At 67.9% G+C, this 57,671-nt stretch carries 49 protein-coding genes (1 of these 49 only partly in view); 15 read left to right on the top strand and 34 right to left on the bottom strand.

All coding sequences use genetic code 11. The features are described from left to right. Positions 1-195: 195 nt before the first annotated feature. The 3 genes from ACVWZ7_RS20920 to ACVWZ7_RS20910 form a co-directional block, all read right to left on the bottom strand. Positions 196-399: a hypothetical protein gene (locus ACVWZ7_RS20920; protein WP_344367431.1), complete on the bottom strand. Its 204-nt coding sequence runs from the start codon at positions 397-399 to the stop codon at positions 196-198. Next, complete coding sequence (locus tag ACVWZ7_RS20915; protein ID WP_344367432.1) at positions 396-557, bottom strand: hypothetical protein; 162 nt, start codon at positions 555-557, stop codon at positions 396-398. Before ACVWZ7_RS20915 ends, ACVWZ7_RS20920 begins: the two co-directional genes overlap by 4 nt. A gap of 119 nt (positions 558-676) precedes the next feature. Then, entirely contained in the window at positions 677-1,192 is a 516-nt protein-coding gene (locus ACVWZ7_RS20910) for a flavin reductase family protein (RefSeq protein ID WP_456508989.1), read from the bottom strand. Positions 1,193-1,819: 627 nt separating this feature from the next. Between ACVWZ7_RS20910 and ACVWZ7_RS20905 the strand changes: the two genes are divergently transcribed. Next, on the top strand, positions 1,820-2,713 hold the full coding sequence (locus ACVWZ7_RS20905) for a GerMN domain-containing protein (RefSeq protein WP_237563483.1): 894 nt from the start codon (positions 1,820-1,822) through the stop codon (positions 2,711-2,713). 40 nt (positions 2,714-2,753) lie between these two features. Here ACVWZ7_RS20905 and ACVWZ7_RS20900 read toward each other — a convergent pair whose 3' ends face one another. The 3 genes from ACVWZ7_RS20900 to hrcA form a co-directional block, all read right to left on the bottom strand. Further along, complete coding sequence (locus ACVWZ7_RS20900; RefSeq protein WP_456508988.1) at positions 2,754-3,542, bottom strand: 16S rRNA (uracil(1498)-N(3))-methyltransferase; 789 nt, start codon at positions 3,540-3,542, stop codon at positions 2,754-2,756. Positions 3,543-3,544: 2 nt separating this feature from the next. Next, positions 3,545-4,675: a molecular chaperone DnaJ gene (dnaJ, locus tag ACVWZ7_RS20895; RefSeq protein ID WP_456508987.1), complete on the bottom strand. Its 1,131-nt coding sequence runs from the start codon at positions 4,673-4,675 to the stop codon at positions 3,545-3,547. Positions 4,676-4,753: 78 nt separating this feature from the next. Beyond that, positions 4,754-5,767: a heat-inducible transcriptional repressor HrcA gene (gene hrcA / locus ACVWZ7_RS20890; RefSeq protein WP_116767670.1), complete on the bottom strand. Its 1,014-nt coding sequence runs from the start codon at positions 5,765-5,767 to the stop codon at positions 4,754-4,756. A gap of 330 nt (positions 5,768-6,097) precedes the next feature. On the opposite strand from hrcA, the gene ACVWZ7_RS20885 reads away from it, so the two are divergent. Next, positions 6,098-6,946, top strand: a complete 849-nt coding sequence (locus tag ACVWZ7_RS20885) for a DUF3097 domain-containing protein (RefSeq protein ID WP_116767668.1) — start codon at positions 6,098-6,100, stop codon at positions 6,944-6,946. Between the two features lie 144 nt (positions 6,947-7,090). After that, entirely contained in the window at positions 7,091-7,510 is a 420-nt protein-coding gene (locus ACVWZ7_RS20880; protein WP_091251696.1) for a DUF4870 domain-containing protein, read from the top strand. Positions 7,511-7,666: 156 nt separating this feature from the next. On the opposite strand, the gene hemW is transcribed toward ACVWZ7_RS20880, so the two are convergent. Both hemW and lepA read right to left on the bottom strand, forming a co-directional pair. Further along, positions 7,667-8,905: a radical SAM family heme chaperone HemW gene (hemW, locus tag ACVWZ7_RS20875; protein WP_344367436.1), complete on the bottom strand. Its 1,239-nt coding sequence runs from the start codon at positions 8,903-8,905 to the stop codon at positions 7,667-7,669. Positions 8,906-8,950: 45 nt separating this feature from the next. After that, positions 8,951-10,804: a translation elongation factor 4 gene (lepA, locus tag ACVWZ7_RS20870; protein ID WP_202615892.1), complete on the bottom strand. Its 1,854-nt coding sequence runs from the start codon at positions 10,802-10,804 to the stop codon at positions 8,951-8,953. 180 nt (positions 10,805-10,984) lie between these two features. On the opposite strand from lepA, the gene ACVWZ7_RS20865 reads away from it, so the two are divergent. Next, positions 10,985-11,599, top strand: coding sequence for a type II toxin-antitoxin system PemK/MazF family toxin (locus ACVWZ7_RS20865; protein ID WP_456508986.1), 615 nt, complete (start codon positions 10,985-10,987; stop codon positions 11,597-11,599). Between the two features lie 203 nt (positions 11,600-11,802). After that, entirely contained in the window at positions 11,803-12,063 is a 261-nt protein-coding gene (gene rpsT, locus ACVWZ7_RS20860; RefSeq protein WP_091251700.1) for a 30S ribosomal protein S20, read from the top strand. A 142-nt stretch (positions 12,064-12,205) separates the two neighbouring features. Here rpsT and holA read toward each other — a convergent pair whose 3' ends face one another. The 3 genes from holA to ACVWZ7_RS20845 are packed head-to-tail and all read right to left on the bottom strand — an operon-like array spanning position 12,206 to position 16,180. Then, positions 12,206-13,222 carry a DNA polymerase III subunit delta gene (gene holA / locus ACVWZ7_RS20855; RefSeq protein WP_116767660.1) on the bottom strand — a complete coding sequence of 339 codons (1,017 nt, stop codon included), beginning with the start codon at positions 13,220-13,222 and terminating at the stop codon, positions 12,206-12,208. Continuing rightward, positions 13,156-15,204 carry a ComEC/Rec2 family competence protein gene (locus ACVWZ7_RS20850; protein WP_456508985.1) on the bottom strand — a complete coding sequence of 683 codons (2,049 nt, stop codon included), beginning with the start codon at positions 15,202-15,204 and terminating at the stop codon, positions 13,156-13,158. The genes holA and ACVWZ7_RS20850 overlap by 67 nt, the downstream gene beginning before the upstream one ends. Before the next feature lie 37 nt (positions 15,205-15,241). After that, positions 15,242-16,180 carry a helix-hairpin-helix domain-containing protein gene (locus ACVWZ7_RS20845; RefSeq protein ID WP_456508984.1) on the bottom strand — a complete coding sequence of 313 codons (939 nt, stop codon included), beginning with the start codon at positions 16,178-16,180 and terminating at the stop codon, positions 15,242-15,244. 539 nt (positions 16,181-16,719) lie between these two features. Between ACVWZ7_RS20845 and ACVWZ7_RS20840 the strand changes: the two genes are divergently transcribed. Beyond that, on the top strand, positions 16,720-17,352 hold the full coding sequence (locus ACVWZ7_RS20840) for a hypothetical protein (RefSeq protein ID WP_456508983.1): 633 nt from the start codon (positions 16,720-16,722) through the stop codon (positions 17,350-17,352). Here the strand turns inward: ACVWZ7_RS20840 and ACVWZ7_RS20835 are convergent. The 3 genes from ACVWZ7_RS20835 to leuS all read right to left on the bottom strand — a co-directional run bounded on the left by ACVWZ7_RS20835 (position 17,336) and on the right by leuS (position 21,333). Next, positions 17,336-17,521, bottom strand: coding sequence for a hypothetical protein (locus ACVWZ7_RS20835; protein ID WP_090581036.1), 186 nt, complete (start codon positions 17,519-17,521; stop codon positions 17,336-17,338). The genes ACVWZ7_RS20840 and ACVWZ7_RS20835 overlap by 17 nt on opposite strands. 93 nt (positions 17,522-17,614) lie before the next feature. Then, entirely contained in the window at positions 17,615-18,637 is a 1,023-nt protein-coding gene (locus ACVWZ7_RS20830; protein ID WP_456508982.1) for a DegV family protein, read from the bottom strand. A gap of 164 nt (positions 18,638-18,801) precedes the next feature. Then, complete coding sequence (gene leuS / locus ACVWZ7_RS20825) at positions 18,802-21,333, bottom strand: leucine--tRNA ligase (protein WP_456508981.1); 2,532 nt, start codon at positions 21,331-21,333, stop codon at positions 18,802-18,804. A gap of 893 nt (positions 21,334-22,226) precedes the next feature. On the opposite strand from leuS, the gene ACVWZ7_RS20820 reads away from it, so the two are divergent. From ACVWZ7_RS20820 to ACVWZ7_RS20805, 4 genes are read left to right on the top strand one after another with little or no spacing between them, the layout of a single operon-like run. Continuing rightward, a complete protein-coding gene (locus tag ACVWZ7_RS20820) occupies positions 22,227-25,376 on the top strand; it encodes an efflux RND transporter permease subunit (protein WP_456508980.1) in 3,150 nt (1,049 codons plus the stop codon). Next, a complete protein-coding gene (locus ACVWZ7_RS20815; protein ID WP_344367444.1) occupies positions 25,373-25,831 on the top strand; it encodes a hypothetical protein in 459 nt (152 codons plus the stop codon). Before ACVWZ7_RS20820 ends, ACVWZ7_RS20815 begins: the two co-directional genes overlap by 4 nt. A 1-nt stretch (position 25,832) precedes the next feature. Continuing rightward, positions 25,833-28,976 carry an efflux RND transporter permease subunit gene (locus ACVWZ7_RS20810; RefSeq protein WP_456508979.1) on the top strand — a complete coding sequence of 1,048 codons (3,144 nt, stop codon included), beginning with the start codon at positions 25,833-25,835 and terminating at the stop codon, positions 28,974-28,976. Between the two features lie 31 nt (positions 28,977-29,007). Continuing rightward, positions 29,008-29,922, top strand: a complete 915-nt coding sequence (locus tag ACVWZ7_RS20805; RefSeq protein WP_344367446.1) for a hypothetical protein — start codon at positions 29,008-29,010, stop codon at positions 29,920-29,922. A gap of 99 nt (positions 29,923-30,021) precedes the next feature. Here the strand turns inward: ACVWZ7_RS20805 and glpK are convergent, their stop codons facing one another. The 3 genes from glpK to ACVWZ7_RS20790 form a co-directional block, all read right to left on the bottom strand. Continuing rightward, positions 30,022-31,536 carry a glycerol kinase GlpK gene (gene glpK / locus ACVWZ7_RS20800; protein WP_116767644.1) on the bottom strand — a complete coding sequence of 505 codons (1,515 nt, stop codon included), beginning with the start codon at positions 31,534-31,536 and terminating at the stop codon, positions 30,022-30,024. Positions 31,537-31,578: 42 nt separating this feature from the next. Next, complete coding sequence (locus tag ACVWZ7_RS20795) at positions 31,579-32,331, bottom strand: MIP/aquaporin family protein (protein ID WP_091251809.1); 753 nt, start codon at positions 32,329-32,331, stop codon at positions 31,579-31,581. A 156-nt stretch (positions 32,332-32,487) separates the two neighbouring features. Next, the gene (locus ACVWZ7_RS20790) at positions 32,488-34,281 is read right to left on the bottom strand and encodes a glycerol-3-phosphate dehydrogenase/oxidase (RefSeq protein ID WP_456508978.1); all 1,794 of its coding nucleotides are present in this window, start codon (positions 34,279-34,281) and stop codon (positions 32,488-32,490) included. A gap of 124 nt (positions 34,282-34,405) precedes the next feature. Between ACVWZ7_RS20790 and ACVWZ7_RS20785 the strand changes: the two genes are divergently transcribed. The 4 genes from ACVWZ7_RS20785 to ACVWZ7_RS20770 all read left to right on the top strand — a co-directional run bounded on the left by ACVWZ7_RS20785 (position 34,406) and on the right by ACVWZ7_RS20770 (position 38,342). Continuing rightward, on the top strand, positions 34,406-35,368 hold the full coding sequence (locus ACVWZ7_RS20785; RefSeq protein ID WP_091251872.1) for a sugar-binding transcriptional regulator: 963 nt from the start codon (positions 34,406-34,408) through the stop codon (positions 35,366-35,368). A gap of 84 nt (positions 35,369-35,452) precedes the next feature. Then, entirely contained in the window at positions 35,453-36,322 is an 870-nt protein-coding gene (locus ACVWZ7_RS20780) for an aldo/keto reductase (protein WP_344367447.1), read from the top strand. Positions 36,323-36,333: 11 nt separating this feature from the next. Further along, a complete protein-coding gene (locus tag ACVWZ7_RS20775) occupies positions 36,334-37,260 on the top strand; it encodes an alpha/beta fold hydrolase (protein ID WP_344367448.1) in 927 nt (308 codons plus the stop codon). Further along, positions 37,257-38,342 carry a glycosyltransferase family 4 protein gene (locus tag ACVWZ7_RS20770; protein ID WP_116767635.1) on the top strand — a complete coding sequence of 362 codons (1,086 nt, stop codon included), beginning with the start codon at positions 37,257-37,259 and terminating at the stop codon, positions 38,340-38,342. The genes ACVWZ7_RS20775 and ACVWZ7_RS20770 overlap by 4 nt, the downstream gene beginning before the upstream one ends. Positions 38,343-38,356: 14 nt before the next feature. Here the strand turns inward: ACVWZ7_RS20770 and ACVWZ7_RS20765 are convergent, their stop codons facing one another. The 13 genes from ACVWZ7_RS20765 to pyrR form a co-directional block, all read right to left on the bottom strand. Beyond that, complete coding sequence (locus ACVWZ7_RS20765) at positions 38,357-40,522, bottom strand: primosomal protein N' (protein ID WP_456509161.1); 2,166 nt, start codon at positions 40,520-40,522, stop codon at positions 38,357-38,359. A gap of 149 nt (positions 40,523-40,671) precedes the next feature. Then, complete coding sequence (metK, locus tag ACVWZ7_RS20760) at positions 40,672-41,907, bottom strand: methionine adenosyltransferase (protein WP_116767633.1); 1,236 nt, start codon at positions 41,905-41,907, stop codon at positions 40,672-40,674. A gap of 78 nt (positions 41,908-41,985) precedes the next feature. Continuing rightward, positions 41,986-43,293 (bottom strand): bifunctional phosphopantothenoylcysteine decarboxylase/phosphopantothenate synthase, encoded by a 1,308-nt coding sequence (locus ACVWZ7_RS20755; protein WP_456508977.1) that lies wholly within the window; start codon positions 43,291-43,293, stop codon positions 41,986-41,988. A gap of 26 nt (positions 43,294-43,319) precedes the next feature. After that, a complete protein-coding gene (rpoZ, locus tag ACVWZ7_RS20750; protein ID WP_091251816.1) occupies positions 43,320-43,580 on the bottom strand; it encodes a DNA-directed RNA polymerase subunit omega in 261 nt (86 codons plus the stop codon). Between the two features lie 44 nt (positions 43,581-43,624). Further along, the gene (gene gmk, locus ACVWZ7_RS20745) at positions 43,625-44,194 is read right to left on the bottom strand and encodes a guanylate kinase (protein ID WP_456508976.1); all 570 of its coding nucleotides are present in this window, start codon (positions 44,192-44,194) and stop codon (positions 43,625-43,627) included. A 41-nt stretch (positions 44,195-44,235) separates the two neighbouring features. Beyond that, on the bottom strand, positions 44,236-44,553 hold the full coding sequence (mihF, locus tag ACVWZ7_RS20740; RefSeq protein ID WP_091251818.1) for an integration host factor, actinobacterial type: 318 nt from the start codon (positions 44,551-44,553) through the stop codon (positions 44,236-44,238). Between the two features lie 201 nt (positions 44,554-44,754). Further along, positions 44,755-45,621, bottom strand: a complete 867-nt coding sequence (gene pyrF, locus ACVWZ7_RS20735; RefSeq protein ID WP_456508975.1) for an orotidine-5'-phosphate decarboxylase — start codon at positions 45,619-45,621, stop codon at positions 44,755-44,757. Next, the gene (gene carB / locus ACVWZ7_RS20730) at positions 45,614-48,913 is read right to left on the bottom strand and encodes a carbamoyl-phosphate synthase large subunit (protein WP_344367454.1); all 3,300 of its coding nucleotides are present in this window, start codon (positions 48,911-48,913) and stop codon (positions 45,614-45,616) included. Before carB ends, pyrF begins: the two co-directional genes overlap by 8 nt. Then, positions 48,913-50,151 (bottom strand): glutamine-hydrolyzing carbamoyl-phosphate synthase small subunit, encoded by a 1,239-nt coding sequence (gene carA / locus ACVWZ7_RS20725; RefSeq protein ID WP_456509160.1) that lies wholly within the window; start codon positions 50,149-50,151, stop codon positions 48,913-48,915. The genes carB and carA overlap by 1 nt, the downstream gene beginning before the upstream one ends. Before the next feature lie 37 nt (positions 50,152-50,188). Next, complete coding sequence (locus ACVWZ7_RS20720; protein WP_456508974.1) at positions 50,189-50,710, bottom strand: PH-like domain-containing protein; 522 nt, start codon at positions 50,708-50,710, stop codon at positions 50,189-50,191. Then, positions 50,710-52,080: a dihydroorotase gene (locus ACVWZ7_RS20715; protein ID WP_456508973.1), complete on the bottom strand. Its 1,371-nt coding sequence runs from the start codon at positions 52,078-52,080 to the stop codon at positions 50,710-50,712. The genes ACVWZ7_RS20720 and ACVWZ7_RS20715 overlap by 1 nt, the downstream gene beginning before the upstream one ends. Continuing rightward, complete coding sequence (locus tag ACVWZ7_RS20710; RefSeq protein ID WP_344367457.1) at positions 52,080-53,087, bottom strand: aspartate carbamoyltransferase catalytic subunit; 1,008 nt, start codon at positions 53,085-53,087, stop codon at positions 52,080-52,082. The genes ACVWZ7_RS20715 and ACVWZ7_RS20710 overlap by 1 nt, the downstream gene beginning before the upstream one ends. After that, positions 53,084-53,698, bottom strand: a complete 615-nt coding sequence (gene pyrR, locus ACVWZ7_RS20705) for a bifunctional pyr operon transcriptional regulator/uracil phosphoribosyltransferase PyrR (protein ID WP_116767617.1) — start codon at positions 53,696-53,698, stop codon at positions 53,084-53,086. Before pyrR ends, ACVWZ7_RS20710 begins: the two co-directional genes overlap by 4 nt. A 135-nt stretch (positions 53,699-53,833) precedes the next feature. Between pyrR and ACVWZ7_RS20700 the strand changes: the two genes are divergently transcribed. Next, positions 53,834-55,063, top strand: a complete 1,230-nt coding sequence (locus ACVWZ7_RS20700) for a PrsW family intramembrane metalloprotease (RefSeq protein WP_456508972.1) — start codon at positions 53,834-53,836, stop codon at positions 55,061-55,063. 68 nt (positions 55,064-55,131) lie between these two features. Here ACVWZ7_RS20700 and nusB read toward each other — a convergent pair whose 3' ends face one another. The 4 genes from nusB to aroB form a co-directional block, all read right to left on the bottom strand. Beyond that, on the bottom strand, positions 55,132-55,542 hold the full coding sequence (gene nusB, locus ACVWZ7_RS20695; protein ID WP_091251831.1) for a transcription antitermination factor NusB: 411 nt from the start codon (positions 55,540-55,542) through the stop codon (positions 55,132-55,134). Next, a complete protein-coding gene (gene efp, locus ACVWZ7_RS20690) occupies positions 55,542-56,105 on the bottom strand; it encodes an elongation factor P (RefSeq protein WP_056739180.1) in 564 nt (187 codons plus the stop codon). Before efp ends, nusB begins: the two co-directional genes overlap by 1 nt. Positions 56,106-56,259: 154 nt before the next feature. Further along, positions 56,260-56,778 carry a tetratricopeptide repeat protein gene (locus ACVWZ7_RS20685; protein ID WP_344367459.1) on the bottom strand — a complete coding sequence of 173 codons (519 nt, stop codon included), beginning with the start codon at positions 56,776-56,778 and terminating at the stop codon, positions 56,260-56,262. Further along, positions 56,778-57,671: the 3' portion of a 3-dehydroquinate synthase gene (gene aroB / locus ACVWZ7_RS20680; protein WP_116767613.1), read on the bottom strand. It continues 198 nt past the right edge of the window; only the last 894 of its 1,092 coding nucleotides appear in the window; the start codon falls outside the window, past its right edge; it ends in the stop codon at positions 56,778-56,780. Before aroB ends, ACVWZ7_RS20685 begins: the two co-directional genes overlap by 1 nt.

Below are 57,671 nucleotides of genomic sequence, written 5' to 3'. Positions count from 1 at the left end.
GTTGGCCCGCGGGCCTCTGGTCCCCTCCAGTATGAATATGGTCGGTCCCCGTGATCCCTGCCGACGGCGGTTCGCACCGCCCGCGGCCGGGGTCACCGGGTCCTTCCATCTTACGCCAGCGCGGCGCGCCCGACGCCGGTCAGGGTCCGGCGCCGCCCGCGTGCCGGGCCGCTGAGGCGCACCAGGACGTCGCCGTTAGTTGTAGGTGTTCCCGAAGATAACGTAACCATCAAGCCAGTGGGCCCCTGTGCGCGGGAAGGACGGGTCGGCGCTATCCGGCTCCGGAGCGTCCTCCTGGACCGGCCGGGCGGGCGCCTCCGTCATCAGGGACCAGGCCGCCCAGACGCCGCCGGCCGCCAGCCCGAGACCGCACGCCAGCGCGATCCACACGGCGCTCATGCCGTGCCCCCGGGGATGATGCCCAGCAGACGGATGCCGTCGCGATGCCCGTACATCCGGCGTCCGTGGCACCCTGCACTGACGACCCGGACGACTGCTGAGTCGGGCGTCTTGGAATCGGTGCGACCCACGTAGGCGTGGTGAGCCGAGATGACCACTTCGACACTGGATCCGACTTTTATGGAGCCCCAGTCTTCAGGGAAACCCCGCGCGTCGAAAGTGTCCGGCAGTGGGGTTCCGCGGCGACCCCCGCGGCGCGATGGCGACCTCAGCATGGTCATCCCACGCTCTCCAGCACCCCTGCCCGGGATCGGACGCCAACATAGCTGCCCCGGTAGAAGAGCAGCGGCTCGGCGTCGGCGCGGGCGCTCAGTGCACGGACCGCGGCGACAACAATCGTGTGGTCCCCGCCGTCGTACTCCTGGCGCAGTTCGCAGTCCACCCAGGCCAGCGCGTGGTCGAGGACAGGGTTCCCCAGCGGCGACGGCGAGTGGTAAACGCCGGCGAATTTGTCCGCCCCGGAACGGGCGAACTGCGCCGCCAGGTGCTGATGTTCGGCCGGGAGGATGTTCACGGTGAACCGGCCCGCCTCGCGCAGCAGAGGCCAGGTGCTTGAGGTCCGCGCAGGACTGAAGGACACGAGGGCAGGTTCCAGCGACAGAGAGGAAAAGGACTGGCACGTAAAGCCGGCGGGACCGTCCTTCGTTGCCGCGGTGATCACGGCCAGGCCGGTGGCGAAGTGGCCCAGGATGGTCCGGAGCCGGCGTGGGCTGAGGTCAGAATGTTCCGTCATGGCGGGTCCTTTCGAAGTCTGTGCCCTCAATCAACCACCCCGGACGCCGCTTCCCAACCCCGGCAGAAACGCACAGTCGCGCTGCGACGCAACGCGTCACGGACGGAAGCATGACGTAAAGAATCTGTCGCAGCGCCGGCATACGGTATTCACATGCTCAATATTCGTGAAGGGCGCCCGGGAATCGTCCCGGTGGGTCTATCCCGGAAACGCCGACGTGCTGCCCGAATTCCGGAACACCGGAATAGGCTGAGGCAGTCCCTTCACTGCTGAAGTGCAACGCCACCGAGGCCGGACCTCTCGTGGCAGCCGCTGCCCGGCGGGACATGGTTCCCGACATTATGTATCAACTTCGCATCGGCCTCATATCGTTCCCGTTGCAGTTCCGCCGGGCGCCCCCAAACCGGGCTTTCGCCCCGGGCCCGTGTGCCATGCTGGAATTCGGCTGTCCTCCAGGGCTCCGGGCCGGGCGCCCGGCAGGCCAAGGACAGGCAGCCACCGGCGGTCCATGCCGCCGACAAAACGGATCATTCCCGCCCGGCGCGGCGTGGCACACGAAGGGACAGCAGCATCAGGCAGCGTGAGGGTCAACAGTCAGCAGCGGGACGTGTCCGTCGCGTCGCGCTGGTGCTCGTGCTGCCCGCCGCTCTCCTTCTGTCCGGCTGCGTGGCGACTCCTCAGGGCGGCATCACCAATTCCAGCAGCCCATCGGAGCTAATTCCGGACGCGGCGTCGGGCGCCCCCACCACCAGCGCTCCGCTGGAGACCGCGCAGACCTCCAACAAGGCCCCGGTGTACTGGATCGGGCGGAGCAACGACAACGCGTTCCTGTACCGCGAGTTCCGTGACGTCCCGGATCAGGACAACCCGGTCACGCGCGCCCTGCGGGTAATGATGTCCCAGAAGCCGCTCGACCCGGACTTCTTCACGCCGTGGCAGAATCCGAAGAAGCTGTCGACGTCGATTTCCGGCAAGAACGTGATCACGGTGGATGTCTCGGCGGATGCTTTCAACAGCAACGTGGACGCGGCCATGGCCGAGCGCGCCATCCAGCAGCTCGTCTACACCGCGACGGCAGCTGCCGCCAGCGCGGGCCTTATCGATTCCGGACAGCAGGTCCAGGTGGTAGTCCTCGTCGACGGGCATACGGACTATGTCGCCTTCAACCACGTCCGGCTCGGCGCTCCGACGTCGCGCAGTGCCGGGATGGTTGCCCCCGTGTGGATCATTGATCCGCAGGAAGGCATGTCCGTCGCTGACGGGTCCGTCAAGATCAGCGGCCGGAGCACCGTTCAAGGCGGGAAGCTTCGCTGGGAGATCCTCAAGGTGGACGGCGATAACGCCAAATCCGCCTATCTCAATGGCAACGCGACGGCTTCGGCCGATTCCGCGCAGTCCGGGCTGTTCACCCTGTCCGTGAACCTCGGCCCGGGACGCTATGAAGTCCGCGTGTCCCAGGTGGACCCGGCGGACAGCTCCAGGGAAGTGTTCACCGACACCCGCGGCTTCACGGTCAACTAGTCACGGGCAAATAGTAACGGGCAAATAGTCATGCTGCCGGCTACCAGCGTCCGAGGATGTCGCTGGCCAGCACGGTGGCGGCGGGTCCTGCCGTGGACGAGCGCAGCACATGGTGGCCCAGCAGGGCTGTCACCGCTCCTGCGTCGCACAGCCGGGTGACCTCCCGCGGGCTGATGCCGCCTTCCGGGCCCACGATCAGCAGTACTTCACGGGGCCCGTCGCTGCCGGGCGCCGCCTCGCCCTCAGCAGCACTGTCCAGCCAGGCCTCAAGCACTTGCCGCAGGGGGCGGACGGCGTCTTCGTGCAGGATGACCGCGAGGTCCGCGGCTGCCACGGCCGCCTGCAGCCCGGCACCGTCGACGGCGGCCCGGACTTCCGGGATCCAGGCCCGGCGGGCCTGCTTGGCGGCCGCGGTCACCACCGACTGCCACTTTGCATGCGCCTTCGCGGCACGTTCGGCCTTCCACCGCACGATGGACCGCTCGGCCTGCCAGGGAATGACGGCGTCGATGCCCAGTTCGGTGGCGGTTTCGGCCGCGAGTTCGTCGCGGTCGCCCTTGGCGAGGGCCTGGACCAGAACCAGCCGGATCGCGGGTTGCGGCTCCGCCAGGAGGTCCAGGCACTCGACGGTCAGTTCGCCCGGAGCGACGGCGGCGACGGTGCCGGTCAGGCGCTTGCCGGCGCCGTCGGCGATATCCACGGCCTCCCCGACGGCGAGCCGCTTGACGGTGATGGCGTGGCGGGCTTCGGCGCCTTCGAGGACGAAGTCCGAGCCGGGGACCTGCTGGTCCAGGGCGCCTGGGGCGGTGAAGAAGACCGGGTTACTCACCGCTACAGGTTACCGAGCCGATCCCGCAGTTTGGCGAAGACGCCGCCGCTGGCGGCAAGCTTTCCCGCGGTGAAGTGTTCGCCGCGGTGCTTGGCCAGTTGGCGGAGGAGTTCTTCCTGGGCGTGATCGAGCTTGACCGGCGTTTCAACCTGCAGGTGCACCTTCAGGTCGCCGCGGCCGTGGCCGCGCAGGTGCGTCACACCGAGGCCGCGCAGGGTGATGACCTCGCCCGACTGGGTGCCGGCCTTGACGTCGATCTCCTGCTCGCCGTCGAAGGTCTCCAGGGTGATTTCGGTGCCGAGCGCGGCAGCCGTCATGGGGATGTTGAGGCTGGCGTGGAGGTCGTCGCCGTCGCGGACGTAGGTAGGGTCATTGTTGACCCGGATCTCCACGTACAGGTCACCGGCCGGGCCGCCGGCGGGGCCCGCCTCGCCCTGCCCGGACAGCTGGATACGGGTGCCGGTGGCAACGCCGGCCGGGACCTTGACGGTCAGGGAACGGCGGCTGCGGATCCGGCCCTGGCCGCTGCACTCGTTGCAGGGGTCCTTGATGACGGTGCCGAAGCCCTCGCAGGAGCCGCAGGGAGCCGACGTCATGACCTGGCCGAGGATGGACCGCACGGCACGCTGGACCTGGCCGCTGCCGCCACAGATGTCGCAGCGGACCGGGTGGCTGCCCTCGCGGCAGCAGGAGCCCTCGCAGGTGGGGCAGATGACGGCCGTGTCCACTTCGAGCTTCTTGTTGACGCCGAACACAGCGTCGCGGAGGTCGATCCGTACGCTGATCAGCGCGTCCTGGCCGCGGCGGATCCGGGACGCCGGGCCGCCCTGGCCGCCGCCGGCGCCGAAGAAGGTCTCGAAGATGTCCTGGAAGGCGAAGCCCTGGCCGGAGTAGCTGCCGCCGCCGAAGCCGTTGTCGGTGCCGTTCTCATTGCCGGTGGTGTCATAGACCCGGCGCTTCTGCGGATCGGAAAGGACCTCGTAGGCGTGGGTGACCGCCTTGAACCGGTCCGAGGCGTCCTCCCCCGGGTTCACGTCAGGGTGAAGGGTCCGGGCCAGTTTCCGGTAGGCCTTCTTGATTTCCTCCCCCGTTGCGTCGCGGGAGACTCCAAGAACGTCATAGTGGCTGCTCAAAGTGTGTATCTCTTCCTTGTTGTTCTGCCTGTGGGGCACTGCCTGTCGGGCAAAAAGTAGCGTTCGGTCCCGGGCCGGTCAGGGCCCAAGGATCCTCGAAAGGTAGCGGGCCACCGCGCGGACGGCGGCCATGGTGGTGGGATAGTCCATCCGGGTGGGCCCGAGGACTCCGACCTTGGCCGTGGCGTCCGGCCCGTAGGCGGTGGCCACCACCGAGGCCTCGGCGAGGCCGTCGTAGGGGTTCTCCCGTCCGATGCTGACCGTGACACCGCGCGGGTCTTCGGCCATTTCGCTGAGCAGGCGCAACATGACCACCTGCTCCTCGAGGGCCTCCAGCACGGGGCCGATGCTGAGCGGGAAGTCCACGTTGGAGCGGGCCAGGTTGGCGGTGCCGGCCATGACCATGCGCTCCTCGCGGCTGCTCGTGGCCAGGGCCTCGAGGCCGCGGGCCAGGGCCTGGGCTGCGCCGCGGCGCGCCGGCGGGCCGCTCGCCACGACGGCGGGCAGCAGTTGCGGCATCAGGCTCAGCGGGGTTCCGGAGAGGCTGGCCAGGAAACGGGTGCGCAACTCCGCCAGTGCGTCGTCGGCAATCTCCTGGCCGACGTCGATCACGCGCTGCTCCACCTTTCCGGTGTCCGCGATCAGGACCGCCAGGACCTTCCGGGGCGCCAGCAGCACGAATTCGATGTGCCGCACCCGGGCGCGGCTGAGCAGCGGGTACTGCACGACGGCGACCTGGTTGGTCAGCTGGGACAGGAGCCGCACGGTGCGGTCGAGGACGTCGTCGAGGTCTTCTGATCCTTCCAGCAGCGCCTGGATGGCCCGGCGCTCGGCCGGAGACAACGGCTTGACGGCCGAGATCTGGTCGACGAAGAGCCGGTAGCCCTTGTCCGTCGGAATCCGGCCGGCACTCGTGTGCGGTGCCGTGATGAGGCCTTCGTCTTCCAGTGCGGCCATGTCATTGCGGATCGTGGCACTGGAGACACCAAGATGGTGCCGTTCAACCAGCGCCTTGGACCCGACTGGCTCGCGGGAATGGACGTAGTCCTCCACGATGGCGCGCAGCACTTCAAGTTTGCGTGGTTCGCTCACGCTCCACCTCCAATCGACGGTCCCGCAGCCGGTGCCGCCCCAGGACCGTTCGGTTCGCGTCCCCGCGTCGTGCGGGGGCGGTCCGTGACCGGACAGGGGTTAGCACTCGACATGCCTAAGTGCTAACCAGTCTAATATGAGTCGCCGCGTTGTTAGCATTGGATTCGCTCCGGGCGTTGCCTGCGGGATCACGGGGATCCGTCACGACGGCGCGGGAACCGCGGCAGCCGCTACCGTCGCCGCGCCCCTGTGGTCCGGTTCGGGCCCCTTCGGGCCCCGGAGAGTTCCACCGACCGCCGTACATTCCGAGTGCAAAGTAAGCGTGTAGAGATGTCGTACCAGAACTGGGGGCCCCAGGACCTGTCCGCCCCCGCCAAGACGCAGTTGCCGGAAGTCCCGGTGGAACGCGGGATGGTCCTCGAGGAGGTCCAGTCCGGCTGGGTGGGCGCCGTGACCCGGGTGGAGAAGTCCGGCGGCATGCACGTGGTGGCGCTGGAGGACCGGCGGGGCAAGTCCCGGTCCTTCCGCCTCGGCTTTGGCTTCCTTTTGGAGGGGCAGCCGATCCGGCTGATGCCTCCGGCGCCGAAGGCGGCGCCGGCCGCCGGTCCCGGCCGCACGGCGTCGGGCTCGGTCCGGGTGGCGGGACAGCGCGCACAGGTGGCCAAGGCCAGCCGGATCTGGGTGGAAGGCAAGCACGACGCCGAGCTCGTGGAGAAGGTCTGGGGCGATGACCTCCGGGTGGAGGGAATCGTCGTCGAGCCGCTGCACGGCATTGACGACCTCGCGGCCGCGGTGGCGGAGTTCCGCCCGGGTCCGGGGCGCCGGCTGGGCGTGCTGGTTGACCACCTGGTGCCCGATTCCAAGGAGTCGCGGATCGCCGACGCCGTCATGGCTTCGCCGGGTGCCGCGGGCAACGTCCTGATTGTGGGCCACCCCTACGTGGACGTGTGGCAGGCCATCCGGCCCGCGGTCCTGGGGATTGAGCGGTGGCCGGTGATCCCCCGCGGCGTGGACTGGAAAACCGGCATCCTGACGGCGTTCGGGTGGCCCCACTCCACCAAGGAGGACATCGGCCTCGGCTGGCAGAAGCTCCTCGGCGCGGTCCGCAGCTACGCCGACCTGGAGGCGTCCCTGCTGGGCCGCGTCGAAGAGGTCATTGACTTCCTGACCGTGCCGTAGCGCGCCGCGGCGGCCGCTCCGTGATCTCCATTTACGCGCCCAAGCAAGTATTCTTGAAACGGCGGCCGCGCTCCCAGCGCGGTCCCGGCTATTCCAGGCACAACCCAGGCAGCAACGCATCACCGCAATCCGAAGGGCTTCACCGTGGCAGATAACGCACGCGAACACACGGGCAACCAGGCCGGCCATGGCCAGCCCCCGTACCATGGCGTTCCGGCAAATGCGCTGCCGCTGACGGCCGGCGAGGACCGGCAGTGGGCCACGCTGGCGCACTTCGGCGGCATCCTGGGCTGCGTGCCGTCGCTGCTGATCTACTTGATCTTCAAGGACCGTGGCCCGTTCACGGCCCAGGAGTCCAAGGAAGCCCTCAACTTCACCCTGCCGCCGACCATCGCGGCCGTGCTCGCCAATCTGCTGGTCTTCATTCCCGTGGTGGGCAACCTCTTTGCCGTGCTCGCCACGGTGATCTGGATCGCCGTGACCTGTTTCTCGGTGGCGGCGGGTATCCATGTCAACCGCGGCCAGCCGCACCGCTACGAGTTCAACCTGCGCTGGATCAAATAGACCGGGATCAAGCAACCCGGCGTTAAGCCGGCCCGGCCCCAAACCTCCGGTCCCGAACAGAATGAGCCGGCCGCTGCCCCCAAAGGGGCAGCGGCCGGCTCTTTGTGTATCCACGGCCCGGGCGCGGCCGGGCTCCCCGGCCAGAGGGGCAGCGCCTTAGTCCGGCAGGATCCTGCGGACCACGGCGTCGGCCAGGAGCCGGCCCTTTAGCGTGAGGACCAGCCGCCCCTTGAAGGCGGCGGCGGGGTCCACCAAGCCGTCGGCGATCAGCCCGGCGACCGCGTGCCTGCCGGTGTCCCCCAGGCCGCCGAGGCTCGGGATGTCCAGCCCGGAGTTCAAGCGGGCCTCGAGCATGACCCGCTCCACGTTGCGGGTCTCGGTGTCCAGCGTTTCCCGCCCGGCGGCCGGCGACGCGCCGGTGCCGAGACGGTTGGCGTAGGCGGTGGGGTGTTTGACGTTCCACCAGCGGACGCCCCCGACGTGCGAGTGCGCCCCGGGGCCGATGCCCCACCAGTCGTCCCCCCGCCAGTAGGCGAGGTTGTGCCGGCAGGCCTGTTCGGGGGTGCGGGACCAGTTGCTGACCTCGTACCAGGCGAGCCCGGCCGCGGAAATCAGTTCGTCGGCGAGTTCGTATTTGGCGGCGTGGTCGTCGTCGTCGATTTCCGGCACCTCGCCGCGGCGGATCTGCGCCGCAAGTTTGGTGCCGTCTTCCACAATCAGTGCGTAGGCGCTGATGTGGTCGGGACCGTAGGACAGGGCGGTCTCGAGCGAGTAGCGCCAGTCAGCCAAGGATTCCCCCGGCGTTCCGTAGATCAGGTCAAGGCTGACCGCGAGCCCCGCCTGCCGTGCCCACTGCACCACCTCGGGCACCCGGCTGGGCGTGTGGGTGCGGTCCAGGACCTTCAGGACGTGCGGCACGGCCGACTGCATGCCGAAGGAGACGCGGGTGAACCCGGCGTCGGCCAGCAGCTGCAGGGATTCCGGGGTGACGGAATCCGGATTGGCTTCCGTGGTCACTTCGGCGCCGGGCTGCAGGCCCCAGGCCCCGATCGCAGCCGTGAGAATGCGCGCCAGGTCCTCCGCCGGCAGGAGCGTGGGCGTGCCGCCGCCGAAGAAGACGGTGCTGAGCGGGCGTTGGGGCACGCCGGAATTGTTCAGGACGCGGGCGGCGAAGTCCACCTCGGCGATCGCGGTGGCGGCGTAGGCGTCTTGGGAGGCCCCGCCGCCGAGCTCGGTCGCGGTGTAGGTGTTGAAGTCGCAGTACCCGCAGCGCACCGCGCAGAACGGGATGTGCACGTAGAGCCCGAAGGCGCGCTGAGCAGCGCCGTCGGCCGCCTGGGCGGGCAGGAGCCCGTCCGACGGCGCCGGGTCGCCGAGGGGAAGGACGCTAGGCACAGGCCCGGCCTGCCGGCACGGCAGCAACAGTCATGGCAAGCACCGCTACTTCTTGGCCTTGTCCTTGGACTCGTCCGTGGTGAGGGCGGCGATGAAGGCTTCCTGCGGGACCTCGACACGGCCCACCATCTTCATGCGCTTCTTGCCTTCCTTCTGCTTCTCCAGCAGTTTGCGCTTTCGGGTGATGTCACCGCCGTAGCACTTGGCAAGCACATCCTTGCGGATGGCGCGGATGCTTTCGCGGGCGATGATCCGTGAGCCGATGGCGGCCTGGATGGGCACCTCGAACTGCTGCCGCGGGATGAGTTCGCGCAGCTTGCCGGTCATCATCACGCCGTACGCGTATGCCTTGTCACGGTGCGTGATCGCGGAGAACGCGTCCACCTGCTCGCCCTGGAGCATGATGTCCACCTTGACGAGGTCTGCGACCTGGTCGCCGTCGGCCTTCCAGTCCAGCGAGCCGTAGCCGCGGGTCTTGGACTTGAGGATGTCGAAGAAATCGAAGACGATTTCGGCCAGCGGCAGGCGGTAACGGATTTCCACCCGGTCCTCGGAAAGGTAGTCCATGCCGCCCATGACGCCGCGCCTGCTCTGGCACAGCTCCATGATGGCGCCGACGAACTCGTTCGGTGCCAGGATCGTTGCAGCCACCATCGGTTCGCGGACTTCAGCGACCTTGCCGGTGGGGTACTCGCTGGGATTGGTGACGTGGACGACTTTCTTGTCCTCCAGCGTCACCTCGTACTCCACGTTCGGGGCGGTGGAGATCAGGTCCAGGTTGTACTCGCGCTCGAGCCGCTCGCGGGTGATTTCCAGGTGCAGCAGGCCCAGGAAGCCGACGCGGAATCCGAAGCCCAGCGCGGCGGACGTTTCAGGCTCGTACACGAGCGCGGCGTCGTTGAGCATCAGCTTCTCCAGCGCGTCACGGAGCACCGGATAGTCCGTGCCGTCCAGCGGATACAGGCCGGAGAAGACCATCGGTTTGGCATCGGCGTAGCCGGGCAGGGATTCGCTGGCCGGCTTGGCGAGGTTGGTGACGGTGTCGCCCACCTTGGACTGGCGGACGTCCTTCACGCCGGTGATGAGGTAACCCACTTCGCCGACGCCGAGGCCCTTGGACGGTGTGGGCTCCGGGGAGCTGACGCCGATTTCCAGGAGTTCGTGGGTGGCGCGGGTGGACATCATCTGGATGCGTTCGCGCGGGTGCAGCATGCCGTCGACCACGCGGACGTAGGTGACGACGCCGCGGTAGGTGTCGTAGACCGAGTCGAAGATCATGGCCCGTGCCGGGGCGTTCGGATCGCCGACCGGGGCGGGAAGGTCGCGAATGATTTTGTCCAGCAGGACTTCCACGCCGGCGCCGGTCTTGCCGGAGACGCGAAGGACGTCGTCGGGGTCGCCGCCGATCAGGTTGGCGAGTTCGGCCGCGTACTTCTCCGGCTGGGCCGCCGGGAGATCGATCTTGTTCAGGACCGGAATGATCGTGAGGTTGTTTTCCATCGCCAGGTAGAGGTTGGCGAGGGTCTGCGCCTCGATGCCCTGGGCCGCGTCCACGAGCAGCACCGCGCCTTCGCAGGCCGCGAGTGAGCGCGAGACCTCATAGGTGAAGTCCACGTGGCCGGGAGTGTCGATCATGTTCAGCGCGTAGCTGACGCCGTCGAGCTCCCAGGGCATGCGGACTGCCTGGGACTTGATGGTGATGCCGCGTTCGCGCTCAATGTCCATGCGGTCCAGGTACTGGGCCTTCATGTCACGGGACTGGACAACGCCGGTGTACTGGAGCATCCGGTCGGCCAGTGTGGACTTGCCGTGGTCAATGTGCGCAATGATGCAGAAGTTCCGGATGATGGCCGGATCTGTTGCGGCGGGCACCGGGGCGGTGCGGGCCATGGGAGACACGCAGGGTCCTTACTGTTGGCATTTCTGGTGGCTTGTCCACGGGTCGGCGCGGATGCTGGTTCCCCATCCTGCGACGTGGCGCATTTGTCGTTCCAATAGTCTCCCACGTCCGGGCCCGTGGCAGTGCATCCCTGCATTCCGTTGCGGACTCTGCCCAGAGCCTCCCGGTATGGTTTCCCCATGGCTTGGAACTTACGCTCGATCGGCACCGCGGTCCGCGACGCACTGCGCTTCTTAGACAAACTTGGCGGCTCCGCGCCGGGCACCACCCGCGGACCCGCCGCAAAGCCGACACGCAAACCGGCCGGGAAGCCGACTGCGAAGCGGCGGCCGGCGCAGTCCCGGACGGGAGCTTCGACCCGGACGGGCGGCGCCCCTGCCGCCGGACTGACCGGGACCTACCCCGGCGATTTCCGGGGACGCGCGACGGTCCGCTATGCCCCCGCACCGAACGGCCTGCCCGAGCCCGGCGAAATCGTGTGGACCTGGGTGCCCTATGAAGAGGACCACTCCCAGGGCAAGGACCGTCCGGTGCTGCTGGTCGGCACCACCGGCCGCTACCTGCTGGGCCTGATGCTGACGAGCAAGGACCACGACGGCGACGCCCGCCGCGCGGACGACTACGTGGACATCGGCACGGGACCCTGGGACCGCCAATGGCGGCCGAGCGAAGCGAAGCTGGACCGGGTTCTGCAGATCAACTCGAAGGATATCCGGCGCGAAGGAGCGGTCCTGGACGCGGGCCGCTTCGACCTCATCGCCTCGGCCCTGCGGAAGCGCTACGGCTGGAGCTGACCCGCCTGGCGCCGGGACGCACCGCCGGATCGCCGCCGCACTCGTGCCTGCAGCGGCATCTCTGCTATTATTTACAGCTGTGTGTCCGTGCAGGTCGACGGCCACAGATGGTTGGTCGCCATAGGTATCCCCACGCCGCTCAGTCAATGGCCAATCTGAAAGCCCTCTAGACCATTTTCCGCATTGAAAAAGAGAGTTCACACGTGGCTAATATCAAGTCCCAGAAGAAGCGCATCCTGACCAACGAAAAGGCTCGCCTGCGCAACAACGCAGTCAAGTCCGAGCTGAAGACTGCCATCCGCGCCGTCAACACCGCCGTTGAGTCCACCGACAAGGATGCCGCGTCTGCTGCTCTGGTAACTGCCAGCCGTAAGCTGGACAAGGCTGTCAGCAAGGGCGTTCTTCACAAGAACAACGCTGCAAACCGCAAGTCCGCGATCTCCAAGAAGGTCAACGCACTCTAAGGTTTTCCAGTTCACCTGAACTGATGATTGTGGCCGGCACCCTGTGGGTGCCGGCCACATCCGGTTAAGCCGCGGCGTTGTTAGATGCGCGTCAAGTAGCGCTTCGCTTCACGCAGTCGTGCCGGCGGCGCGCACCCGGGCGTCAGGACCTCCGGACCGACGTCGCAATCACCGTGACGGCGTGTTCCACGGCGTAGACGGGATCGCGGGACAGTCCCTTGACCTGCGCGTCAGCCTCGGCAGTGACCTGGATGGAGCGGACCAGCCCCTCGGGCGTCCAGCGCCGGACCTCCCGCTGTGCCTGTTCAACGAGCCACGGCTGCATCCCCAACTGCTTGGCAATCTGCGAGGACGAGCCCTGCGCGCCGGCCACCTTTGCCAGGGAGCGCAGTTTGGATGCCAGGGCCGCCACGATCGGTACCGGGTCCGCGCCGGTGTCCAGGGCGTGGCGGAGCGTGGAGAGGGCGAGAGGGCCGTTCCCGGCCATCGCGGCATCGGCGACCTTGAAGGCCGTTGCTTCGACCCGGCCCCCGTAGTATCTGTCCACCATGGCGGCATCCACGGCCGTGGTGGCGTCAGCGATCAGCTGGCTGCAGGCGGCCGCGAGTTCCGCGAGCTGCGCGCCAACCGCGTTGACGAGGGCGTGCACGGCGTCGGGTTCGATGCGCCGGGAGGCCGCCTTGAACTCGGTCGTGACAAACGCGATCTTCTCGGCGTCTTTCTTGAGGGGCTGGCAGTCAACGACCGGCCAGCCCCCAGCCTTGATCGTATCCAGTAGCTTCTTGCCGCGGACACCCCCGCCATGACGGAGCACCAGGACGGCATCCGGCTCCGGCTGTGCCACATACTTCAGGGCATCGGCAAGGAACGCATCGTTCATCGCCTCGAGTCCGTCGATCTCGATAAGCTTCTGCTCGCCGAAGAGTGACGGGCTGACGTTCATGGCCAGCGACCCGGCCGAGTAGCTCGCGGCGTTAAGCCGGGTGACCTCGACGTCGGGTGCCGCCTCGCGGACCTGCCCGCGAATACGGTCCATGGCACGCGCGCCCAAGTAATCCTCCGGCCCGCCCACCAGGACGACAGCCGCAGGTGTCACATCGCGCCAGGTGGCGCTCTTCGTCGCCGAGGTCCTGGGCCGTGGGGTCTGGGCAGCAGCCACTCGTGATTCCTCCCGGAAGTTGGTTTGCAGACTCTAAGCGTCCCACGCCCGGACCGGTGCTCCAAGCCGTACCCCTCGCTCTGCCGGGCGGTCTGCCCGGACCGTCGGACGGACCCCGGGGCCCGCATCGCCGGCGGCCAGCCCGCCAGGACGGCGACGGTCCACGCGTGTGCCGCCAGCGACGACCGAACCACCGCGGCGGGATGCAGGGCCAGCCACACCATGCCGAGCACAGTCGCGGAAAAGATGCCCATGGTGGCCGCACCAAAGCCTCCCTCCGGCCACGGCAGGGTGGCGCCCGGGAGGGCCGCGAAGAAGCGCGCGATCCCCGCCACTGCGCCGGCCAAGGCGGCAGCCGGGGCCATCAAGAGCTCGGCGGCGGCAGGGACTACGGGAAGAAGGACCGCGGCTGCGGTCCCGAGCAGCGTTACGGGCGCCACGAGCGCTGCGGCAGCCACGTTGGCGGCCAACGCGTAGGCGCCGAACTGCGGCTGCAGCAAGACGATCACGGGACCGCAGAAGAGTTGGGCGGACAGCGGTACGGCCACGCCGCCCGCGGCCCAGCGCGGCACCGGCGCCGGAATCCAGTCCATGATGCGGCGTCCCGCAATCACAATTCCCAGCGTGGCCAGGACCGAGAGCACAAAGCCGAAGCTTGTCGCCAGGACCGGCTGTACCAGCAGCAGGCATATGACGGCAACGCACAGGAGGCTGAGTCCACGCCCTGCCCGGCCAGACGCTATTGATGCGAGACCGATGCCGCCCATGAGCGCGGCCCGCAGCACGCTGGGGTCCGGCCCGACCATGAGGACGAACAGCCCGAGCCCGGCGAGGCTGGCCGCTGCGGCGGCCACGCGTGGCAGACGCAGCGTGCGGGCCGTGAGCAGCAGCGTCCCCAGGATCAGGCTGCAGTTCGCGCCGCTGACGGCGGTCAGGTGCGTCATCCCGACTGTCTTCATGGCGTCTTCCAGTTCCGCGTTCAGGGCACTGGTGTCGCCGGTGACCATCCCGGGCAGCAGCCCGCTGGCGTCGCCCCCGAACCGGGCAGCGGCGGCGGTGAAACTCCGGCGCAGCCCGCCGGGAGCTTGCTGCCAGAACCCGGGGCCGCGCAGCACCGTGGGCGCGGACGAGGCTGAAAGGATTCCCGCGTCGGGCTCCCCCGGCGCAGCGGCGCGCACTCTTCCGGTGGTGCGCAGCTGCTGGCCCGGAACTGCGTGTTCCCACGCCGTTCCTCCCATGACGACGAACCGTGCGTCACCGGCGATCCTTCGGCCGTCGAAGGTCACGACCTTTAGCGTCACGGGGACCGCCCAGCGGTCTGCCAGGCCGCTCGCTCCGGGAGTCCTGAGCCGCCGCGGCGCGCCGGCAACCTCCACTTCCGCGACCACGGCTGCCCGGGCATCCACGGCCTCAGCAATCGCGCCGTCATGCCGCCGGGATGACTCGACGGCGGCGTGCGCGCCCGCCGCGACGGACAACAACAAGGCCGCGGCCAGGGTGGCGCGGAAGCTGCGCGGGGCCGCCGGCCCATGACGCGGGTCATACCGCAAGATCTCACGGCCGGGCCCGGCACGCCCCACAGTGCGCCGCCCAACGTGGGAGTGACCAACGTGGGAGCAACCCGCCACGACCAGCAGCATTGCCCCGGCCGCCGCCATGCCGCCGCAGAGAAGTGCCAGCTCCGCCGGATTCAACCAGTTGCCGGCGACGGCGGTCCCCCACACCAGAAGGGCCGGCGGCACGAGGCGCAGATCCGCCCGCCGTTGCCGTTCCCTTGGGCGCCGTTCCGCCGGGCGCCCGCGCCCGGCATCCGGCTGCAGCCGGTGATGCCGTAACAGCGATGTCCGGGGCCCTCGAACCCCGGCGCCGGCCTCCGGGCCGCCGGCTTCCCCGAGTGCCGGCGAGCGGACGGCCGCGTCGGCATACCGCTGCCAGAGGTTGCGTCCGCCGGGCACAGGACCCCGCCCAGTGTTCGTCTCCACGCCTCGCCGCTGCGCATCAGCTTCATTCCGGGGCATTTCATACGCTCACTAACGGCAGCAGGGCCTCGAGCAACTTCGGGCCTATGCCGTCCACCGCATCGAGTTCCTGCACGGTCTTGAACCGCCCGTGCTGCGTCCGCCAGTCCACGATCCGCTGTGCCAGGACCGGCCCGACGCGCGGGAGGGTTCCCAGTTCCTCGAGCCCGGCAGTGTTGAGGTTGATCTTTCCGCCGCCGCCTTGGCTCGTGCCGGCCGCGCCGGAACCCGGCGGCGAAGCGCCCCCGCCGTCGGACGCACCGGCCTGATCGGGTTCGCCGCGTATCGGCACGAGGACCTTCTGCCCGTCCTCCAGCACGGCTGCAAGATTGAGCCGGTCCGGCTCCGCGGTATCCGTAGCCCCGCCCGCAGCCGCGATCGCTTCGTAAAGCCGACTCCCTGCCGGCAACTGAACCACCCCAGGTCTGGCCACGGCACCGGCGACATGGACCGTGATCGCTCCTGCCCCAGCGCCGGCATCGTCTCCCGGCGGCGCACTGGCCACCGCGGCCGACTGGGCCGGTGGCGCCTCCGTCGCGGGGGCGGACTCGCTGAGCGGGGCCATCCGGGGGCCTCCGGTGCCCGCCTGCCACCAGAAACAGCCGCCCAGCACCGCGGCCAGGACACCCAGCAAAGCCGCAGCCCTCACACCTGTCCTGGCCCGCAGCCGCGCGGAAAGCGGGGGCCGTCCGTCCCGCCGGTGCCCGGCGAGTCCACCCAAGTGGCCTGCGGGGAGACCTTGCGGGGGCGTCTGGACGTCCAGCAAGCCCGGGGAGGGCGCCGCCGCCCTGCCAGCATCCGACGCTGAGCCCGGGTACTCGGAGCCGTGGGCATGACGGCGGTTCCCGGCGTCCCCGGAACTTCCTAGCGTCGCTGCCAGGCGTTCCCGGGCAACGCTGGCGCCTGCGGCGGATTCGGCTCCCGGGTCCCGGCGTGACATGGGAACGACTCTAGGAAACCCGCAGCGCCACCGACATCCCGGACCGGCCGTATGTGGAAATACCTGCGTAAAACACGTATTAGAGCGCCAGCAGGCAAGTATTCCCTACGCTGGTGCCCGCCAGGACCCGGTGGTAACGTCTGGATCCTCATCGAGAAACCTTGCCGGCTGGGGGCAATCTTGATCGTCTGGCTGTGTCCGCCAGACGTCGAAAGCTGGTGTGCAATGAAGTGGTTGTCTGGGCCTGCGTCGGTTGCGGCTCTTGGCGTCGCAGCAGTGCTGGCACCTCCTGCGGCGGCAGACACAACGCAAGCTACCTCGACCCAGGTCGTGAACTTCGCGGTTGACGGCAGTTACTGCCCGCAGCACGGCCTGTACGGCATAGCGCACGTGACGGTTGACGGCAGCGCGGGAATGTCTGCCGACCAGAATTTCATCTGGACTACGCAAACAGCGGCCACGTCCATCCACTCGGTCCCGCCGCAGGGCGCCGTCGCGAACGTCACGATTGTCTATCATTGCAATGTCCAGGTGCTCTGGTGGCTGGAGCCGGGCGACGCCCGAAGGGTGACCGCGGCCCTTTGGGTCAACGGCTCGGCCCCACAGCCCAACTACACCATCGGGCCGAATCAGCCGACGCCTCCGCGGGCCTCACCACCGACGCCGACGCCGACCCCACAGCCAACCGCACAGCCGGCCCCCCAGCCGACGCCGGGGCCAACCTCGCAGCCGGCCCCTCAACCGTCGTCTCAGCCCACCCCGCCGCCGGCCTCGCACCCGGCATCTCAGCCACCGGCACACTCTGCCTCGCAACAGGCGTCGCTGCCGGCGTCGCTGAAACCCGCACAGCCTCCACAGCCCGCACAGCCGCTGGCCCCGGAACCGGCACTCCCGCCGACGTCCCAGCCAAGCACACAGCCTCCGACCGTACCGACCATGCCACCGACACCGGAACCGACTGCGGAACCAACGTCCCAGCCGAGCACACCGCCGACACCACAACCGACGCAGGCGCCAACCACACAACCGACGTCACAACCGACAGCGGATCCGACGCCGGAACCAACCTCAGGAGCGACGACGCGGCCGACGTCTCCGCCGACCTCCCTGCACACGCCCCGGCCGACCCCGTGAGGGGCAGCTACCAGCCGGAAATCACTGCTGGTAGGTGATGTAAGCCTCGTACTGCACCCGCCACTTGTCGGCGGCCTTGGGGTCCGGAACGGTGGTGGTGAGGAACTGGACACTGGTGACTTGGCCTTTGAGGTATTTCAGCCATTTCGTCACCTCTTCGGCGACGTCGCGATCGAACTGGGCTACGTGGTGCACCTGCATTGCCATGACGGCCTCCGGTTGCGCTGGGGTTCGGTGCAGTGACTTTACCGCCAGCGCACTTTCCCGGCCAGAGTCCTCTGTCCGCAGCAGAGGCAGGCGTTAGTCGCCAGCTTCAGCGGCGGCCCTGCCCGCGCCCGCTTCCCAGGTGTCGGGGGTACTGCCCTCCCCCACGATCACTGCCAGCACGCCGAGCCCAGCGTGGGCAGCCAGGACAGCGGGGAGGGCGCTGATCTGGGCCGGCGGGCAGGCCGGCAACGCTGCCGCGAGGCGTCTGGCAAGCTCCTCGGCCTGGGCCTGATTGCCGAAGTGATGCACGGCCAGCCGTGCCTGCCCGGCCGGGCGGGCGGAGGCATCGGCGGCAACGATTTCTTCCAGCCGCGCAATGGCCTTCGCCGCGGACCGGACTTTTTCCAGCGGAATGATGCGGCCGCCGTCAACGGCAAGGATGGGTTTGATGGAGAGCATGGTCCCCCAGAGCGAGGCGGCCGCCCCGATCCGGCCGCCGCGGCGCAGCTGTTCCAGGCTCGGAACGTAGAAGTACACTTTGGTGCGGTCCAGCCGGTCCTGCGCGAAGGCCTTCACTTCGGCCGCGTTCCTGCCCTCGGCCGCCGCGACAACGGCGCCCTGCACGCCCATCCCCTGCGCCATGCCGACGGTCCGCGAGTCGATGACCTCCACCGGGATGCCGACCCGTTCGGCCGCCAGCCGTGCTGCGTCGGCGGTCCCGGACAGGTCACCGGAAATATGGATCGAAACCACGGACTGGAAGCCACGCCCGCCGGCCGCCCGGTAGGCGTGTTCAAACTGGCCGGGTGAAGGACGCGAGGTCTTGACGGGCTTTCCGCTGGCCAGGGCCACGGCGATCGTCTCGGCGATGTCGTCCTCGCCTTCGCCGTAGATTTCGGCGCCCACCATGACGGGCATCGGCACCACCGTGAGCCGGCCGTCAGCGCTGAACTCACGGACCCAGTCGGCGGGCAGCGCGGCGGCAGAGTCCGTGACCACCGCAACCTGCACGACGGCGCCCGGTACGGCTTCGGGGCCGACGCCGGCCCGGTGGCCCGGCCGGAGCCGGACGAACCGCTCGCGCAACCACGGCCAGCCTGATTCGCGCTCTGGCACCGGGGACCTCCTGCTGTCGGGATGCCTGGACTGGATCGTTTGGATTGGACCTGCGGCCACGGGGTCCGTGCCCGCCGCGTCGGCACCACGGGCCTTGGCGACACTGGCCGCCGGCATCTGCCGGCGGCCAGTGTCAGGCTAGAGCGTCTGGCTTCTACGTCCGGCTAGGCCGGGACGATGTTGACCAGTTTAGGCGCCCGCACGATCACCGTGCGGAGGGCCCGGCCGTCGAGGGCCCGCTGAACGTTTTCCGAGGCCAGCGCCAGTTCGCGCAGGTCGTCCTCCGCGATGTCCGGGGAAACCTCAAGACGGTCCCGCACCTTGCCCTGCACCTGGACGACGGCGATGACCGTGTCCTCCACGAGCAAGGCGTCGTCGTGCGTGGGCCATCCCGCGTTGGCGACCGACGCCGGGTGCCCCAGGACGTTCCACAGGTCCTCTGCGGTGTACGGCGCAAACAGGCTCAGGATGACGGCGACGGCTTCGACCGCTTCGCGGACCGCAGGGTCCGCCCCGCCAGCACCGGTGGCTGAATCTATGGTTTTGCGGGTCGCGTTGACCAGTTCCATGAGCTTGGCGACGACCACGTTGAACTTGTTGTGATCCAGCAGGGCCTGTGCGTCGGCGATGGTGCGGTGGGTGACGGTGCGCAGGGCACGATCACCCGTGGCGAAGTCGACGCCGGGTTCGCTCGTCACGTCCTGGCCGAGCCGCCAGGCGCGGGCCAGGAATTTCGCGGAACCAGACGGCGAAACATCTGCCCAGTCGACGTCGTCCTCCGGCGGGGAGGCGAAGATCATGGTCAGGCGGACGGCGTCCACGCCATACTTGTCCAGCTGTTCGCCGAGGTCGACGCCGTTGCCCAGGGACTTGCTCATGGCCTTGCCGCCGTTGAGCACCTGGCCCTGGTTCAGCAGCGCACGGAAGGGCTCGTCGGCGTCGATCATGCCGAGGTCGTGGATGACCTTGGTGAAGAACCGTGCATAGAGCAGGTGCAGGATGGCGTGTTCGACGCCACCCACATACTGGCCTACCGGCATCCAGTCGTTGATCTTGGCGGGGTCAAACGGGCCCTCGGTGAACTCCGGGGAGACGAAGCGCAGGAAGTACCAGGACGAGTCCACGAAGGTGTCCATGGTGTCCGTGTCGCGCTTGGCCGGGCCGTGGCACGCGGGGCACTCGACGTTGACCCAGGCCTCGGCGGCGGCCAGCGGGGACGTGCCCTTCGGGGACAGGTCCTCGCCGCGCAGGTCCGCCGGCAGGGTCACGGGCAGCTGGTCATCCGGGACGGGGACCTCGCCGCAGGCCGGGCAGTGGATGATGGGGATCGGGGTGCCCCAGAACCGCTGCCGGCTGAGCAGCCAGTCACGCAGGCGGAAGTTCACGAACTTCTCGCCGGTGCCCTGCTGCTCCAGGATCGCGATGGCGGCCGGGATGGCTTCGGCCTTCGCCAGCCCGTCCAGTGCGCCGGAGTTGATGAGGGTGCCTTCGCCGGCGGTTGCCGTGCCGGAGACTGCAGGGTCTTCCTCGCCGGTGTCCAGCACCGCCCGGACGGGCAGGTCGAAGGTTTTGGCGAAGTCGAGGTCGCGCTGGTCATGGGCCGGGACGGCCATGATGGCGCCCGTGCCGTAGTCGGCCAGGACGTAGTCCGCGGCCCAGACGGGCAGCTTCTCGCCGTTGAGCGGGTTGACCGCATAGCGGCCGGTAAACACTCCGGTCTTCTCGCGTTCGGTGGACTGGCGCTCGATCTCGGACAGTGCCTTGACCTGTTCGCGGTAGGCGTCCAGGGCCGCGGCGTGCTCGTCGGTGACCAGCTCGACGGCGAGCGGCGCGTCGGCGGCGACGACGAAGAACGTGGCGCCGTAAAGGGTGTCCGGGCGCGTGGTGAAGACCGTGACGTCCTTGGCGGCCTTGCCGCCGTCGGCCTCGATCACAAAGTTGACGTGGGCGCCCTCGGAGCGGCCGATCCAGTTCTTCTGCATGGCGAGGACGCGCTCGGGCCAATGCCCGCGCAGTTCGTCCATGTCATCGAGCAGCCGGTCCGCGTAGTCGGTGATCTTGAAGTACCACTGGTTCAGCGACTTCTTGGTAACGGGCGTGCCGCACCGCTCACAGGCGCCATTGACAACCTGCTCGTTGGCCAGCACGGTTTGGTCCTTGGGGCACCAGTTGACGGGCGAATCCTTGCGGTACGCCAGGCCGCGCTCGTAGAAACGTTTGAACAGCCACTGCGTCCAGCGGTAGTACTCGGGGTCGGAGGTGTGCAGCCGGCGGGACCAGTCCGCGGAGATGGCATAACGCTTGAAGGACGCCGCCTGGGTGTCGATGTTGGCGTAGGTCCACTCGCTGGGGTGCGCGTTGCGCTTGATGGCGGCGTTCTCCGCGGGCAGGCCGAAGGAGTCCCAGCCGATCGGGTGCAGCACGTCGTAGCCCTGCTGGCGCAGGTAACGGGCCACCACGTCGCCCATCGCGAATGCCTCGGCGTGGCCCATGTGAAGGTCACCGGACGGGTACGGGAACATGTCCAGCACGTAGCGGCGTTCCTTTGAACCGTCGTCGAGCGGCGTGAAGACCTTCAGGTCTTCCCAGACCTGCGGCCATTTGGCTTCCATCGCCGCGAAGCTGTAGGCACCTTCCTCGGGCCCCTCCGCCGCGGCTGCTGGTGATCCGGTCTGTGTTTCCGGCTGAACGCTCACTGCTGGCCTCTTCTGTTCTATACGGCCTGTTAACTCAAGCCTGTCTACCGTCAGGCCTGCCTGCCGCCAGGCCTGTTTACCTTCAAGTCTGCACTGTCTTAAAGACTGCACCGCCAAAGCCGGTTGCCCGGCCCTGGCTCCTTGCTGTCCGTGCGCGGCGCTTCCTGCCGTTACCGCCTGCCCTGCGGTCCGGAACAGAGCCCGGACACACAAAAGCCCCTCGACATGGAGGGGCCGCCGCTCGGCAATCCGAGGTCTCGTCGGGATCGAGGTCTCGTCGGGATGCCGGGCGGCTAACTAAGCAGGAGCACAGCGCGCATAGGACCACTTTAGCCCCTCGGGCTGATTCGCGCTGAAACGACAGCCCGATGCGGCCCGGGAGTCGCGGGCGCACGGACCGGTCCCCCGCCGCGCGGGCGATTGTGCCCGAAATTGTTATAAATGCCTCACCTGCGGACCCGCGGTACCTACGGTGAGCCCAAAATGGCCGCCGGCAAGTAGTGGAAACGAAAATTCAGGCAGCGACCAAAGGAAAAACAAGCAGAAATGTCGGCATCACCCAGGTGGGAAGCGTCGGTTTTCGGGCCCCTCCGGGTGGTCTTCAATAAAAAAACGCATCATATGCCGCCTAACTGGGAAAGACCCGTGAATCCCCCCGATGCAGCCTCACAATTTCTGCTTGCCAAACACCTCAAAGGGGAACACCATTCGAGATAGGTCAGCAATTGGGATCTCGCCGGGGGGATTCGCACATGGTCTCGGGTTGAGGAGCCTGTCATGAGTCACTTGCGCACTACTTCTATGCAACCAGCAAAAACCCTCAGTGCCCGCCCGTACCGCGGCGGCCCCCTGGAACAGGCCTAGCCATGTTCGGCTGGATTACCCGTTTCAGTATGCAGTTCCGCATCCTGGTCCTCGCCCTGGCCGCGGGACTCATTGCCTTCGGGGTGGTGAACATCCCGCATATCGCCGTCGACAGCATGCCCGAGTTCGCGCCCGCGCACGTCGAGATCCAGACCGAGGCCCTGGGCCTGTCCGCCGCCGAGGTCGAGCAGCTCATCACCTCTCCCATGGAAGCCGACCTACTCAACGGGGTGGCCTGGCTTGATGAAATCCGGTCCAAGTCAGTCCCCGGCCTGTCCTCGATCGAGCTCGTGTTCGAGCCGGGCACCGACCTTCTGCGCGCGCGCCAACTCGTGGCCGAGCGCATGACCCAGGCCCACGCGCTGCCCAACGTCTCGGCGCCACCACTGATTATGCAGCCGATGTCGTCAACCAGCCGCGTGCTCATGGTCCGGATGACCTCCCAGCAGCTCTCCGGCATCGAAATGTCCGTCCTGGCCCGGTGGAAGATCAAGCCGCGGCTCATCGGCATTCCCGGTGTCGCCAACGTGTCCATCTGGGGTCAGCGCGAACAGCAGCTCCAGGTCGAAGTCACTCCCACGCAACTCCGCGACAAGGGCATCACACTCGAGCAGGTCATCAAAACCACGGGCAACGCCGTCTGGGTGTCTCCGCTGAGCTTCCTTGAGGCATCAACGCCCGGCACGGGCGGGTTCGTGGAGTCGCCAAGCCAACGTTTGGGCATTCAGCACGTCCTGCCCATCCGGACGCCCGCCGACCTCGCCAAGGTGAGCGTCCAAGACGCCGGCTCTCCCATGCTCCTGGGTGAGATTTCCCAGGTGAAGGAGGACCACCAGCCGCTGATCGGCGACGCCGTCGTCGGACAGGATGCAGGCCTGCTGCTGGTGGTGGAGAAGTTCCCCGGAACCAGCGCGCTGCAGGTCACCAGGGATATCGAGGCTGCCTTGAACGACATGCAGCCGGGGCTGTCCGGAATCCAGATGGATACGTCCGTCTTCCGGCCCGCCTCGTTCCTGCAGGATGCAGTGGACGGTCTTGGCGTGGCACTGCTCGTGAGCCTCCTGATCGCCATCCTGCTCTTCTGGCTGCTCTTCCGTTCCTGGCGCGTCGCGGTGATCGCCCTTGTGGCCCTCACGACTACCGTCATGGCGGCCGGGGCGGTCCTCTACCTGCTTGACGCCACACTGAACATCTCGATCCTCGCCGGCATCCTGCTGGGCGTGTCCGTGATCGTGGGAGACATTGTGGAGGATGTTCAGGCGCAGCGGCGCCGGCCCCTGCGGGCCACCGGACCCGAGACTGAAGCCACCATCAGGTTCCGCATGGTGCAGCTGGTCCGCAGCGTCCGCACCCCGTTGTTCCACGGGTCCCTCGTCATGGCCATGGCGCTCGCGCCGACGCTGTTCGTCACGGGAGTCGGCGGCGCGTTCTTCCAGCCGTTGTTCTGGTCGATGGCGCTGACGCTTGCCGTCTCAATGCTGGTGGGCTTGTCCGTGACGCCTGTCCTGGCGTATCTCCTGCTGCCCCGCGAGAGGGCCCCGCGGCCTGACTTGCCCGTTGTTGTCCGGGCCAAGTCCTACTATGACCGGGCGCTCGAGGGCGCGCGGTCCCGCACCGCGGTCGGCATCGTTGCTGTCGCCGTCGTTGGCCTGCTCGGACTCGCCGCCGCATCCCAGCTGGTCGGAACCCGTGCGGTCGTTCCGACCATTCCGGACCGGACGCTCCTGGTGCAGTGGGACTCCATGGCCGGCACGTCCAACGACGAAGTCCGCAGGGTGGCGTCGAAGGCGTCCGAAGAGCTGCGGGCACTGCCGGGCGTTTCGGGAGTCGGCGGACATATCGGCCGCGCCATTTCCTCCGACCAGGTGGTGGGTAACAGCTCCGCGGAACTCTGGGTGTCCGTCACACCGGACGCCAATTTCACCGAGACGGAGAAAGCTGTCCGCGACGTCGTCCAAGGCTACCCGGGCATCGCCCACAACGTCGTGAACTACTCCCAGCAGAAGATCGGTGAACAGCGCAGCAGCATGGATCCGGGATTCGCCGTCCGCGTCTACGGCACCGACATGACGGTCCTGCGCGAAAAAGCCGAAGAGGTCCGCAAGGCCCTTGAGACGGTTGACGGCGTGCAGAACCCGACCATCAACGCCGGCGCCATGACGCCCATCGTCGAAGTCGAAGTCAACCTCGCCGAGGCGCAGAAAGTCGGCATCAAACCCGGCGATGCGCGGCGCGCCGCCGCGGCCCTGATGCAGGGCATTGTGGTCGGCAACCTCTTCGAACAGCAAAAGGTCTTTGAAGTGGTGGTGCGCGGCGCGGTGGACGTCAGGGACGACCTGACCAGCATCCGCGAACTGTTGCTCGACACGCCAAGCGGCGGTCAGGTCCAGCTGGGCCAGATCGCCGACGTCCGGCTCGTACCAAACGAAGTCGTGATCATGCACGATGACACCTCGCGGAGGATCGACGTCGTGGCCGACGTCAGCGGGCGGCCGCTGGCGGATATCCAGCGCGACATCAACGCGGCGATCTCGCAGATCCAGTTCCCGCTGGAATACCACGCCGAAATCCCCACCAAATACAGTGAACAACTGGCCGGAGACTCCCTGGTGTTGTGGATCGGCGCGGCAGCCCTCATTGCCATCCTGCTCCTGCTCCAGGCAGCCGTGCGGAGCTGGAAGCTGGCCCTCGCCGTCTTCCTGTCGCTGCCGGCCGCGCTGGCCGGGGCCGCCATAGCGGCGTGGATCGCGGGGGATGCAATCACCGTGCTGTCGCTCACCGCGTTTGCGGCGCTGCTGGCCGTCGCCGGCCGCAACGCGGCATTGCTCTCGGCCCGTACAGATGAGCTGTGGCGGGCGGCCCCGCAGGAGTCCCGTGAAGAAGCCGTCTTGACTGCAGCGCGGGAGCGGGTGTCGCCCATCCTGAAATCCGCCCTGATCACGGTGGCGATCCTGATCCCGCCGGGACTCTTCGGCGGCGCCGTGGGCGGGGCCCTCCTGGGGCCGATGGCCCTGATCATTGTTGGCGGACTCGTCACTACAACCCTCATCGGGATCTTCGTGCTCCCCCTGCTCGCGCTCTGGTTCGGGCCCCGGTCCGCCCCCGAAGAGTGGGCGGAAGTCTACGAAGCCGAAGTTCCCGTCCAGCCCGTTATGCAGGAAAAGGTGGAAGCAAAATGACCAGCCAACAGCCCCTGCGGCGCCTGCCCCTGGCGGCCGCCGTCTGCGCAGCCCTTCTGTTCGCGTTGCCCTCGTGCGCCCAGACGACGGCGGCAACGCCCGCCGCCGTCTCGGCCAACGAACCCGCCAAGGTGGAGAAGAATGCCGCGACCGGCATCGCGAAACTGACCTTGACCGAAAAGGGAATCGAGCGCCTGGACCTGACGACCGATACCGTCAAGGCCGGCACGGGGACGGCCGTCCTGCTGCCCTATGCGGCCCTGCTCTACGACGCCAGCGGCAAGACCTGGGTGTACACCAACCCGGCCCCGCGGGTCTACCAGCGGGAACCGGTCACGGTGGCCAAGGTGGAGTCCGGAGTGGTCACCGCTTCGGCGGGGCCCGCGGTGGGCACCGCCGTCGTGACCGTCGGCGCGGCTGAACTGTTCGGCGCCGAGTTCGATACGGCCCATTGACATGCGCCGGATTGTCGCTGCGAGCCTGAGGTTCCGGTCGATCATCATTGCGATGGCCGCCGCCCTCATGATCGTGGGCGGCGCGCAGCTCAGCAGTGCTTCGGTGGATGTCTTCCCGGAGTTCGCGCCGCCCCGTGTCGAGGTCCAGACGGCGTGTCTGGGGCTCACGGCCTCCGAAGTTGAGGAACTGGTAACGGTTCCGATGGAGGAGGCCTTCAACGGCATTGACGGTTTGGACCAGATGCGGTCGAAGTCGGTGTCGCAGCTGTCCGCTATTGTGCTGGAGTTCAAGCCCGGAACCGACCTGCTCACGGCCAGGCAACTGGTGTCCGAGCGGATGGCAACCGTCATTCCGACCCTGCCCACCTGGGCGGCGCCGCCGCTGATGCTCCAGCCGCTGTCCTCCACCAGCCGCGTCATGAAGATCGGGCTCTCCTCCGAAACCCGCTCCCTGATCGAAATGTCCATGATTTCCTACTGGAACATCAGGGCGCACCTGCTCCGGGTGCCGGGCGTCGCGAATGTGGCGATCTGGGGCGAACGCCTTCAAATGCTGCAGGTCCAGGTAGATCCGGCCAAACTGGCTGCCAACGACGTCACCCTGGAGAACGTCATGAACTCCACGTCCGATGCCCTGGACGCCGGCCTGCTCAAGTACTCCCCCGGCGCCCTGATCGGCACCGGAGGGGCGCTCGAGACGCCGAACCAAAGCATGGGCATCAGGCACGTCCAGCCCATCACGTCCCCGGCGGACCTTGCCCAGGTGGCGCTGGAGGAGCGTGAAGGCCTGCCGCCGTTGCGGCTCGCCGACGTGGCGAACGTCGTGGAAGACCACCAGCAGCTGATCGGTGACGCGGTGATCAACGGCGGCCCCGGCCTCATGCTGATTGTCGAAAAGCTGCCGTGGGGCAACACGCTCGAAGTCACGCGAGGGGTTGAGGAGGCCCTCCAGGAACTGCAGCCCGGCCTGACCGGGATCGCAGTCGACACCACGTTGTTCCGGCCCGCCTCGTTCATCGAGGAGTCTCTCGGCAACCTGGGCCTCGCGCTCCTGCTGGGCTGTTTCCTGGTGGTCCTGGTGCTGAGCGTCTTCCTGTTCCAATGGCGGACCGCGCTGATCAGCGTCATGGCCATCCCGTTGTCCCTGACAGCCGCCGCCCTGGTGCTCTACTGGACCGGAGGAACGATCAACACCATGGTGCTGGCCGGGCTGGTGATCGCCGTCGGGGTGGTGGTGGACGACGCCATCATCGACGTCGAAAACATCGTCCGGCGGTTGCGGCACCACCGTGCCAGCCGCGGAACCGAAAGCACCGCCCGCGTGGTGGTCAATGCCTCCCTGGAAGTTCGCGGCCCCATCGTCTACGCCACGCTGATCATCGTCGCAGCCACTGTGCCGATCTTCTTCCTGGACGGACTGACAGGCGCCTTCTTCCGGCCCCTGGCCATCTCCTACACCCTCGCCGTGATGGCGTCCATGCTGGTGGCCCTCACAGTCACGCCCGCCATGGCGTACATCTTCCTGCGCAATGCCACGCTGGAAGACCGCGATCCGCCGGTAGTCCGGGTCCTCAAACGCTGGTACGGCGCCGCACTCCGGCCCATTGTGCGGCGGCCGCTCCCCGGCTACCTCGCCGTGGCAGCGTTCGGCGTCGTGGGCATCATCGCGGCCCCGCTACTGGGCCAGTCGCTGCTGCCGTCATTCAAGGAACGCGACTTCCTCATGCACTGGGTCACGCAGCCCGGCACCTCCAACGCCGAAGAAGTACGCGTGAGCCAACTGGCCTGCAAAGAGCTGATGACCGTTCCGGGCGTCAACAACTGCGGGTCCCACATCGGTCAGGCATTCGCCGCCGACGAGGTGGTGGGCGTCAACTTCGGTGAGAACTGGATCAGCGTCGACCCCTCGGTCGACTACGACAAGACCCTGGCCGCCATCCAGCAGATCGTGGACGGCTATCCCGGCATCCACCGGGACGTCCAGACCTACCTCAAGGAACGTGTCCGCGAGGTGCTGACCGGCACGGGCTACTCGATCGTCGTCCGCGTCTACGGCGATGACCTGGACACGCTGAAGAAGCAGGCGGACAAGGTCAAGACGGTCCTCGCCGGCATCGACGGGGCACTCGGGGCCAAGGTTGCCCTGCAGGTCAACGTGCCGCAGGTCAATGTCGAGGTGGACCTGGACGCCGCCAACCGCTACGGGCTCAAGCCCGGTGACGTCCGCCGCGCCGCGGCCACCCTGGTTTCCGGGGAGGAGGTCGGCGACGTCTACCGCGACGGCAAAGCCTACGACGTCCAGGTCTGGAGTCCTCCCGAAATCCGGACCAGCGTCACCAGCATCGAAAACCTCCCCCTGGACACCCCGAGCGGACAGCGGATCCGGGTGGCCGACGTCGCCAGGATCTCGGTGAAGCCCACCCCCAACGTCATTGAGCGTTCGGAAGGGTCCCGGCGGCTGGACGTCAGCGCCAACGTCAAGGAAGGCGACCTCGCGAGGGTCGTCGAGAAACTGGAAGCCGAACTCAAATCGGTGGAATTCCCCACCGGCTACAGCGCGGACATCCTGGGCGAATACGCAGAGCGGCAGGCCGCCTCCCAACGGCTGCTCCTCTTCGCGATCGGTGCCGTCATTGTAGTGTTCCTCCTGCTCCAGGCAGCATTCCGCAGCTGGCGGCTGGCCACGCTCGCCATCCTGACTCTGCCGGTCGCACTGGTGGGCGGGGTAATCGCCGCGCACATGAGCGGCGGAATCCTGTCCCTTGGCTCGCTGGTCGGGTTCCTGACCGTGATGGGCATCGCCGCGCGCAACGGCATCCTGCTCATCAACCATTGCCAGCACCTGGAGCAGTTCGAGGGCATGCCGTTCGGCCGGGACCTGGTCCTGAGGGGTGCCGCCGAGCGCTTGTCACCGATCCTGATGACCACCCTGGCCACCGCACTGGCCCTCGTGCCGCTGGTGGTGATGGGCACCAGGCCGGGTCATGAGATCGAGCACCCGATGGCCGTAGTGATCCTCGGCGGTCTGGTGACCTCGACACTGGTCAACCTGTTCATCGTTCCATCGCTCTACTTGCGGTTCGCCAAGAAGGGTCCGGCACGTGACCGCGAGCCCCGCCAGCCGGAGCCCGTACCCGCCGCATAGCAGCAACCACCAACACTGAGAGGGCAGACAGATGACTCCACGAGGTAAGAGATTCACCGCCTACGGCACGGCGTTCCTGTTGGTGGTGGGGTCGCTGACGGCGGCGACTGCGGCAACTGCGGCTGCCGCCGCGCCGGCGGCCACCAGTTCCCAGGAACTGTGCGGCCCCGGTTCGGCGCTGTCATTCAACCGTTCCGCCTTCCCGGCAAAGCCCCTGATCAACAACCAGTGGCTCACGCTCAAGCCCGGCATGCAGTACACCACCACCGGCAAAGTCGTCTCCGCGGACGGGACCACCGTGCGCAAGGTTGTCAGCACCGTCACGGGACTGACCAAGGTGATCGACGGCGTCACGACGATCGCGATTTGGGACCGCGACTACTCCGACGGTGAACTCGTGGAGTCCGAGCTCGCCTTCTTCGCCCAGACGACGAAGGGGGCGGTGTGGCTCTTCGGCGAGTATCCGGAGGAGTACGAGAACGGCAAGCTTGCCGGCGCGCCCAGCACCTTCATCAGCGGCATAGACAAAGCCCGGGCCGGCATCGCGATGCAGGCCGAGCCGCATCGGAACACGCCTGCCTACGTCCAGGCCTACGCCCCCACCGTGGACTTCCTGGACTGCGGCGGCGTCAAGTACAAGCACCTGTGCGTCTGTGTCCCTACAGGGTGCTACGACGACGTGATGGTGATCGATGAGTTCAATCCACTGGATCCGCCCAGCGCCGGCCACCAGCGCAAGTACTACTCGGCCGGGACCGGGCTCATCAAGGTGACAGCTGTCGGCGGGGAAGACCAGGAGTTCCTGGATCTGGTCAACATCAAGAAACTCTCCAGCGCCGAGCTTGCAAGCGTCAACGCGCGTGCGCTGGCGATCGACCGCCGGGGCTACACGGTCAGCAAGGACGTCTACGCCAAGACACCGCGCGCAGTCGTCTCGACGCCCTAACGTCCTGTCACCGGACACAAAAGAGCTCCGGCCGGGGAATCCTGGCCGGAGCTCTTCCGTGTCCGCCGGAACTACCGGCTGGCGGGTTGGGACGTGGTGCTACTTCACGTCCGCGTCAACCCAGTCCATGGACTTGGTGACGGCCTTCTTCCAGAGGCGCATCTGGCGTTCGCGCTCGGACTGGTCCATTTGCGGCTCCCAGCGCTTGTCCTCGGCCCAGTTGGCCGAGCACTCGCCCAGGTCCTTCCAGAATCCGACGGCCAGGCCGGCCGCGTAGGCTGCGCCCAGCGCCGTCGTCTCGACCACCTTGGGCCGGATGACCGGCACCCCGAGGATGTCCGCCTGGAACTGCATGAGGGCATCGTTGGCGACCATGCCGCCGTCGACCTTCAGCTCCGTCAGCGGAACGCCGGAGTCGGCGTTGACCGCGTCCAGCACCTCACGGGTCTGGAAAGCCGTGGCCTCCAGTGCCGCGCGGGCAATATGGGCCCTGTTCACATAGCGTGTGAGGCCCACAATGGCGCCGCGGGCGTCCGAACGCCAGTACGGCGCGAAGAGGCCCGAGAACGCCGGCACAATGTAGACGCCGCCGTTGTCCTCCACCGAGGCGGCCAGGGTCTCGACCTCCGGGGCGCTGCTGATCATGCCGAGGTTGTCCCGCAGCCACTGGATCAGCGAACCGGTGACGGCAATGGAGCCCTCCAGCGCGTAGTGCGGTGCGGCGTCGCCCAACTTGTAGCCAACCGTGGTCAGCAGCCCGTTCTTCGAGTGGACGATTTCCTCGCCGGTGTTGAAGATCAGGAAGCAGCCCGTGCCGTACGTGTTCTTGGCTTCACCGGCGTCGAAGGCGGCCTGGCCGAACGTGGCCGCCTGCTGGTCGCCGAGGATCCCGGCCACGGGAACCTCACGCAGCAGCTGGGACGTGTGCACAGTGCCGTAGACCTCGGAAGAGGACTTGATGGTCGGCATCATGGAGGCCGGGACGCCGAACGCGTCCAGGATCTCCTGGTCCCAGGACAGCGTCTCCAGGTCCATGAACATGGTCCGCGAGGCGTTGGTCACGTCGGTGACGTGGACGCCGCCGTCGGTCCCGCCGGTGAGGTTCCACAGCACCCAGCAGTCCGTGTTGCCGAAGACGAGGTCGCCGGCCTCGGCCTTGGCCCGGGCGCCTTCGACATTGTCCAGGATCCACTTGATCTTGGTGCCGGAGAAGTAGGTCGCCAGCGGCAGGCCGACCTTCTGCTTGAAGCGTTCCGGGCCGCCGTCCTTGGCGAGTTCGTCGACGATCGGCTGCGTGCGGGTGTCCTGCCAGACGATCGCGTTGTAGACCGCCTCGCCGGTGGTCTTGTCCCACACAACGGCCGTTTCGCGCTGGTTGGTGATGCCGACGGCGGCGATGTCGTGGCGGGTCAGGTTCGCCTTGGACAGTGCCGAGGCGATCACCTCGCGGGTGTTGTTCCAGATTTCCGCGGGGTTGTGCTCCACCCAGCCGGCCTGCGGGAAGATCTGCTCGTGCTCCATCTGGCCCGAGGAGACAATGCTGCCGCTGTGGTCGAACACGATGGCGCGGGTGCTCGTGGTGCCCTGGTCAATGGCGACTACGTACTGGTTCATATTGACGTCCTTGTCTGTTTGGCGTGGCAGGTGAATTGGCGATTAGTGAGGGATTACCGGGGCGATGATCGGCACGACTGCGGCCACAATGCCGGCCAGTCCACCGCCGATGAGGGGTCCGACGACGGGGATCCAGGAGTAGCTCCAGTCACTGGAACCCTTGCCCTTGATCGGGAGCAGGGCGTGGGCGATGCGGGGGCCGAGGTCACGTGCGGGGTTGATGGCGTAGCCCGTGGGGCCGCCGAGCGAGACACCGATGCCGACAACGAGCAGGGCCACCGACAGCGGGCCGAGTCCGGAGGGCGTTCCGCCGAAGGTCAGGATGACGAACACGAGGACAAAGGTGCCGATGATCTCGGTAATCAGGTTCCACTGGTTGGAGCGGATCGCCGGGCCGGTGGAGAAGACGGCCAGCTTGCTGGCGGGCTCGGGCTCGACGTCGAAGTGCTGCTTGTGGGCCAGCCACATCACGATGGCACCCAGGAAGGCACCGAGCAGTTCACCGCCGAAGTAGGTCAGTGTCGAGGCGAAGTCGACTGGAACGCCGGGAGCGTACAACTTCTTGCCGTTGAGCAGCAGACCGAAGGTCACCGCAGGGTTCAGGTGCGCCCCTGACTGGGCGGCAACGTAGACACCGGAGAAGACGGCAATGCCCCATCCCCAGGTGACCATCAGGAACCCGCCGTTGTTGCCCTTGGTGCCTTTGAGCGCAACGTTGGCCACCACGCCGCAACCCAGCAGGGTCAGCATTGCGGTGCCGAATACTTCGGACAGGAAAACTATTCCAAGAGACATCTTTGACTCCTCTATTTTCTGTTGTCGGCCTCCGCGAGTTTGGAGGCCGTGGGACCGGCAGCATGTTGGTGCTGCCGGCCAGCCACTGCGCCGGCCGCCGGGGCGGACCGCGCAGTGCTTGCACCCGGGCTTCCCTGCCCGGGCACGCAAGTCGAATCAGGCGACCAGGCTGTGGACCCGGACGCCGTGGAACCGCTGAAGCACCTCCTGTGCGTGGGTGATTTCCGTGGCCCGGCGTGCCGCATCCCAGCCGAGCGGGCCGGAGAGGATGTCGGCAATTTCGTTCAGCAGTTCGCCGGTCACGAGGCCCCGGAAGGCCAGGGACGTGCGGCGGATGAGGACGTCCACGAGGTGCCCGATCTGCTCGTGTGCCGCCATGAACTCCAGTTCGCGGGTGCTGAGCTCGCGCGTGGAGTGCAGCAGCCTGTCCGCCTCGCCGGCGTTGGCATCATCCAGGAACCGGATGACCTCTTCGGCGCGGGTCCCGTAGCGGGTCAGGAGTCCGGTGACGCGGGCGGCGTCGCGGCCGGCGGACATGTGGGCCTTGATCCAGCGTTGGACGCCGTCCTCGCTGTCCGGGAAGCCCGCGCCGCCGCCGATGGCGAGCTTCGCCGTCGAGAGCTTGCGTTCCATGCCGAGTTCGGCCAGGACGTCGTTGCTCAGGTGCTCGGCGAGGGCACGGAACGTGGTCCACTTGCCGCCCACCAGGCTCAGCACGGCCCCGCCGGCGCCCGCACGGCGTTCGATCCGGTAGTCCCGGCTGACGAAGCCCGGCTGGGTGGCGTCGTGCTTGGGAAGCGGCCGCACGCCGGAGAACGTGTAGACGATTTGTCCCCGGTCCACCGTGATGTCCGGGAAGACATGGCCGATCAGGTCAAAGAAGTAGTCGATTTCCGCCTCGGTGCAGACGGCGTCCTCGGCCATGTCGGCGTCGACGTCCGTGGTGCCGACCAGGACGCGGTCCCCCATCGGGTAGATCAGCACGATCCGGCCGTCGGTGTGTTCGAAGAAGATTTCGCGCCCGTTGCACGCCGCCAGCAGCTCCGGGTGGTCCAGCACGATGTGCGAACCCTTCGTTCCGCCCATGAAGGACGACGCCGCCCCCATGGCCTCGTTGGTCAGGTCGACCCAGGCGCCCGTGGTGTTCACGATGACGTCGGCGGTGAAGTCAAACACCTCGCCGCTGAGCTCGTCGCGCAGCTGAACGGTGGTTCCGGTACCGGTTCCGGCACTGGTTCCGGCGGCGCTTCCGGTGCTGCCGCCCATGGAGACGAGCGAAACGTAGTTGCTGGCCCGGGCCAGGTGGCCGTCCGCGCCGCCGGCTTTCTCGCCGTCCTGGAGCACGTCGAGGGTGAGGCGCTCAGGGTTGTGGACCGAGGCGTCGAAGTAGGTGGCCGCGTATTTGATCCCCGGGTGCAGGCGGGGCAGTTCGGCCAGCGCGCGCTTGCGGCCGCGGAACTGGTGGCGCGGCACCGTGCCGCCGTCGCGGGAGAAGAAGTCATACATGCTCAGGCCGAGCTTGATCAGGAATGCGCCGCGTTCCGTGTGCTTGCCCTGCTTGTGGGTCAGGAAGCGCATCGGGGCGGCCAGGACACCGGAGAAGGTGCTGAAGATGGGGATGGTGGTCTGCAGCGGCTTGACGTAGTGCGGTGCGATCCGCAGGAGCCTGTTGCGTTCGACGACGGACTCCTGCACGAGGCGGAACTCGCCGTTTTCGAGGTAGCGGATGCCGCCGTGGATCATGTGGGAGGAAGCGCCGCTGGCGCCCTGGCAGTAGTCGCCGCGCTCCACAAGCGCGACGTCGACACCCTGGAGGGCCAGGTCCCGGAACGTGCCCACCCCGTTGATGCCGCCTCCGATGATCAGAACCTGCGCGTGCCGCCGCGTCCGCAGCTTCTGCACCGAGGCGCGATCGTTGGCCGGTGTGCGGGCTGAGTCCTTCTGTCCCAAAACTGCTCCCTTGGGTTTGGTTCTGTGCGGCGCGCCCCATGGCGCGGCGCCGTTCAACACTATTCTTTGGAGTAATGGAAAATGGAGTCAAGCACTATGCACAAACGTGCAGACGGGAAATTTCATGACACCTCCACGCCAGTCCGACGCCCTCCGCGCGGCCCAGCTGTATTACCTGCAGGACCTGACCATGGACGCGATTGCCCGGGAGCTCCGGACGTCCCGGTCCACGGTGTCGCGGCTGCTCTCGGCGGCCCGCGATTCTGGACTGGTGCAGATCCAGATCCGCAGCCCGCTGGACACCGGACCTGAGCTTGAGAGCATGATCCGCGCCGAATACAAGGTGGATGTGCACGTTGTTCCCGTGGTGGACACGCTCAATGAGGCGGAAACACTGGACCGTGTGGCCATGCAGGCCGCCAGGACGATCGGGCCCCTGGTGGACTCGAACGCCATCATCGGCGTCGCCTGGGGGTCGACGCTCAGCGCCGTGAGCCGGCACCTGACCCGCAAGATCACGCACGACAGCGTGATCGTCCAGCTCAACGGCGCCGGAAACATGCAGACCACCGGCATCACCTATGCCTCGGACATCATGCGCCGGTTCGGCAGCGCCTACGGTGCACGGGTTGAACAGTTCCCGGTCCCGGCCTTCTTCGACCACGCGGCGACCAAAACGGCCATGTGGAATGAGCGCAGTGTTCAACGCATCCTGGAGCTGCAGTCGCGGATGAGCATCGCGATCTTTGGCGTGGGATCGGTCGACGCCGACTACCCCAGCCACGTCTATGCCGGCGGCTACCTCGATGAGGACGACCTGGACGTCCTCGCGAATTCCGATGTGGTGGGCGACGTCGCGACGGTGTTCTTCCGCGCCGACGGGTCCTCGGACGGCATCACGCTCAACGAGCGCTCCACCGGCCCGGACCTCGCCCAGCTGCGGCAGGTGCGGCGGCGCATCTGCGTGGTGTCCGGCGCCTCCAAGATCAACGGGCTGCGGGGCGCCCTCGCAGCAGGACTGGCCACCGACCTGATCCTGGACGAGGCCAGCGCCCGCAGGCTGGTCCGGTTCGACGGGCCCGCCTGAGCGGGTTCGGGGCACGGCGACCCGAAGCTGCGGCCGGCACCTTCGGTCCGCCACTCGGGAGCGCCAGTGGGTAAAGTCAGTGTCATGAGAATCTCCCCCCGGCTGACCCTGAATAACGGCGTGATGATCGACCGGCTGGGATTCGGGCTCTATAAGGTCCCTCCGGCCGACGCCGCCAATCTGGTGACCATGGCGATCGAGGCCGGTTACCGCCACTTCGACACGGCCGCGATGTACGGCAACGAAACCGGTGTGGGCCGCGGCATCGGTGCCCTGTCCGGATTTGAGGGCACCGGCGGCGGTCCCGGGGAAACCGCGCCGTACGTGTCCCGCGAGGACCTGTTCGTCACAACCAAGGTCTGGAATGACGACCACGGCTACGACGCGACGATGCGGGCGTTCGACACCTCGATTTCCAACCTCGGCCTGGAATACATCGACCTGTACCTGATCCATTGGCCGTGCGCCCGGCGGGGCCTCTTCCCGGAAACGTACCGGGCCATGGAGACGCTGTACCGGGAGGGCAAAGTCCGGGCAATCGGCGTCTCCAACTTCCAGCCGCAGCATCTGGACCGGCTCCTGGACACCGCGGAGGTGGTCCCGGCTGTCAACCAGATTGAGCTGCATCCCTGGCTGCAGCAAAATGAACTGCGCGAAAAGCACGAGCTCCTGGGCATCCGCACCGAGGCGTGGAGCCCGCTGGGCCGCGGCCAGGTCCTGAAGGACCCGGTGATCCTGGCCCTCGCCGCCGAACACGACCGCACGCCGGCGCAGGTCATCCTCCGCTGGCACCTGCAGCTGGGCAACATTGCCATTCCCAAGGCCAGCTCGTCGGGGCGGATCCGTGAAAACCACGAGGTCTTCGACTTTGAGCTCTCCCCGCTGGACATGACGGAGATCGCCGCGCTCGAACGCGGCTTCCGGACCGGCTCCCACCCCGACAACGTCACCTAGGATTCGACCCCATGGAACAAGTGGACACCGGGTCCTCACGCACGCCCCTTCTCAGCAACGGACTCGCCGCGCGCACCCGTGCCGCGACCGTCGAGGTTGACGGCGCCTCCATTGCCTATTGGGTCTACGAACCCGCCCAGGTCACGCCCGGGACCCGCACGATCCTGGTGGTGCACGGGTTCCGTGGCGACCACCACGGCCTGCTCCGGATCGCCGACCAGCTGACGGACATGCGCCTGATCATGCCGGACCTGCCGGGCTTCGGCGGTTCGGCGGCCTTCGAGGACACCGAGCACAGCGTTGACGCCTACGGCCGGTTCCTCAGCGGCTTCATGGCGGCGCTGGGACTGGGCCCGGACACGGTCCTGCTCGGCCATTCGTTCGGGTCGATCATCGCCAGCCACTTCGTGGCGGCCAACCCCGGTGCGGTATCCGAGCTGATCCTGATCAACCCCATCGCAGCGCCCGCCCTTGAAGGCCCCAAGGGCGTCATGACCAAGCTTGCGGTGTTCTACTACGAGGCCGCGGCACGGCTTCCCCGGCGGCTGGGGCTGGCGCTCCTGCGCAGCCAGGCGATCGTGCGGGTGATGAGCGTGACCATGGCCAAGACCGGGGACAAGGACGTCCGCCGGTTCGTGCACGCCCAGCACAGCGCCTACTTCTCCTCCTTCGCGGACCGCGACAGCCTGCTGCAGGCCTTCAAAGCCTCCGTCGGCAGCAATGTCTCGGAGGTGGCCGGCCACTTGACGCTGCCCGTGCTGCTGATCGCGGGAGAAAAGGACGAGATCGCCATGTTGCCGGACCAGCACAAACTCGCCGCACGGCTTCCGGACGTGACGCTGGAAGTCATTCCCGGCGTCGGGCACCTGATCCACTACGAGACCCCCGAACCCGCCGCCCGCTACATCCGACTCTTCCTGAAGGACCACGCCGCGTGAAGATTCTCATCGATGCCCGCTTCACCCGGCTGGACCACCACGACGGCATCAGCCGCTACGGCGCCAGCCTGATCGCTGCGGCCGCCAAGATCGCAGACGTCTCGATGCTGATCAGCGACCACCGCCAGCTCGCGCTCCTGCCGGACGTTCCGTACACCGTCATCAACAGCCCGCTGTCCCCGGCCGAGCTCTTCGTGGCGGCACGGGTCAACAAGCTGGGCGCTGACGTGGTGGTGTGCCCCATGCAGACCATGGGCAGCTGGGGCCGCAAGTATGCCCTGGTGCTGACCCTGCACGACCTCATCTACTACGAGCACCCCACGCCTCCGGGGTTCCTGCCGGCCCCGGTCCGGGTCCTGTGGCGGCTGTACCACAAGGCGTTCTGGCCCCAGCGGCTCCTGCTGAACCGGGCGGATATCGTGGCCACCATCAGCTCCACCACCGCGGCCCTGATGGCGAAGTACCGGCTCACCCGGCGGCCGGTCAGGATTGTGGGCAACGCCCCGCAGCACGGCCACACGCCGCGGGATCCCGGGGCCGGGGCCGACAAGACGCTGCTCTACATGGGTTCGTTCATGCCCTACAAGAACGTCGAAACCATGATCCGCGGCATGGCGGAACTGCCGGAGATGACCCTCCACCTGCTCAGCCGCATCACCCCGGAGCGGCGGGCCGAACTTGAGGCGCTCGCCCCGGCGGGTGCAAACATCGTCTTCCACAACGGCGTGACCGATGCCGAATATGAGGCCCTCCTGGCGCGCACCACGGCCCTGATCAGCCTCTCCCGGGCCGAAGGCTACGGACTGCCCCTGGTCGAGGCGATGTCGCACGGCACCCCGGTGATCGCCAGCGACATCCCGATCTTCCGGGAAGTCGGCGATGACGCCGTCAGCTACGTGCATCCTGACTCGCCGGCCGAGTTTGCCGAGGCGGTCCGCCAGCTCGAGGACGCTGACCTCTGGAAGGCCCGGTCACGCCGGTCCGTGGAGCGTGCCGCGGACTTCAGCTGGGACGAGTCCGCGCGGCGGCTTGTGGCCGTCGCGGCAGAGGCCGTCGCACTCCGGAACGGGCACAAGGGCTAGCCCGGGAACTGCAACTAGAGGACGTCAACTCCGTCGAGGCGCAGCTGCACGGGATCATCGCTGCGCTTTGCCGCGGCGGCGGCCTTGACGGCCCGCAGCACGGCCGTGACGTCGGCGGCCTGGGCGTAGGGGATGAACAGCAATGTCCGGACCTCTTCGCCGGAATCGCGTGGCGTCGGGCGGGAGGCGGCCGGCAGCATGAGCGGCGCGGGTCCGGCCGTCCGGAGGACGGTTCCGTGCGCGGCGAGGCGCTGCTGCACGGCCTCGGTGAAATGTCCGACGGCGGTCCGGACCCCGGTGATCGAAGCGACCCGCACGGCGGGCGGCAGCTGCAGTTCCTGCCGCAGCGCCAGTTCCCGGCCGGCGTACCCGGCAGGATCCCAGCGCAGCAGGGCACCGACCCCGGCGGCGTCGTCGGCGGTAATGACCACGAGGCCGCCTTCCGGTGCCGGCCGGACCAGGGCCGCGGCGTTGAACCAGCGGCGGACAGCGTCCTCTCCCGCCCTCAGGTTTTCCCGGCGCAGCAGCGAGTCGCCGTCCAGCAGCAGCGCCGCGGCGTAGCCGCCCGGGGCCACCGGCTCGGCACCGACGGTGGCCACCACGAGGGCCTTCGTGTCCGGGACCGTGGCCTTGACCTGGTCCCCGGACGAGGTGATGACCGGTTTGCCCGGAAATGCCCGGCCCAGTTCCTCTGCCGTGCGGAGGGCGCCCGTGGCGCCGCGCCGGAGCCGGACCCCGTTGCACGTGCCGCACCGCCAGGCCGGGGCCGGCGAGGAGCACCAGCGGCACTGCGGCACGGCGGTGCTTCCGCTCGGACCGGCGACCGCCAGGGGCCCGCTGCAGGCGGTGCAGCGCGCCGGTTCGCGGCAGGTTTCGCACACCAGCGACGGTGCGTAGCCGGCACGGGCCACCTGGACCAGGACCGGGCCGCGTTCCAGTCCCTCCTTGGCGGCGCGCCAGGCCGCGCCCGGCAGGCGGGCGATGCGGGCCAGCGGATCGTGCTCGAGTTCATAGCTGTCGGCCGTGTTCAGCACGCGCGGCACCGTCCGCCGGATGACCGTCCGCTCCGCTTCCACGGGCCGCGCCCAGCCGGATTCGACCAGCCGCTCGGCTTCGGTGCTGCGTGAATGGGCCGCGAGCAGGGATGCGGCGCCTTCCTGGCCTGCGCGGAGGAGGAGGACTTCGCGGGAGTGCGCGTACGGGGAGCGTTGCTCGATGTGGAGGTCGTCGCCGTCGTCCCAGCAGACCACGAGCCCGAGGTTGTGCACCGGTGCGTAGGCCGCGGAGCGGGTTCCCACGGCTACCCCGGCGGCACCGCTGAGCACGCGCAGGAAACTGCGGTAGCGCGGTGTCTGGCCGTCATCCGCGGTGAGCCGGGCGACGTCGCCGGCCGGGAGGAGTTCCAGGAGGGCGGACTCGACCCGGTCCAGGTCCCGGTAGTCGGGAACCACCACGACGGCCCCGCGGCCGGAGAGCCGGACCGCGGCCACGGCTTCGGCAACCAGCCGAGGCCAGCCGCCGGGTCCATACCCCTGCAGGGCGGTCAGCACGGCCCGGGGCGACTCCCCTGCGCCGAGGTGGGCAAGGAACGCTGGACCGTTCCGGTAGGAGGCCCAGACGCTGCCCGCGCCGGGTGAGGGCAGCGACACGCCGGTCGCAGACCCGGACAGCTCAGGACCTGACGGGTCAGGACCGAATAGCTCAGGATCGAGCCGGCCCTCCGGGGCGTATTCCTTTTCGAGTTTAGCCATGCGTGGGGGCACGGCGACGCGCAGGACATCGCTGACGGTTCCGGCGTACCGCGCGGCGATCCGGCCGGCGAGCCCGGCGACGGCGGGGGTCAGGACCGGGACGGGTGAGACGACCTTGTACAACGGCACGAGGGGGTGCCCGGCGTCGGACGTCGCCGTGCGGTCCAGCAAGTATCCCGCCAGTTCCTGGCCATTGAACTTGACCTTGACCCGGACGCCCGGGCGGGCTTCGGCGTCGAGGGCGGCGGGCACGCTGTAATCAAAGGGCCGGTCCAGATGCGGCAGGGAGGATTCGATCAGTACCCGTGCCACCGGCAGGTCGGCGGCCAGCGCGGGTCCGGTTACTTGCGCGGCCGAGGCGGGAAAGCCGTGGAGCAGGGACAGCTGCTGGGGTTCGCCGGGCGCGCTGCCGGCAGGCTGAGGACTCAGCGCCCACACCTCCCCTCCGGATCGTTTCGACAACGGCTAAATGGCAGGTAGCCAGGCCACCTGACGGCGGCCTGGCTACAGCAGATCACAAGGCACTGACATTTATGGGAGCAGCAATAACGTTTCCATCACCAGTGCGGTCTCGGGTCTTAGGCGTTGAAGAAGGCCTTCAGCTCGTCCACCCGGTCCAGCCGCTCCCACGTGAAGTCCGGGTCTTCGCGGCCGAAGTGCCCGTGGGCGGCGGTCTTGGCGTAGATCGGGCGCTTGAGGTCCAGGGCGTCGATGATGGCGCGCGGGCGGAGGTCGAAGATCTCCGCGATCGCGGCGCTGATCCGGGCCGGGTCGACGGTTTCGGTGCCGAACGTCTCAACGTAGGTTCCCACCGGGCGGGCCTGGCCGATCGCGTACGCGATCTGGATTTCGGCGCGCTTGGCGAGGCCGGCCGCTACCACGTTCTTGGCGACCCAGCGCATGGCGTACGCGGCCGAGCGGTCCACCTTCGACGGATCCTTGCCGGAGAACGCGCCGCCGCCGTGACGGGCCATGCCGCCGTAGGTGTCGACGATGATCTTGCGGCCGGTCAGGCCGGCGTCGCCCACCGGGCCGCCAATGACGAAGGCGCCGGCGGGGTTCAGGATGTTGTGCGTCCGCGAGGTGTCCAGGTTGGACAGTGCCATGACCGGATCCACCACGTGCTCGGCGAGGTCGGCACGGAGCTGGTCCAGGCTGGCGCCCTCGGCGTGCTGGCTGGAGATGACGACGGTCTCGACCGAGACCGGGCGGTCGCCGTCGTAGCCCACGGTGACCTGGGTCTTGCCGTCGGGGCGCAGGTACGCGAGCTCGCCGTTCTTGCGGACCTCGGTCAGCCGCTCAGAGAGCCGGTGCGCGAGCCAGATCGGCACGGGCATGTAGGACGGGGTCTCGTCGCTGGCGTAGCCGAACATGAGTCCCTGGTCGCCGGCGCCCTGGAGGTCGTAGTCGTCCTCCTGGCGTCCCTCGCGGGCTTCGAGCGAGTTGAACACGCCGCCGGCGATGTCGTTGGACTGCTGGCCGATGGAGACCGAGACGCCGCACCGGGCGCCGTCGAAGCCGTTGGCCGAGGAGTCGTACCCGATGCCCAGGATGGTCTCCCGGACGATCTGCGGGATCTCGACGTAGGCGTCGGTGGTGACCTCGCCGGCCACGTGGACCAGCCCGGTGGTGGCCAGCGTCTCCACGGCCACCCGGGACTCCGGGTCCTTGGCGAGGAGGGCGTCGAGGATCGCATCGCTGATCTGGTCACAGATTTTGTCGGGGTGGCCTTCTGTCACGGACTCGGACGTGAAGAGTCGGAGCGCGGCGGGCGTAGACCCGTGGAAGTCAGGGATGTGCAGCGGTAAAGTCACTCAACTACCTTACTGGTTGGAAAACGGACGTCCGGCGGCGTGTGTCTCCATGCTAAGGAGACCTTGGTTACGCCGGGCCTAGGCCGGCGGTACAACCCGGCTCAGCTCGGCGCTGACCCGGTCGATCACGGCAGCCGCAACGTCGGATTTGGAACCCGACGCCTCTTGGGGTTCGGAGCCGGCGCGGGAAAGGATGACTACGGAGTTCGTGTCTTCGCCAAAGACCTTGTCCCGTCCCACCTGGTTGACCACCAGCAGGTCACAGGCCTTCCGGTGCAGCTTGGCCAGGGCGTACTCGAGCACATCACCGCCGGCGTCGCCGGTCTCGGCGGCGAAGCCGACGATCAGCTGGTTCCGGGAGGCGGCGTCGCGGACCTCGACGAGCTCCCGCAGGATGTCGGGGTTGCGCACCAGGTTGATCACGGGGTCCGCGACGTCGTCGCGCTTCTTGATCTTGGTTCCGGAGACGTCCGCGGGGCGGAAGTCCGCGACGGCGGCGGCCATGATGACGACGTCGGAGTCCGCGGCCGCGTGCAGCGCCGCCTTCCGCAGTTCCAGGGCCGTCTCCACCTGGACGAGTTCGACGCCGGCGGGCGCCGGGACCTCCATGTGGGCGGCCAGCAGGCGGACCCGGGCGCCGGCATCGAGGGCGGCGGCGGCCAGGGCCACGCCCTGTTTGCCGGAGGAGCGGTTGCCGAGGAACCGCACGGGGTCCAGCGGTTCCCGGGTGCCGCCGGCACTGATGGTCACGGTGAGCCCGGCCAGGGGCCGGATGGCCGATGGCACGGCGTCGGCCGGATCCGAAGAAGTGCGCGGCTCCATGTCCGGGGCGGCCGGAGGTGCTGCCGGAGCGGCGGCCGCACCGGCGAGGGCCATGGCCGCGGTGAAGATCGCCTCAGGCTCGGGCAGCCGGCCGGGGCCGGAGTCGGCGCCGGTCAGCCGGCCGCTCGCGGGTTCCAGGACGGTGACGCCGCGGCTGCGCAGGGTTTCGACATTGGCCTGGGTGGCCGGGTGCTGCCACATTTCGGTGTGCATGGCCGGGGCCATGAGCACGGCGCAGTCGCCGGCCATGAGCAGGGTGTTGGTGAGGAGGTCATCGGCCTGGCCGGTGGCCGCACGGGCCAGGAGATCGGCCGTGGCAGGAGCCACCACGATCAGCTCGGCCTCGTGGCCGAGCCGGACATGGTTGACGGTGTGGACGGCGTCGAACACGCTGTTGCTCACCGGGTGCCCGGAAAGGGCCTCCCAGGTGGCAACGCCGACGAAGCGGGTGGCCGCCTCCGTGGGGATGACGGTGACGTCATGGCCGGCTTCAGTAAAAAGCCGGAGGAGCGACGCCACCTTATAGGCGGCAATCCCTCCCCCGACTCCGAGGACTATGCGCACGTAAGACTCCGTCTGCGTCTGCGGAACTACTCTGCAGGCTGGATCGGCGTGGAAACGAGCTTGCCTTCGTTGATTTCGCGCAGGGCGATCGAGAGTGACTTCTCGTTGAGCTTGGTGTCGACCAGCGGACCGACGTACTCAAACAGGCCCTCGTGCAGCTGGGCGTAGTACGCGTTGATCTGGCGCGCGCGCTTGGCACCGAAAATCACCAGTCCGTACTTCGAGTCGGCGGCCTTCAGCAGCTCGTCGATCGGCGGGTTGATGATGCCTTCAAGGTTCGTGGACACGAATTCTCCAAATTCTAACGGGCCGGTACGTCCCGGCGCCTGAGCTACGGGTTCGGGGTCAGCCCCATGAGTGAAACAAGCTCGTCCGCTGCCCGACGAACGTCATCATTGATGACGGTGTGGTCGAACTCCGGTTCAGCGGCAAGTTCTAGTTTAGCGGTTTCCAGCCTCTGCCGCTGTTCTTCGGCGCTTTCGGTGCCGCGGCCGACCAGCCGGCGGACCATTTCGTCCCAGCTCGGAGGCGCCAGGAAGACAAACTGGGCGTCCGGGACGGCCTCCTTGACCTGCCGCGCGCCCTGCAGGTCGATCTCCAGCAGCACGGAGCGGCCCTCCTCGATAGCGGCTTCCACCGTGCTGCGCAGCGTACCGTAGCGGTTGCGGCCGTGGACCACGGCCCATTCGAGCAGCTCGCCGTTTTCGATCAGGGAATCGAATTCCTCGGCCGACTTGAAGAAGTAGTGGATGCCGTCCTGCTCCCCCGGCCGCGGCGGGCGCGTCGTGGCCGATACGGAGAGCCAGACGCCGGGATAGTTGTCCCGGATGTAGGTGGACACGGTGCCTTTGCCAACAGCCGTCGGTCCGGCGAGGACTGTCAGTCCCGGTTTCTTGCTCACATATTCCTTTGGGCGGTGGTGGGGCAGCTCGGCGGAGCGAACTATTTGTCGTCAATAAAATCTACCAGCGCCCGGCGCTGGTGGATTCCCAAGCCGCGGACCCGTCTGGACTGGGCGATGCCGAGCTGCTCCATGATGGCCGCCGCGCGGACCCGGCCGATCCCGGGGAGGGCCTCCAGCAGCTCGACGATCCTCATGCGGGCAATGGCGTCGTCGGTTTCGGCGGAACTGATGACGTCGGCAATGCTCAGCTCCCCCGTCTTGAGCCGCTCCTTGGCCGCGGCCCTGGTGGCCCTGGCTGCAGCGGCCTTGCGAAGGGCGTCGGAACGCTCCTGCGGAGTGAGGGGTTTCAAACTCATTGAAGTCCTCCCTGCATGGCCGGACTGCATAGCCGGACGGGCACCGTTGCCCATGCCGCAGTCCTGTCCTGAACCTACCGTCTGGTGACCGCAGAAATCAATGGAAAACTGTGGCCGCCCCGGGACGGGACAGCTCTCGAAGGGGAAAGCCCGCGTCCCGGGACCGGCGGCGCCGGGCCCGGGACGGTCCCGGCGGCGGTGTCAGGCCGCGAGGAGCTCCTCGAGTGTACGCCGCGCGGCGTCCTGAAGGGCCGTCACCGACGGCCCGGCGCCGAGGATGTCCCGGCTGGAGGTGCCCAGGACCTGGGGATACGCCGCACCGAAGGTGCGCCGCAGGTCCGCGGCCGTGGCCCCCTGCGCGCCCAGTCCGGGGGCAAGGATGGGCCCGCGGACCGCCGCGAGGTCGAGACCGAGTTCGGTGAGGGCCGAGCCCACCGTGGCTCCGACCACGAGTCCCACCGAACCGAGGGATCCTTCGTAGCGCCGGTTTTCCGCCGCGGCAGCCTCCGTGATCCGCCGCGCAACGGAGTCCACCCCGCCGACATGCTGCACGGACGCGCCTTCCGGGTTGGAGGTCAGCGCGAGCACGAACACGCCCCGCCCGGTCCCGGCAGCCAGGTCCAGGGCGGGCCGGAGCGACTCGAAACCCAGGTACGGGCTCAGCGTGACCGAATCCGCGGCCAGCGCAGAGCCGTCCTTCAGCCAGGCGTCGGCATAGGCGGCCATCGTGGAGCCGATGTCGCCGCGTTTGGCGTCCGCGATGGTCAGCACGGAGGCTTCCGCCGCCGCGGCCAGGGTGCGTTCGAGCACGGCGATCCCGGCCGAGCCGTGACGTTCGTATAAGGCCACTTGCGGCTTGACCGCGGCAGCGAGCGAGCCCACGGCCTCCAGAACGGTCAGCGAGAAGCGTTCCAGCCCGGCGGCGTCGTCCGTCAGGCCCCACTGCTGCAGGAGGGCCGGGTGCGGATCGATGCCGACGCACAGCGGGCCGCGGGCCGCCATGGCCCGCCCCAGCCGGGAGCCGAAGGACTCCCGGCCGGACGGTGCTGCGGTGCCTGCCTCAGGCATCCTGGAGGGCCTTGAGGTAGGCGGCGTGCTCCTGCAGGCTCGTGACGGACCATTCGTAGGTGCGCAGCGCCTCGATGGCCTGGACCGCGGCGTTGAATTCGGCCACAGTGGTGATGCACGGGATGCCGATCGACGTTGCCGCCGCACGCAGTTCGTAGCCGTCGCTGCGGGCTTCGCCGCCTGAGGGCGTGTTGAAGACCATGTCGATTTCGCCGGCGACGATCAGGTCCGCGATGGTGCCTTCGCCCTCGGCGCTGGAGCCCTCGGCGACCTTCCGGACGGGGGTGGCCTGGATGCCGTTGCGGCGCAGGACGTCCGCCGTGCCGCCGGTGGAGACGATCTCGAAGCCGAGGTCGGAGAGCCGCTTGACGCCCATGATCACCGAGCGCTTGTCCCGGTTCGCCACGGAGACGAAGATCTTGCCCTCGGTGGGCAGGGCGTTGTTCGCGGCGGCCTGGCTCTTGGCGAAGGCCGTGTCGAAGTGCTTGTCAATGCCCATGACCTCGCCCGTGGACCGCATTTCGGGGCCGAGCAGGGAGTCCACCACCTTGCCCTCGGGGGTGCGGAAGCGGCTGAAGGGCAGCACTGCTTCCTTGACCGAGACGGGCGCTTCCAGCGGCAGGGTGGAGCCGTCGCCGGTCTCCGGCAGCATCTTGTATGCGCTGCGGAGCTGGTTGATGGTGACGCCGGTGCCGATCAGGGCCGCGGCCTTCGCCATCTGGACGCCGGTGGCCTTGGAGACGAACGGCACGGTGCGTGAGGCGCGCGGGTTGGCTTCCAGGACGTAGAGGACGTCGGAGGCCAGGGCGAACTGGATGTTGATCAGGCCGCGGACGCCGACGCCTTCGGCGATGGCGAGGGTGGCGGTGCGGACCCGCTCCAGGACGTTGTTCCCGAGCGTGATCGGCGGCAGGACACACGCGGAGTCGCCGGAGTGGATGCCGGCTTCCTCGATGTGTTCCATGATGCCGCCGAGGTACATCTCCGTGCCGTCGTACAGGGCGTCGACGTCGATTTCGACGGCGTCTTCCAGGAACCGGTCGATCAGCACCGGGTGCTCCGGGGTGATCTCGGTGGCGTTCGCGATGTAGCGGGAGAGGTTGGGCTCGTCGTAGACGATCTCCATGCCGCGGCCGCCCAGGACGTAGGACGGGCGCACCAGCACGGGGTAGCCGATCTCGTCGGCGATCTTCTTGGCGTCCTCGAAGGACACGGCGGTGCCGTTCTTAGGCGAGATGAGCCCCGCCTTGTCGAGGACCTGGGAGAAGGCGCCGCGGTGCTCGGCGAGGTCGATCGCCTCCGGGGAGGTGCCGAGGATCGGCACGCCGGCGTCGGCCAGCTGCTGGGCGAGCTTGAGCGGGGTCTGGCCGCCGAGCTGGACGAAGACGCCCATGACGCCGCCGGTGCGTTCCTCGGCCGCGATGACCTCGAGGACGTCCTCGAGGGTGAGCGGTTCGAAGTACAGGCGGGTGGAGACGTCGTAGTCGGTGGAGACAGTTTCGGGGTTGCAGTTGACCATGACGGTCTCGTAGCCGGCCTTGCGCAGCGCCATGGAGGCGTGGACGCAGGAGTAGTCGAACTCGATGCCCTGGCCGATCCGGTTCGGCCCGGAGCCGAGGATGATGATCGACGGTTTGGCGTGCAGCGCCACCTCGTCCTCCTCGTCATAGGACGAGTAGTGGTACGGGGTGTAGGCGGCGAACTCGGCGGCGCAGGTGTCCACGGTCTTGTAGACCGGGCGGATGCCCAGGGCCTGCCGGACGCCGCGGACGACGGCCTCGGAGTTGTGCGTCAGGGCACCGATCTGTTCGTCGGAGAACCCGTGGCGCTTGGCGCGCTGGAGCATCTCGTGGGTCAGTGCGGGGGCCTTGCGGATCTCCCGGGAGATCTCGTTGAGCAGCTGGAGCTGGTCCAAGTACCAGGGATCGATCTTGGTGGCCTCGAAGAGCTGCTCCACGGTGGCGCCGCCGAGGAGGGCGCGCTGGACCTGGTGCAGGCGTTCGGTGGTGGGCCGCTTGGACTTCTCGATCAGCTCCGCGACTTCCCATTCCGGGACGTGGCTGAAGTCCAGCTGGGAGCCCTTCTGCTCCAGGGAGCGCAGGGCCTTCTGCAGGGCCTCGGTGAAGTTCCGGCCCATGGCCATGGCTTCGCCCACCGACTTCATGGTGGTGGTCAGGGTGGGGTCGGCTGCCGGGAACTTCTCGAACGCGAAGCGCGGAACCTTCACGACGACGTAGTCCAGGGTCGGTTCGAAGGACGCCGGGGTCTTCTGGGTGATGTCGTTGGGGATCTCGTCCAGGGTGTAGCCGAGGGAGAGCTTGGTGGCGATCTTGGCGATCGCGAAGCCGGTGGCCTTCGAGGCAAGGGCCGAGGAGCGCGAGACGCGCGGGTTCATTTCAATGACGACGACCCGCCCGGTGTGCGGTTCGACGGCGAACTGGATGTTGCAGCCGCCGGTGTCGACGCCGACTTCGCGGATGACGGCGATGGAGATATCGCGCAGCCGCTGGTATTCGCGGTCGGTGAGGGTCAGGGCGGGAGCGACCGTGATGGAGTCACCGGTGTGGACGCCGACGGGGTCGAAGTTCTCGATGGAGCAGACCACCACGACGTTGTCGTTCTTGTCCCGCATCATCTCGAGCTCGTATTCCTTCCAGCCGAGGATGCTCTCTTCGAGGAGCACCTCGCTGGTGGGGCTGTACTGCAGGCCCTGGCCGACGATCCGGCGGAGGTCGTTCTCGTCGTAGGCCAGGCCGGAGCCGAGGCCGCCCATGGTGAAGGAGGGCCGGACGACCATCGGGTAGCCGAGGTCCTCGGCCGCGGCGAGTGCCTCGTCCATGGTGTGGATGATGTGGCTGCGCGCCGACTCGGCGCCGCAGCGCTCCACGACGCCCTTGAACTTCTCACGGTCCTCGCCAAGCTCGATCGCGGCGATGTTGGCACCGATCAGCTCGACGTTGTACTTCTCCAGGACGCCGTTCTTGTCCAGCGCGATGGCCGTGTTGAGGGCCGTCTGCCCGCCGAGGGTGGGCAGGAGCGCGTCGGGGCGCTCTTTGGCGATGATCTTCTCGACCACCTCGGGGGTGATCGGCTCCACGTAGGTGGCGTCGGCGAACTCGGGGTCCGTCATGATGGTGGCCGGGTTGGAATTGACGAGGATGACCCGCAGGCCTTCCTCCTTGAGGACGCGCAGTGCCTGGGTGCCGGAGTAGTCGAATTCGGCCGCCTGGCCGATCACGATCGGGCCGGACCCGATGACCATGACGCTCTTGAGGTCAGTTCTCTTGGGCATTACTTCTTGTCCTCAGTCTTGGGTTCGGTGGCAGTCTTTGTGTCTGTCTCTGTCTTTGCAGAAGCGTCCGCCATCAGATCGATGAAGCGGTCGAAGAGGTAGGCGGCGTCGTGCGGGCCGGCGGCCGCTTCGGGGTGGTACTGCACCGAGAACGCGGGGATGTCGAGGCAGGAGAGACCCTCGACGACGTCGTCGTTGAGGCTGACGTGGCTGACCTCGACGCGGCCGTAGCGCTCCTCGGGTGCCTGCGTGGCGCCGTCGAGCGGGGCGTCGACGGCGAAGCCGTGGTTCTGCGAGGTGATTTCCACCTTGCCGGTGCGGCGGTCCATGACCGGCTGGTTCAGGCCGCGGTGGCCGTAGCGCAGCTTGTAGGTGCCGAAGCCGAGAGCGCGGCCCAGGATCTGGTTGCCGAAGCAGATGCCGAAGTACGGGATCTTCTCATCGAGCACCGAGCGCAGCAGTTTGACCTGGTTGTCCGCGGTGGCGGGGTCGCCGGGGCCGTTGGACATGAAGAAGCCGTCGGGGTTGACGGCCTGGACGTCGGCGAGGGTTGCAGTGGCGGGCAGCACGTGCACCCGGACGCCGCGTTCGGCGAACCGGACAGGGGTCATCCGCTTGATGCCGAGGTCGATCGCGGCAATGCTGAAGCGGGGTTCGCCGTCCCAGCCGAAGTCCTTGGGTTCCACCGTGTACGCGGCGTCAACGCTGACTTCCTCGGCGAGCCGTGAGCCTTCCATCGGGGCGCTGGCCAGGACGGCGTCGACGAGTTCCTTGTCCGTGGCGCGGGCGGCGTCTCCGGAGAAGATGCCGGCGCGCATGGTCTTGTGTTCGCGCAGGTGGCGGGTGATGGCGCGGGTGTCCACGCCCTGGATGCCGACGATCCCCTGCTCGACGAGCTCGTCGTCCAGGGACCGCTCGGAGCGCCAGTTGGAGGGCCGGCGGGCGGCGTCGCGGACGATGTAACCGGCCACCCAGATGCGGCGGGATTCGGCGTCGTCGGAGTTGACGCCGGTGTTGCCGATGTGCGGCGCGGTCTGGACCACGAGCTGGCGCGCGTAGGAGGGGTCCGTGATGGTCTCCTGGTAGCCGGTCATTCCGGTTGCGAAGACCGCCTCGCCAAGGGCGGCTCCGGTGGCGCCGTAGCTGGTGCCGCGGAATATCCGGCCGTCTTCGAGCACGAGGACTGCGGGGGTGGATGCTGCCGCGGCAGCGGTTGCTGGCTCTGCAGCTTCTGTCACTGTTTTCTCAATCACTTCGTTGGGGTCCGTCACGTCGTTACTTTCCACTATCGGCGTTGGCCTGGGGGGCTGCGGAGATCAATTCTTGCAGCGCGTTGAGCAGGGTCGTTTTGTCGTCGGCATGCCGGGTCCGGAAGCCGGTGTCCAGTTCGCGGGAGCCCAGCATCCAGCTGAGCACCAGCAGGCCGTCCTTTTCCACGAACTTTCCGGCCATGCCGCTTTCCAGGCGCACGCCGGTGAGTCGTCCGGCCGGGATGAACACCGGGCCGGCACCGGCGCGCTCGAACAGCGCGCCTTCGGGGTGCACGCTGAGGTCGGCGTTGGTGCGGATGCCCAGGTGGTGGACCGCGATCCGGTCCAGCCAGTCCCCGGCGGTGGTGGAGGCGACGTACTGGCCGTCGGCGGCGGCCAGCGGGGCACCGAGGTCGGCGGGGACCTCGGGAAGGGGCTCGACGTCGGCCTGGCGGCGCAGGCGGTTCCGCCAGCCGAGCGCCAGCAGCACAAACGCCGCAACGAGGAGCACCGCGGTGGCAATGCCGAGGACGAGCAGCCGGTCCATCAGGGCCGGCCCGCCGGTGCGGCGTCGACAGCATCCGCCGGCCACCGGTACGGGGTGTTGAGTTTGCCGTGCAGGACGGTGGGGTGGCCCTTGAAGAACGTCGCCACCACACGGCCGGGAAGTTCCCGGCCCGCGAACGGAGAGTTACGGCCCATGGTTGCCATCTTAGAAGGGTCCACGGTCCAGCGCGCAGCCGGGTCGACGAGTATGACGTTGGCGGGTTCTCCGGCTTCGAGCGGTCGGCCCTGGTCCTGGAGCCGGCCGATGGCGGCCGGGGCCGTGGAGGTGACGCGGGCGAAGTCTTCCCAGCCCATGAGCCCGGTTTCGATCATGGTGTGCTGCACGACCGAGAGCGCCGTTTCGAGGCCGGTCATGCCCATGGCCGCCTGGGCCCACTCGCATTCCTTGTGCTCGCTCGGGTGCGGGGCGTGGTCGGTGCCGACGACGTCGATCGTGCCGTCGGCCAGCGCGGCGCGGAGGGCCTGGACGTCGGCGTCGGTGCGCAGCGGCGGGTTGACCTTGTAGACGGGGTCGTAGCTGCGGGCGAGCTCGTCGGTGAGCCAGAGGTGGTGCGGGGTGACCTCGGCGGTGACGTTCACGCCGCGGGATTTGGCCCAGCGGATGATCTCCACCGAGCCGGCCGTGGAGACGTGGCAGACATGCAGGCGGGACCCGACGTGCTGGGCGAGCAGCACGTCGCGGGCGATGATGCTCTCTTCGGCGACCGCGGGCCAGCCGGTCAGGCCCAGGACGGCGGAGACCTCGCCCTCGTTCATCTGGGCGCCGGCGGTGAGGCGGGGTTCCTGCGCGTGCTGGGCGACGACGCCGTCGAACGCCTTGACGTATTCCAGGGCGCGGCGCATCAGCACGGGGTCGTGGACGCAGATGCCGTCGTCGGAGAAGACGCGCACCCGGGCGCGGGAGTCGGCCATGGCGCCGAGTTCGGCCAGCTGCTCCCCGGCCAGGCCCACGGTGACGGCGCCCACGGGGCGGACGTCCACCCAGCCGGCGGTCCGGCCAAGGGTCAGGACCTGTTCGACGACGCCGGCGGTGTCCGCCACCGGGGTGCTGTTGGCCATCGCGTGCACGGCAGTGTAGCCGCCCAGTGCGGCGGCGCGGGTGCCGGTTTCCACGGTTTCGGCGTCTTCGCGGCCGGGTTCCCGCAGGTGGGTGTGGATGTCGACCATGCCCGGGAGTGCGACGAGGCCGGCGGCCTCGATGACGGTGGCGCCGTCGGCTGAGAGGTTCTGGCCGCGTTCGGCGATGACGCCGTCGCGGATCAGGAGGTCCTCGGCTGCTCCGCCCAGGATCGCGGCGCCGCGGATGAGGTAGGCGCCGCTGGCGCTTGCATGCTGTTGCTGTTCGGCCATCAGTGGCTCTCCTTGGAGTAGGCGGCGGTGGAGGTTGCTTGTTCGCGGGTCTCCCCGGAAAGCAGCAGGTACAGTGCCGCCATCCGGATGGAGACGCCGTTGCGGACCTGCGCCAGCACGGTGGAGCGGGGCGAGTCCGCCGCGGCCGAGGAAATTTCCAGGCCCCGGTTCATGGGACCGGGGTGCATGATGATGGTGTCCTTGAGTCCAAGGGTGTCGAGGGCGCGCAGCCGGTTGTCATCGAACCCCCACCGGCGCGAGTACTCGCGGGTGGTCGGGAAGAAGGACGCGTTCATCCGCTCGCCCTGGACGCGGAGCATCATCATCGCGTCCACGCCCTGCGCCAGGGTCTCGTCGAGGTCGAAGCTGACCGCGCAGGGCCATTTTTCGACGCCGATGGGCAGCAAGGTGGGCGGCGCGACGAGCGTGACCTCGGCGCCCAAGGTGCGCAGCAGCCAGACGTTGGAGCGGGCCACCCGTGAGTGCAGGACGTCGCCGGCGATGGCGACGCGCATGCCTTTGAGGTCCGCCCCTGCGGACGGCGTGCCGGCCAGTTGCGACCAGTGCCGGCGCATCGTGAAGGCGTCCAGCAGGGCCTGGGTGGGGTGTTCGTGGGTGCCGTCGCCGGCGTTGATGACGGCGGCGTCGATCCAGTCGGTCGCGGCGAGCCGGTGCGGGGCGCCGGAGGCCCAGTGCCGGATGACGACGGCGTCGGCACCCATCGCGGCGAGCGTCTGGGCCGTGTCCTTGAGCGACTCGCCCTTGGAAACGGAGGAACCCTTCGCGGCGAAGTTGATGACGTCCGCGGAGAGGCGTTTGGCGGCGGCCTCGAAGGAAATTCGGGTCCGGGTGGAGTCTTCGAAGAAGAGGTTGACCACGGTGCGGCCGCGCAGCGCGGGCAGCTTCTTGACCTCGCGCTCCCCCACGGCCGCCATTTCCTCGGCGGTGTCGAGGATGCGGACGGCGTTGGCCAGGCTGAGGTCCTCAGTGGAGAGCAGGTGCCTCATGCGGTGGCCTCGATGACCACTTCGTTGACGGGGGCGCCGCTATTTTCCCCGCCGGCGGCGGAATCGGTTTCCTCGAGCCGGACACGAACCTTCTCGGCGGATGAAGTGGGGAGGTTCTTGCCCACGTGGTCGGCGCGGATCGGCAGTTCCCGGTGGCCTCGGTCGATGAGGACGGCGAGCCGGACGATCCGGGGCCGGCCGAGGTCGATCATGGCGTCCAGGGCGGCGCGGATGGTCCGTCCGGAGTAGAGGACGTCGTCCACGAGGACAACGACTTTGTTGTCGATCCCGGTGCGCGGGAGCTGGGTGGGGTACGGGGGCCGCGTCGGCTGGTGCGAGAGGTCGTCGCGGAACATCGTGACGTCGAGCTGGCCGACAATCGCGGCGGCGTCGACAGCGGGATCAGCGGCGGCGATCTTGGCGGCGAGGCGCACGGCGAGGGGGTAGCCCCGGCGCGGGATGCCCAGCAGGACGAGGTCCTGGGAGCCCTTGTTGGCCTCAAGAATTTCATGGGCGATACGAGTAAGCGCGCGGTCAATGTCAGCCTGGTTGAGGACAACCCGGGTGAGCACAACGTTCGCCGGACCCGGTGCTGATGGCACGGAAGTCAAAGCTCGTCTCCCCTTTCCCCGCCTCACGGGACGGAATTAAAAAAGGATTATTTGCTCTTTCAAATTACCACAGCCGGAGTTGCCCCTGCCGCCGCCGGAGTGCGTTTAACCTCACACGGCCATAGGCTCGATGCCATGACGACGAACGAGCCGCAGCCGGGGCTGGGCCAACGGACCAACCCGACGTGGTTGGGGCAGATCCGGCCGGAGGATTACCGGCAAGCCCCGGCCAACGTCGGCGGCCGGTTCCAGCCGGCGCTCCCGCCCGGCCCTGCGCCGGTCCGGGACCGCCGGAGTACCGCCGGCGCGCTGGGGCTCGTGCTGGCCGGCGGACTCCTCGCCTTCGCCAGCCTCTTCCTGGTGCTGCCCTTCCTTCTGGCCAGCACCGGAGTCTCCGGGTTCGTGGTCGGTTTCATGGCCTCGCTGGTTCCGCTGGGGACCGTGCTGCTGACAGTGCGCTTCATCGACCGTTGGGAGCCGGAGCCGAAACCGCTGCTGCTTTTCGCCTTTGCCTGGGGAGCGCTTGTCTCCATAGCTGTGACGATGCTGATCCAACCCTATTTTTCTTTGGTGGCCGGGCCCGCCTCAGGGCTGGACTATACGACGTTCGCCGTGACCGTCCAGGCCCCGGTCGTCGAGGAATTCGCGAAGTCCCTCGGGCTGCTGCTGCTCCTGCTGTTCGCCCGGAAGGACATCGACGGGCCGGTCGACGGCGTGGTGTTCGCCTTCACCATTGCGGCAGGCTTCGCGTTCACGGAGAACATCCTCTACTTCGGCCGCGCCATCGCCGAATCCAGCGATCCCGGCACGGACCTGGCGGTGGTCTTCTTCCTCCGCGGGGTGATGTCGCCGTTCGCCCACGCCGTCTTCACGGGTACCACCGGGATCATCATGGGATTCGCCGCGCGGCGCGGGAACAACGGGCTCGCCGCCCTGGCGTTTATCGCCGGCCTTGTCCCTGCGATGCTGCTGCACAGCGGCTGGAACAGCATGGGCCAGGATTTCCTGGCCCAGTACGTGTTCGTGCAGGTGCCGATCTTCCTCCTGGCGGCACTGGTCATCGTGCTGCTGCGGGTGGCGGAGCGCAGGCTCACCCGGCAGCGGCTCAGGGAATACGCGGCAGCGGGCTGGTTCACCGCGGCCGAGGTGGACATGCTGGCCACCGGCAGCGGCCGCCGTGCCGCACTGCGCTGGGCCAAGTCCGTGGGCCGGGGCGCACAGATGAAGGCGCTGTTCGATGCCGCCACCCGGCTGGCTTTCACCCGGCAGCGGATCCTCAGCGGCCGGGACGTGCCGGCCCGCCAGCGCGACGAGCAGCACCAGCTGGCCGAAATCGCCGCCCTCCGGGCCGCCGTCGTCGGCTAAGTCTTTCCGGAGAACGAAAGAACCCCGTCCAGGCGGTCCTGGACGGGGTTCTTCGCTGCGACGGGAGCTTAGGCCAGCAGGGAAGGCTTCAGCTGCTGGAGCCGGCCGAGCAGGCCGTTGATGAACGACGGCGATTCGTCGGTCGAGAGCGTCTTGGCCAGGGCCACGGCCTCGCTGACGGCTACGCCGTCCGGGACGTCGTCGTTGTAGAGCAGTTCCCACGTGCCAATCCGCAGGATGATGCGGTCCACCGAGGGCATCCGCTCCAGGGTCCAGCCCTGCGAGTAGGTTTCCAGGAACTCGTCGATGGCGGCCTGGTGCGAGACCACGCCTTCGACGATTTCGAGGGTGTACGGGTTGACGATCTGGTCTGTCTGCTCGCGGCGCGACTTCAGTACGTCGAACGCAGAGGCGGAGCGCTGCTCGGCCTCAAAGAGGACATCGAGGGCCCGGTTCCGGGCCTTACCGCGGGCACTCACTAGTCGTTGACCCGGCCGAGGTAGCTGCCGTCACGGGTATCGACCTTGACCTTGGTGTTGTTCTCGACGAACAGCGGCACCTGGATCTCGTAGCCGGTTTCGAGCGTGGCGGGCTTGGTGCCGGCCGAGGAGCGGTCGCCCTGCAGGCCCGGCTCCGTGTAGGTGATCTCGAGAACGACGCTCGGGGGCAGCTCGATGTAGAGCGGGTTGCCCTCGTGGATGGCGATGTTGACCATCTGGTTTTCGAGCATGAAGTTGGTGGCGTCGCCGACGGTGGCGGCCGGGACGGTGAGCTGGTCGAAGTCAGAAGTGTCCATGAAGACGAAGTCGGCGCCGTCCTGGTACAGGTACTGGTAATCGCGGCGGTCAACCGTGGCGGTCTCGATCTTGAGCCCGGCGTTGAAGGTCTTGTCGACGACCTTGCCGGACATCACGTTGCGCATCTTGGTGCGTACGAACGCGCCACCCTTGCCGGGCTTGACGTGCTGGAACTCGATGATGTTCCAAAGCTGGCCCTCAAGCTTAAGGACGGTTCCGTTCTTGATGTCGTTAGTGGTTGCCACTGTATCCTCTTAGTTTCTATCTGGTTCTTGTCGGCCGGTGCGATCGGCCGGACGTCGTATGCCGGGCCGGCATGCCAAGCGGCCGCCAGCGCGTGTTTGTCAAAAATCCAAGTTCTATTCTACCGGTTCCCGTGGACAGCTGCCCGACGGAGGCTCAGGACTGCTGTTCCAGCACTTCCCGGGCACGCTGCAGCGCGACCGTGGAGGCGTAGATGAGGGCCGCGTCGGCCGAGCCGGCCACCCGCAAATCGAGGGCCTTGGCGAAGGATTCGACGGCGGCGCCGACGTTGCCGCCGGCGAAGTAGGCCCGGCCCAGGTGCTGGCGGACGGCCGCCTCTTCCAGGGTGCCCTTGGTCTCGGCGAGGAGCTGGCGGAACACCTCCACGGCCCGGTCGAACCGGTTCGAAACGCGGAGCACATCCGCCTCGAAGATCCGCAGCCGGAGCGAGGCCGGGTCCTTGTACCGGGCCTCGGCGAGGAGTTCGGCGGCCTCGGCGGCATGCCCTTCAACGATCCGGACGAAGACCAGGTCCCCGGGGTCGGTCGAGTCCGCCAACGCCTCGGCCATGGCGTCTTCGTTGACGATCTGGGGCATCAGGCTTTGCGGATTGATCCGGATGCCGGGAAACCCGGCATCCGGCCACTCGCTCGTGCCGCCCTTGACCATCATCATCAGGAGGCAATCTCCTGGTAGGCGGCGAACAGCAGCGACGTGTCCGGGACGTCGAGGATGCCGGGCCGGCCGATGCCGTCAAGGACCACGAACCGCAGCAGGTCGCCGCGGGATTTCTTGTCCCGCCGCATGCCGTCGAGGAGGGCCTGCCAGCGGTCGCGGCGGTAGGTGATGGGAAGCCCGAGGCTTTCCAGGATACTGCGGTGCCTGTCGGCGTCGGCGTCGCTGAGCCGTCCGACGCTGCGGGCGAGTTCGGCGGCGAACATCATGCCCACGGAGACGGCGGCGCCGTGGCGCCAGGAGTAGCGTTCGGCGAGTTCGATCGCGTGGCCCAGGGTGTGGCCGTAGTTCAGGATCTCGCGCTGGCCGGTTTCCTTCAGATCGGCGGAGACCACCCGGGCCTTGACGGTGATGGCGCGTTCGATCAGTTCCCGCAGGATGTCCGAGCGCGGATCGGAGACCGCGGACGGGTCCTTTTCGATCAGTTCAAGGATGGCGGGATCGGCGATGAATCCGCACTTGATGACCTCGGCCATGCCGGAGATGATCTCGTTCTTCGGCAGGGTCTCGAGCGTGTCGAGGTCCGCGAGGACACCGGCGGGCGGGTGGAACGCGCCCACCAGGTTCTTGCCCTCGGCGGTGTTGATGCCGGTCTTGCCGCCGACGGAGGCGTCCACCATGCCCAGCAGGCTCGTGGGCATGTGTATGACCTTGACGCCGCGGAGCCAGGTTGCGGCGACGAAGCCGGCGAGGTCGGTCACGGCGCCGCCGCCGACCGCGACGACGGCGTCGGACCGGGTGAAGTCGTTCTGCCCCAGCACCTGCCAGCAGAAGGACGCCACTTCGATGTGCTTGCCTTCTTCGGCGTCCGGGATCTCGGCGGTCAGCGCGGT

Source organism: Arthrobacter sp. TE12232, from assembly GCF_054062615.1.
The sequence above is the reverse complement of the archived record's forward strand: the minus strand, read 5'-3'. Positions and strand labels throughout refer to the sequence as shown.

Coding starts and splice junctions, on each gene's coding strand:
- ACVWZ7_RS20920 (WP_344367431.1), bottom strand. CDS start 399: ATGAGCGCCGTGTGGATCGCGCTGGCGTGCGGTCTCGGGCTGGCGGCC.
- ACVWZ7_RS20910 (WP_456508989.1), bottom strand. CDS start 1,192: ATGACGGAACATTCTGACCTCAGCCCACGCCGGCTCCGGACCATCCTG.
- ACVWZ7_RS20885 (WP_116767668.1), top strand. CDS start 6,098: ATGTCGTACCAGAACTGGGGGCCCCAGGACCTGTCCGCCCCCGCCAAG.
- ACVWZ7_RS20865 (WP_456508986.1), top strand. CDS start 10,985: ATGGCTTGGAACTTACGCTCGATCGGCACCGCGGTCCGCGACGCACTG.
- ACVWZ7_RS20845 (WP_456508984.1), bottom strand. CDS start 16,180: ATGTCACGCCGGGACCCGGGAGCCGAATCCGCCGCAGGCGCCAGCGTT.
- ACVWZ7_RS20835 (WP_090581036.1), bottom strand. CDS start 17,521: ATGGCAATGCAGGTGCACCACGTAGCCCAGTTCGATCGCGACGTCGCC.
- ACVWZ7_RS20820 (WP_456508980.1), top strand. CDS start 22,227: ATGCAGTTCCGCATCCTGGTCCTCGCCCTGGCCGCGGGACTCATTGCC.
- ACVWZ7_RS20815 (WP_344367444.1), top strand. CDS start 25,373: ATGACCAGCCAACAGCCCCTGCGGCGCCTGCCCCTGGCGGCCGCCGTC.
- ACVWZ7_RS20810 (WP_456508979.1), top strand. CDS start 25,833: ATGCGCCGGATTGTCGCTGCGAGCCTGAGGTTCCGGTCGATCATCATT.
- ACVWZ7_RS20805 (WP_344367446.1), top strand. CDS start 29,008: ATGACTCCACGAGGTAAGAGATTCACCGCCTACGGCACGGCGTTCCTG.
- glpK (WP_116767644.1), bottom strand. CDS start 31,536: ATGAACCAGTACGTAGTCGCCATTGACCAGGGCACCACGAGCACCCGC.
- ACVWZ7_RS20795 (WP_091251809.1), bottom strand. CDS start 32,331: ATGTCTCTTGGAATAGTTTTCCTGTCCGAAGTATTCGGCACCGCAATG.
- ACVWZ7_RS20785 (WP_091251872.1), top strand. CDS start 34,406: ATGACACCTCCACGCCAGTCCGACGCCCTCCGCGCGGCCCAGCTGTAT.
- ACVWZ7_RS20780 (WP_344367447.1), top strand. CDS start 35,453: ATGAGAATCTCCCCCCGGCTGACCCTGAATAACGGCGTGATGATCGAC.
- ACVWZ7_RS20775 (WP_344367448.1), top strand. CDS start 36,334: ATGGAACAAGTGGACACCGGGTCCTCACGCACGCCCCTTCTCAGCAAC.
- mihF (WP_091251818.1), bottom strand. CDS start 44,553: ATGAGTTTGAAACCCCTCACTCCGCAGGAGCGTTCCGACGCCCTTCGC.
- pyrF (WP_456508975.1), bottom strand. CDS start 45,621: ATGCCTGAGGCAGGCACCGCAGCACCGTCCGGCCGGGAGTCCTTCGGC.
- carB (WP_344367454.1), bottom strand. CDS start 48,913: ATGCCCAAGAGAACTGACCTCAAGAGCGTCATGGTCATCGGGTCCGGC.
- ACVWZ7_RS20720 (WP_456508974.1), bottom strand. CDS start 50,710: ATGGACCGGCTGCTCGTCCTCGGCATTGCCACCGCGGTGCTCCTCGTT.
- ACVWZ7_RS20715 (WP_456508973.1), bottom strand. CDS start 52,080: ATGGCCGAACAGCAACAGCATGCAAGCGCCAGCGGCGCCTACCTCATC.
- ACVWZ7_RS20710 (WP_344367457.1), bottom strand. CDS start 53,087: ATGAGGCACCTGCTCTCCACTGAGGACCTCAGCCTGGCCAACGCCGTC.
- ACVWZ7_RS20700 (WP_456508972.1), top strand. CDS start 53,834: ATGACGACGAACGAGCCGCAGCCGGGGCTGGGCCAACGGACCAACCCG.
- ACVWZ7_RS20685 (WP_344367459.1), bottom strand. CDS start 56,778: ATGATGATGGTCAAGGGCGGCACGAGCGAGTGGCCGGATGCCGGGTTT.